The following is a 57671-nucleotide window of genomic DNA, read 5'->3' as shown; positions in this document are numbered from 1 at the left end:
GGTTTAATTACTGTGATTTTTGAAATATGGGCAATAGTAGTTTCAGGACTAAACTATACTTTACTATGCCTTATAGCTTATATTCCTGGAATTGTGTTTTTTGCCATGGCTAGAAAAGAAAATGGAGAAAAGAACTGGTTAACAAAGAGACAAGCTATATTGACTGCTTTAATTGTTATAGGAGCAATATATATCATTTACCAATTAGCTATAGGAAAAGTTGCTATTTAAATTATTGAAAAGGAGATGATTTAATATGAACATTGCAAGTTTTGGCGTTGAAGAATGGTTAAATGTTTGGGAAAATGATGCTATTTATGATATAGCAGGAAGTTCGATTGCATCATTTTCATTAGAAGAAATAATATCTATAGATGGTACAACTCCAAAGGGATTTTTTGATGGACTATTAAAAACAAAAATGAACTATGGATGGATAGAAGGTTCTCCAGACTTTAAAAAAGAAGTTAGTAAACTGTATAAAAATGTTCCACCTGAAAATATTTTGCAAACAAATGGAGCAACTGGTGCAAATCTTTTAGCATTATACTCATTAATCGAGCCCGGTGATCATGTAATCTCGATGCATCCTAGTTATCAGCAATTATATGATATTCCAAAGTCTTTTGGTGCCGAAGTAGATTTTTGGGAAATTTATGAAGAAAATGATTGGTTACCAAAGCTTAATGAACTAAAAAAATTAATACGTCCAAATACAAAATTAATTTGTTTAAATAATGCTAACAATCCTACTGGAACTATATTTGATGATGATTTTCTTAAAGAAATAGTAAAAATTGCGAGTAATGTTGGTGCCTATATCTTAGTTGATGAAGTATATAAACCTTTAGATTCCTCAATTGTTGTTTCTTCAATAGTAGACTTATATGATAAAGGAATTTCGACTAACAGCTTATCAAAAACATATTCAGTTCCAGGAATACGTGTTGGATGGATTGCTAGCAATACAGAACTCGCAGATTCATTTAGAAAATATCGTGACTATACTATGATTTGCGCAGGCGTTTTTGATGATTATCTAGCTGTTCATATATTAAAAAATAAAGAATTAGTCTACGATAGAAATAAAAAAATTGTTCATACGAATTTAGAGATTGTTAAGGAATGGGTTAAAAATGAGCCACGTGTTACATTAGTATTCCCGAAATATGTTTCTACATCATTTATTAAACTAGATATACCTATTGATGTTGAGCAATTTTGTATAGATATTTTAAAAGAAAAAGGGGTCCTTTTAGTACCTGGCAATCGTTTTGATGTTCCGGGACATGCTAGATTAGGTTACTGTACACATACAGAAATATTAAAAAATGGATTAAAAGAGTTATCTGCTTATTTAAGAAGGTTTGATAAATAATCTAATCTGAAATGATTTTTTATGGAAATAATATATTTTAGATTAGGTATGAAAGGAGAAATTAATATGTCAAGAATAGTAATTGCACTTGGGGGGAATGCCCTTCAAGCAAATCCGAAAGATACTACAGCAGAAGCACAGTTAATAACAGCTGGGCAAACTTCAGAGACTATTGTAGATTTAATTGAAGAAGGCCATGAGGTTATTATTGCTCATGGTAATGGACCTCAAGTAGGTCAACTTGTAGCTACTTATGAAGCAGCAGCTTCTATAAATGAAAATAGTCCAGTAATGCCATTCCCTGAATGCGGTGCTATGAGTCAAGGATACATAGGATATCATTTACAACAAAGTATTAGGGCAGAGATGAGAAAAAGAGGAATAAATAAAGAAGTTGCTACTGTAATTACTCAAGTAATAGTAGATACAAACGACCCGGGATTTAAGAACCCAACTAAGCCAGTAGGTTCTTTCTTTACACAGGAGCAGGCTAATAAATTAATGACTGAAAAAGGATATACAATGAAGGAAGATTCTAATAGAGGTTGGAGACGAGTTGTGGCATCTCCATTGCCAATTGATATAGTTGAAAAACCTATTATTAAAACATTAGTTGATGCTGGACATATTGTTATAACTGTTGGTGGAGGAGGTATACCTGTAATTGACACAGGTAATGGTAAACTTAAGGGAGTACCAGCTGTAATAGACAAAGATTTTGCTTCTTGTAAAATAGCGGAATTAATAAATGCTGATCTTCTTGTTGTGCTTACAGCAGTCGAGCAAGTTGCGATTAACTTTGGCAAACCAAATCAAAAGAACCTTTCAAAAATAACAGTAGAAGAAGCTAAAACTTATATGAAAGAAGGACAATTTGCTCCTGGTTCCATGCTTCCAAAAATAAAAGCTGCTCTTATATTCGTCGAAGCAAAAGAGGGTAGAAAAGCAATTATAACATCCCTTGAAAAAGCTAAGGATGCAATAAGAGAAGTAGCGGGTACAATAATAACAAAATAGATTAGAATTAAATCATAAAATTACATTTATATATAAATTCATCCTATTGAATGGAATCAACTAAAAAACAGTTGAATATCCATTTAGTGGGGTGATTTTTTTGGTGAAATCAAATAAAAAATAATTATTTTACTAAAACTATTGAAATTTTACTAAAACAATGATAACCTATACATATAGAGAAACACGAAAACTATTTATTATAGGGAGGAATTCAATTATGATTAATAAATTAAAAGATATGTTTAAGAGGGTTTATAAATGCGAGGCTGAAAAGGTTTTTTTCGCTCCAGGTAGAGTAAATTTAATAGGAGAGCATACAGATTATAACGGTGGTAATGTTTTTCCATGTGCAATAACTTTTGGTACTTATGCACTAATTAAAAAGCGAACTGATAAAAAGATAAGATTTTATTCAGAGAATTTTGAAGAATTAGGAATAATGGAAATAAATATAGATGACATGAAATACAACAAAGAGCACGATTGGGCAAATTATCCTAAGGGAGTAATTTGGGTTTTTGAAAATAACGGTATGAAAATAGATAGTGGATTTGATATATTATTTTACGGGAATATACCAAATGGTGCAGGGTTATCTTCTTCAGCATCTATTGAGGTAGTTACAGGTGTTGTTTTAAAGGATTTATATGATTTTGACCTTAGTATGATAGATATCGTTAAGTATAGTCAAAAGGCAGAAAATGAATATGTAGGTGTAAATTGTGGTATTATGGATCAATTTGCTATAGGCATGGGTAAAAAAGACAAAGCAATACTATTAGATACAAATACATTAAAATATCAATATTCAAGCATTAAGCTTGACGGAGCATCTATAGTAATATCAAACACGAATAAAAGAAGAGGTCTTGCTGATTCTAAATATAATGAAAGAAGATCAGAATGTGAAACTGCTCTTAAAGATTTACAAAGTGAACTTAAAATCAATGCTCTTTGTGAAATAAATGAAGATGTATTTGAAAAAAACAGACATCTTATAAAAAATGAAGTTTGTGCAAGACGTGCAAAACATGCCATTTATGAGAATCAAAGAACTTTAAAAGCTGTAAAAGCACTTGAAAACAAAGATATAAAATTATTTGGTGAGTTAATGAATAAGTCACACATATCACTAAGAGATGATTATGAAGTTACAGGAATAGAACTAGATACTTTAGTTGAAATTGCATGGAAAATGCCAGGTGTAATTGGGTCAAGAATGACAGGAGCTGGTTTTGGTGGATGCACAGTAAGTATAGTTAAAGATGAATTTGTAGATGATTTCATTAAAAATGTTGGGGAAGAATATAAGAAGAAAATAGGACACGAAGCAATCTTTTATGTAGCTAAAATAGGTGATGGTGCAAGAAAACTATAACAGTTTCGAAGAAGATGAAAGCAGCTTCGCAGAAGATGAAAGCAGCTTCGCAGAAGATGAAAGCAGCTTCGCAGAAGATGAAACTACTAGGAGATGATAACATGGCAGTAAATATTTCAAGTGAGGTACAAAAGTTGCTTTATTATGCAATAAATAAGCAATTAATAACTCAAGAGGATTTAATATATACCAAAAACAGACTTCTAGAAACTTTATCTTTAGATGAGATTAAGGAAGAAAATATTGAAGATAAAGAATATGAAGTGCAACAAGTTTTGGATAATATAAATTTGTGGGCGTGCGACAATAAAGTAATAAACGATGATGGCATAATTGCTAGGGATTTATTTGACACAAAAATAATGGCTTGTTTAATAGGAAGACCATCAGAAATAATAAAAGAATTTAAAAGGCTTTATAAGGAAAGTCCAAGAAAAGCAACGGATTATTTTTATAAATTAAGTATAAGTTCAAATTATATAAGATGGGAAAGAGTGCAAAAGGATTTAAAATGGAAAGTAGCAACAAGTTATGGAGATATAGATATTACTATTAATTTATCTAAACCTGAAAAGGATCCAAAAGAAATTGCTAGAGCTAAAAATTTAAAATCAAGTGCTTACCCTTCCTGTTTGCTTTGCAAAGAAAATGAGGGTTATGCAGGTAGAATAAATCATCCAGCTAGAGGGAATCATAGGCTTATACCTGTTATATTAGATAAAGATAAATGGTTTTTACAATACTCTCCTTATGTTTATTATAATGAACATTGTATAATATTAAATGGTGAACATGTGCCAATGAAAATATGCAAGGAAACATTTAAAAGGTTACTAGATTTTGTTGAGCAATATCCACACTATTTCGTAGGATCTAATGCAGATCTTCCTATAGTTGGAGGCTCAATATTAAGTCATGATCATTTCCAAGGTGGAAACTATGAATTTGCTATGGCAAAGGCACCTATAGAGGAAGAATTTAATGTTAAAGGATACGAGGGAGTAACAATTGGTAGAGTTAATTGGCCTATGAGTGTTGTTAGAATAAATGGTAAAGATAAGGAAACACTTGTAAAACTTGCAGATCACATTTTGAAAGTTTGGAAGAATTATTCTGATGAGAGTGTTTCCATAAGTGCATTTACGGGTGAGGCTGCTCATAACGCAATAACACCTATAGCCAGAAGACGAGGAGAATCATACGAGATAGATTTAGTTCTAAGAAATAATAGAATATCAGCTCAGTATCCAGATGGAATTTTCCATCCTCATAAGGAGTTACATAACATAAAGAAAGAAAATATTGGACTTATCGAGGTTATGGGACTTGCAGTTTTACCAGCAAGATTAAAAACAGAGATAAAAGAGCTAAGTTATTATTTAGTAAATAATAAAGACAAAGACATCTTTAGGGAACTAGATAATAAAGAAGACCTTATAAAACATAAAGAATGGGCAATAAAGCTCACTCAAAAATATTCAGATATTAATGAAAAAAACGTTGATGAAATATTAAAAAAAGAAATAGGTATTGTATTTTCAAAGGTCCTAGAACAGGCTGGAGTATTTAAAACAGATGTTAAAGGAAAACAAGCTTTTAATAAATTTATTAATAGTTTATAGAAAAATGGTTTAAAACATTTCAAAAGGTAATTAAAGAGTGGATTATACAATAATTCACTCTTTAATGACATTTCAGTAGGAAAGTCTCCTACGTCTATAAATGTATGTTAACTACTTTAGAATAAATAAAACTTAAGTGGAAGTATAGTTTTCCTTATGAAGTCTTAATATGCAACTCCGTCGGAGATGATTTAATCATAAATTAGAGAAATAAGATTTTAGTATTGTCAAAATAACGAAAAAGCAAGTGAGTGTGAAATTAATGGTAACAATAAAAGATATAGCAAATAGCGCTGGAGTATCAATTGCTACTGTATCCAGGGTATTAAACTTTGATGAGAAATTAAATGTAACGGATATTACAAAACAAAGGATATTTCAAGTTGCTGAGGAATTAAATTATGTTAAAAAAAATGATAAAAATATTAAGAAAAGTACATTTAAAGTAGCTATAGCAAATTGGTACACTGAAAAAGAGGAAGTACTAGATCCATATTATTTATCTATAAGATTAGCTGTAGAGAAAAAATGTGCTAGTGAAAATATAGAAGTGGTAAAATTATCACCGCTTTTTAATATAGGCTTAAAAGAAGTAGATGGAATTATAGCTATTGGCAAATTTGGGATTAGAGAACTGGAAAAGCTTAAAACAGTATCAGAGAATATAGTATTTGTTGACTCATCACCACAAAGTGATGTTTATGATTCTGTAGTATGTGATCTAAAGTATGCAACTATTAATATATTAAATTATTTAGAGAAGCTCGGACATAAAAATATTGGCTTTATTAGTGGAATAGAATACATTAATGATGGTAAAGATATTTTTGTGGATAGGCGTGAGAGAACATATAAAGAAGAAATGCAGCTTAGAGGAATAGATTACAAAACTAATTTGTACATAGGTAAATTTACGCCACAAAGTGGTTATGAGCTAATGAAAAAGGCATTAGGAGATAAAAATGATATAACGGCTTATATAGTAGCTAATGATTCTATGGCAATAGGCGCTTATAGAGCTATAAGTGAAGCTAGTCTAAGAATACCAGAAGATATAAGTGTAATATCATATAATGATAATATAACATCACAGTTTATAGTACCTCCATTAACTACAGTAAAAATATATATGGAGTTTATGGGAGAAACTGCTGTAGAGTTAATAATTGAGCAGTTAAAAGAGGAAAGAGAAATACCTAAAAAAGTAGTTATACCAACAAAAATCATAAAAAGAGGTAGTTGCTCGCAAATTAAAACCAATTCATAGAGTAGTTTACTTTTTAAATAAGCCGTACCCTCCAAATAAATTAGGGTACGGCTTATTGTATATATAGTTTGATTATTCTTCTTTTAATGTTTTTATAATTTCATTAAGTGTGTCTTCTTCACCCACACCAGTTAGCAGGGATATAGCTGGTATTATATGAACATTCATTTCTGATACATCAAATGTACCTGTAGTTACTAATAAATCATAATCTGGGACTATTGACTGAACATCTGTAAGTTTACAGGGAGTTATAATTACATCTATACCTTCCTTTTTACAAATTTCTTTGATTTTAACTGCAACTACAGTTGAGGTTGCTATTCCAGTTCCACAAGCTACTAATATTTTTTTCATTTTAAATTCCTCCTAAGTTATGATAATTGTTTATTATTAATTAAATATGGTTTTAATGTATTTAAAACTTCCTCAATTGAGGAAGCATTAACAAGTGATTTTAATGCTTCAGGATTTTTAATAAGCTTAACTATTCTCTGTAACATTTCAATATGACCGTGAGGTTCTTTTAGAGCTAGCATTATAATAATTTGTACATTTAGTTTAATATTACTATCCCCCATAGATCTAAATTCTACTGGACTTTTAAGGATACCTATAGATAAGGCCGCCTTATTTACTAAAGTATGAGTGGCATGAGGTATAGCTATTTTAATATCTACTGAGGGTAGAGCAGTAGGATACTTTTTTTCCCTTTCTATAATAGCTATTTGATATTCTTTTTTTACATAACCTTTTTCATATAGCTTTGAGGATAAAAAATTTAAAGCTTCTATACTATTTGAAAATTTTAGATCCCTAAATACAAAAACGTTTTCGTAACATAATTCCAAGTTCACGCCGCATCATCCTAACATAGTTTTACCGTAAAGGTATACATGATATAATTTAATCTACAAATCAATTATATAGTAAAAATAAATCTATAACAAGCAATTTTATTAAAATAATTAGTACAAATATAACCTAATAATTACATAAAATTCATGTTTTTAAATTTAAGATGTAATTTATAGTTAATTTATATACTTTTATGTAAAATAACTAGGATAAATTTTTGATTTAACAGTTACTAAAGGAGGCAAAGGATTTATTTAATGCAGTGTGGCAATTGGAGTCCTTGAATCCCACTTTATTTTAATCATTATTAATAATATTAACATTTCTATCTATTGGAAATAATAATTCAACTTTAGTTCCTTTATTTATCTTTGATTGAATATTTAATAATATTCCTAATTTACTGCATAATTTTTTACACAAATATAATCCCATACCTGTACTTTTGCCAAATCGTCTGCCATTTTCTCCTGTAAATCCTTTTTCAAACACTCTCTTTAAATCTCTATCAATTATTCCTACTCCATTATCTTCTACTATTAAAACTACTGAATTATCTAATTTCTTTGTATAAATATTTATTTTATTTTCTTTTCCTTTACAATACTTAATTGAATTCCCAACTATCTGATTTAAAATAAATTCAATCCACTTTTCATCACTATATATAAATTCATCAATATTATCTAATTTTAAATTTATCTTTTTACTAATAAAATCTGTTGCATTCTTATTTATAACCTTTTGTATAATTGAGGATAATACTATCTTTTTTATAATATAATCATTTGAAACCTCGTCACTTCTTGAATAATATAATACTTGTTCCACAAAATTTTCTATCCTATTCATTTGATTATTAATTATGCGCGTTGTTTCAGTTATATTATTCTCCATTAATAATTTAGATGACGCTATTGGAGTTTTTATTTCATGAACCCACATCTCTATATACTCTTTATACTCTTCTTTAATATTTCTATAATATTTTACATGTTCATTCATATCTCTACCTAGCTCTTTTAATATATTATTTATTTCAGCTCCAACTACAAACTCTGCCTCTTTCACCACTTCAGGTAATAGATACTTTTGATCTAAATTATTAATAATACTTTTTAAATTGTTAAAGTACTTTTTATATCTTAAATAATCTATTAACATATAAGTTAACAATGGTACAAACCATATAAAAAATATAATAAAAATTATACCTAAATTTTCATCTACAAAATATATAAATGCAAAAACTATAATAAACGCTATTAAGTTAATTCCTAAAATTACTTCATTATTTTTTAAATAATCTAATATTTTCATGATATTATATATCCTAATCCTCTTCTTGTTTCTATAACACTTTCTAATCCTGCTTCTTCCAATTTTTTACGAAGTCTCGTTATATTAACCGTTAATGTTCTATCATCTATAAAATAATCTGACTTCCATAACTGTTCCATAAGTAAATCTCTAGATATAATTTCACCTTTATGAATTATTAAATATGAAAGTATTTTTACTTCATTTTTAGTTAATTCAATTTCTTTTCCATCATATAGAAGTGTAGCATTTGATAAATTAACTTGAAAATCTTTACAAGTTAACACACTACTAGGTTCCTTATTACTACTTCTTTTTAATAAAGCAGATATTCTTGCCATTAAAATTTGAATATTATAAGGCTTTGTAACAAAATCGTCTGCACCTAAATTCATACTCATTAATTCATCCATATCACTATCTCTACTTGTCACAATAATTATTGGTACATTTGATTTTTTTCTAATTTCTCTACATATATAATACCCATCAAAAACTGGTAGATTTATATCTAGTAAAACTAAATTAGCATTTTCATTTATAATACTTTCTACTATATTATCAAAATATAGTGGCGCTATTATTTTATATCCATACTTAGTTAAAATTTTTTCTAATTCTTCTCTAATTATTTCATCATCTTCAACTATTATTATTTTTTCCATTAATATTTTCTCCTTATTTGTTATATCTTTTACTATTTGTTTTTTATAGTAAAAAATCTATTTAAAGTATACCTTAAATAGATTTTAATTACTTAAATATGTTATTTAACTACAAACTTTATTTCTTCTGTTTTAAATTCTGATTTACTTTTAATTTTTATTTGTACATGATAACTACCAATTTTTAGACCTTCTCCCTTAGTTATACTTGAAACAAAACCTCCCTCATTATTCCTATTTACTTTTTCTGTTTTTATTGGATTTTCATTGCCTTCACCATTATACCATGTTATTTCAGCTTCTTTTATAGATCTTTTTTTTGCTACAGCTTCATAATAAATTTTCTTTATACCTGATGGAAATTGATTTGTTTGTGCCATATGAATTTCATCATCGTTACACATTATTTCCCCCGAAACACCTATATTACCAAAATTATCAGCACCCATTTCAAATCTAAAATTTCTAAAAAATACTCCTGCTACTATCAAAGTAACTACTACAGTTACACAAATTATTATCTTTTTCATAATATATTTCTCCTAAACTATTTTATTTTTCACTATACTTTTATATCCTGAATAAGTGACATAGAAGTAAATTATATATATAGTTATAAATATAATCGCAGTTACAATATATGATCCCCCTACGTTTGGTTTATTATTGTTTAATATAAATCCACTAGCAACTTTTATACCTATAACTGAATGAACTATAGCTAATATAACTGGAATACTAAAATAAACCAAAGTTTGTGTAAATATTGTTTTATTTATATCTTTTATATTAACTCCTAATTTTTTCAATGAAACATACCTCTCTATACTATCACTTGCTTCACTTAATTGCTGAAGTGAAAGAACTGCCATACTACTTATTAAAAATACTATTCCTACATAAATTGCAATAAACAATGCTTTAGTTGTCATACCTACGCTACTATCATAAGTAGCAATTTTACTAGTTGAAAATAAATATCCTATTTTATCATAACCACTTGAATTATTATGTAATTTTATCATATTATTAAAATTATTTTCTTTTTCTCTTTTGCTATCTCCTCCAAAATTAATATCTACATTGCTTGAATATACAGTCATACTATCACAAATTTCATGATTTGCTATTACAGTAAATGGAATATATGATTTATCACTTTTTAAGCTTTCTTGAAGGAATTCTTTATTTTTTATATTAAATTCTTTTCCTTGGATTATTATTGTATCATTATTTTTCATATATCCGTTTATCAAAGGCACCATATTAGGTGAATTAGATACTATTAATATTTCATTATCTTTTAAATTTACTGCATTCTCTTTCTTTAATTCCTTAATTTTATTGTAATCAGAAGTTTTTACATATACTATATTAGAATCATCATACTTATTATTATCATCTGGAATTATGATATCAGATATATTACTTCCATTTTTATACTCATTGTAATAAACAAATTTATCATCATTATCAAATTTAATCTTCATGTATTGAAATGCTTCTTTTATATAATTAATACTATTTTTTTTATTTGAATATAAAGTTGCAGATGTATCAAAAGGTGTAAATATTTCATTTTCGGCTTTCAATGATTCCTTGAAGCTTAATCCTGTAGATAATGTAGTTATTGTTGTAAATAGCATTAAACATATAATTGACATTGAAATAAAATTTGTATTAACTTTGCTGTTAATTTGTTTTATTGTGAATATATTTAGTCCTTTAAAATAAATTTTCTTATTTTTTTTAATTATAAATAAAATAAATCCTGATAAACTAAAGAAAAATAAAACTGTTCCGATTACGCCTAATACTATTGATTTAATTAATATAATGTTATCTCCATTTAGTCCATTCTTTAAAATTAAATTATATGCTATTCCCAAAGAAATTACTGACAAAATAAATTCTACTATATATATAAATTGATTCTTAAATTTTACTTCCTCATTTTTTCTTCCCACTGTTAATAAATCAATTATTTTATACTTAGAAATTATTATAGAGTTTAACATAATGGCAAGTACAAACATTATTCCAAAAGATATAATTGTTTTTATCATTGCTTTCATAGATATTACAAAGGTATATCCAGACATTTTAATATCAAATATTTTTGAAATTAAAATTGACAATCCCTGGGAAGCTATAATTCCTAAAAATAATCCACTTATAAACGAAAATACTCCAACTATTATTGTTTCTATCATTAAAATTTTTAGAATTTTAATTTTTGACATTCCAAGAGTCATATAAATTCCTAGTTCTTTATTTCTTCTTTTTACCAAAAAGTTATTAGCATATAAAATAAGTCCACCTAAAATAATAGACACAAATACAGATGCAATAGATATTAAACTCATAAATGATTTCATATATAGCGGATCTGCACTTGCCACTTCATTTAATGCCTTTTGTGACTCAATAGAGTTAAAGCTATAAAATATACAAACTGATAATGCTAAAGTTAAAAAATATACACTATAATCTCTAAAACTTTTTTTAACATTTTTTAATGCTACGTTAAAATACATTATTATCGTCACCTCCTAAAAGTGTAATAGTTTCAATAATTCTATTAAAGAATTCCTTTCTTGAATCACTTCCTCTTACTAATTCGGTGAATATTTTACCATCTTTAATAAATAATATTCTATGCGCATAACTAGCTGTAAAGGCATCATGAGTTACCATTAATATAGTTGCATTTAAATCTTTATTTAGATTTCCAAATCTTTCAAGTAATAACCTTGCTGATTTTGAATCTAATGCTCCTGTTGGTTCATCTGCTAAAATTAATGATGGCTCAGTTACTATAGCCCTAGCAGATGCTACTCTCTGCTTTTGTCCTCCAGACATTTGGTATGGATATTTATTTAATACTTCTTCAATATCTAAATATTCTACTACTTCTTTTACCTTTTTATCTATAGCAGAAATTTTCTCTCCTTTTATTGATAATGCTAATGCTATATTTTCATAAGCAGTAAGTGTATCTAGTAAGTTAAAATCTTGGAATATGAATCCTAATTCATTTTGCCTAAATTTATCTAATCCCTTTGATTTTAATCTTGTAATATCTTTATCATTAATTAGTATCTTTCCTGTAGAAACTGTATCTATTGTTGAAATACAGTTAAGAAGCGTTGTCTTCCCACTTCCACTTGGCCCCATTATCCCAACAAATTCTCCTCCATCAACTTTAAAACTTATATTATCGATAGCTTTTGTAATGTTATCTTTGTTTCCATAATATTTTTCTATTTTTTCAACATTTAATATATTTTTCATTTTAAATTTCCTCCTTGATTTTTTTTATTATAAACATACTTTACTTTTTTAGTATAAACATATTTCACTTTTTTAGATATCGATTTATATGTCATTTATATTTCATTTTTGTAGTATAAAAATAAGCGTCAAACCTTACCAATCTTCTTAATTACATGTATGCATGAAAAACTATAAACAAAAACCCCACACCTTCAATTGAAGGGGGGATTAATTTATGCTTTTGCACTATATAATTTTTCAGCCTCTGTTTCAGCTTCATCAAATAAGAAATTAAGCTGATCAATATCTGTTTTTTCACTAGAGGTTCCAAAACGTTTTTGTTGGTTCAATTGAAATTGTTATTTGTACCAATTAAGCTTAGCAGTTAGTTCCTAAATCTGAAACTCTTGCTTAAAGCACCGATTTTTTAGGTCATCTAATGTATGTTCTCAAAATAAAGTCGGAAATAAATATAGAGAAAATAAGGGAATGTTTAGAGGCTTACGACGATATTTAGTAGATTAATTAAAAAATGAGCAATAATCAAAGAAACAATTATTGCTCATTTATATTATATTATCTAGATTACTGTAGTAGAGCAAGGCTCTAAAACAACAATTTTGTTTCCTAATTTATGGTTTTTCCAATTAAATACTACACAGGAATCTAATTTAGGATCATACATATTAACAGCTTCATCTTTTAGAAACATTTTAAGATTAAATGCTGTATATATGAAAGCTGCTTTTTTCTTATTAACGCTTGTGTATTTTCTCATATTAATTAATCCTGAAGCAGTACCAGCTAAATGAAATGATGGATCATAAAGACTATTACGACTATCAGATACAATTAATTTTACGTTTTGTCTAAGTTTTGACATAAGTTGCCTTATGAGACTCATACCACGTCCTTGAGGAAGGTCTATGTCTGTTATTCCAAAACTTAAACTCTCACAAACTTTACTCCATAATTCCCTATCACATTCTTTATCAATTTCTAAACAATCACCAAGAGTTATAGACTCAAGATATCGAAGATCATGAAAAACGTTACAATCTTCTATAAGATCACAAAAATCAATTATAACAGGTTTATCTTCAGTTATAATAATATTATCTCCTTGAAAATCTCCGTGTGCGTACGAAGTAAGACAAGTTACAGTTAAATCATCCCAAACATTTTCATTATTAAAATAATAATATGGGTTAGGGAGTATAACGTCAGTTCCATCTAAAGATATCCATTTTATGTTTTTATCTACCCCAATTGCTTTAAAAGCTTGTACATATTTATCGTCCATGTATCTATATGAAAGTTCATTTTTAATGATTTCCATTGGAGAAATGAATTTTTTTACATGCTCTTTATTCCAAGTAAATAAAAATTTAGTAATTGACGATATTATACTATCTTTAAGTTCATCTTCATTTAAAATTTTGTCCAAAAATGTCTCACTATTGTATATATCATCTCCTGCTAAGTCATATAAGTTAACATATAATATAGCCTTATTCTTGTCTTGAATTTTATAACTAGCTATAAGTTTGGCAATATACTTTTGCATATTGTTAGTTGATGCTAATTCATAGGCTTTTTGAAATACCTCTCCTTCATTACGTTTAGTTACCTTTAAAATACCTACACGATTTGCGGGTCCATATTCAACCATAAATACTCCAGCCTCAGAACGACCACTTTTGAATGTTTTTAATACTTGAAAAGGAGCAGTTTTATCTTTTGTTTCTTCACCTATTTTATTTATTTGATTTATTACATCTACAATTTTCATATATTATCTTTAGTTTGCAAGATACTTTAGTACTAAAAGTACTATACTCACTAAATTAATCACTTCCTTTTTTATATACTTTTTTCTATATGTTATTTTCTTATATAGTCTTTCTTAAATAAGACTAATTAAATATATTATATTATAAGCACAAGGATTACACAATTGATTAAGCAAAATTAAATACACTAATATTTTCAAAAATAACAAATGATACTAGTTGTTATTTTTAGCTGGTTATCTTACAGAATTGTAAGATTAATTTTTTATTTGTAAGTGAAGTGACATGGAGTGCAAGGAAGACCAGTTGTATAATATGGTTATAGTGATTTTAAAAAAATAAATACGTGTAGTGATGCTACGCGAGATGTAATGAGGAGAGATATAAATGGAGATTTTAAAGGTTAAAAATTTAAATAAAACATATGGCACCGGAGAGAATAAGGTGGAGGCACTTAAAAATATAAATTTAATAATTAATAAGGGTGAGTTTGTAGCAATTGTTGGCGCATCAGGTTCTGGTAAAAGTACACTTCTTCATTTGCTCGGAGGACTTGATAGACCAACCTCTGGAAATGTGGTTATTGATGGAGAAAGTATTTATGATTATAAGGAAGAAAAACTTGCAGTATTTAGACGTAGAAAAATAGGTTTTGTGTTTCAGTTTTATAATCTACTTCCTATTTTAGATGTAGAAGAAAATATAGCTCTTCCAGCATTACTCGATAATGATAAAGTTGATAAAGTTTATTTAGAGGAGTTAATCAAGGTGCTTGGTCTAAGCGAGAGGAAAAATCACCTTCCATCGGAATTATCAGGTGGACAACAACAAAGGGTATCAATTGGTAGAGCTGTATTTAATAAACCATCAATAATACTTGCAGATGAACCAACAGGAAATCTTGATACTAAAAATTCAAAAGACGTTATGGAATTATTAAAGATTACTGCTAGAAAATATAATCAAACACTAATACTTATTACACATGACCTTAATATAGCAAATATGGCTGATCGTGTCATTACTATTGAAGATGGTGAAATAACTACGGATAAAAATTTGAAAATTAATTAGGGGGGAGGGAAAACATGATAACTAGTTATAAACAGCTTACAGGAAAATATTTAAAGAAAAATAAGAAAAGAACGGTGCTTACGATTATTGGAATAATGCTATCAGTTGCACTTATATCAACAATAGGACTTTTCTTTAAAGGAATGCAGGATGCCGAGATACAAGATGCAATTAATAGTGGTGGTGCTTATCATATAGCATTTCAAAAAACAAATAATAAACTAATTTCTAAAATAGTTAATAATCCTAAAGTCTCAAGGTTTGGATTCTATACTATGAGTAAAGAAATAAATATAGGCGATAAAGTAAATGTTAATATAATAACAGCAACAGATAAGGCATTAGAACTTTTCCCTTTTAATGCAAAGGTAGGTAGACTACCAGAAAAACAAAATGAAATTGTTATGGAAAAGTGGGTCTCATTACATATTGATAAAAATGCTAAAGTTGGGAAAAAAATTAAGGTTAATAATAAAGAATATACTCTTGTAGGAATACTAGAGGATAATGCACAAAATCAAATAGAGGGGAATGGAATAATTTTATCAAAGAATAATAATATTAACAAAGAGAATGCAGGGCTACTTGTAGAAATAAGCTCTAAAACAAACTTAAAAACTGCAGTAAATGAATTAAAGCAGTTAGGTGAGAAAAATTCTGTTAAGGAAAATGCTTATTTGCTACAAATGCTGGGAGCAGGAGATGAAAGTTCAGGTTTCGGAGGTTTATATATAGCGCTCGCAATAATAATTGGAATAGTTTTAATATCAACTATAGCAGTAATATATAACTCATTTCAAATAAGTGTTGTGGAAAGAATTAAACAGTTTGGTCTCTTAAGAGCAATTGGAACCACACCAAGGCAGATTAGAAAGATTGTGCGAAGAGAAGCAACAATACTAGCAGCAATAGCTATTCCGCTAGGGTTAATATGTAGTCTTATAGCTATAAATGGAATAATTTTAGCATTCAAATTAATAGGTGCAGATTCAGTTATTCCTATAAAAATTTCAATATCACCTATGGTTTTAAGCATAAGCGCAGCGGTTGGGATTTTTGCAATATATATGTCTGCACTAGTACCAGCATATTTTGCAGGTAGGATTTCACCACTTAATGCTATAAGTGGTAGAACATCAATAACAAAGGAGAAAATAAAGAGAAGAAAAAATAGAGTTATTCAAAAAATATTTGGATTTGAAGGATCACTAGCTGCTAAAAACATAAAGAGAAATAAAAAAAGATATAGAATAACTGTTTTTTCTGTAGTGATAAGTGTTGTGTTATTTGTTACATTTAAATCATTCATGGATATGTCACTTAATATATCAAGTGATCTTAATGAATCAAAGAATATTCACTTCTCGGTTGTGGGAGATGATCAATATACAAGTGAAAAATCAAACATAGATAATAAAATAGAAGATGATATTAAAGCACTAAGGTCAGTGGACAAAGTTTACAATATATACGAGTCATATTTTTTCAATGCAGCAATGAATAATAGCAGTGGTGTTAAAGAAATTGAAAACATGGGAGATGTATACAAAAAAACTAATTTTAATGGAGTAGACAAAACCTTAATTGAAAGTTCTATTAGGATATATGATAAGAATTCTTTAGAAGTTTCTAAAAAATATCTAAAGTCTGGTAATATTAATATAGAAAAACTAAATAATGAGAATGGAGTAATATTAGTTGGTAAAAATAGACTGTATGATCAAAAAACAAATAAAGAATATTTTGGCCCAATAGCAAATACAAAAGTAGGGGATGAGATAGATCTTGAGTTTAACACATTTAAACAGGGTGAATCTAATAAAGAAAATGCCGAATTTGGTAAGGGAAAGGTTAATAAGGTAAAAGTTATGGCAATTCTTGAAAATGAACCTTTTACTTTTACATCAAGTGGATTAAAAATAATTACAACAAAGGAAATGGGAGAAAAATTAATAGGTAAAAAAGAAATTAAGCCTTCCAAGTTAAATATAGTTCTCAAAGATGTAAAAAGCGAAGATACGTCTAAAACTGAAATAGATTCTGCCATAAAGGCTAATGCTTCTCCTCTAATGGTAATAAATAATATAGACGACAACAGGACTAGTAAATCTACAATATTAATGGTTAAAATATTATTGTATGGATTTGTATTGGTAGTTTCCTTAATAGGCAGTGTTAATATTGTAAATACGTTAACAACTAATATTATCCTTAGAAAAAGAGAGTTCGCTACATTAAAATCAATTGGTTTGACTCAAAAGGGGTTAAAGAAAATGATAGTGCTTGAAGGGCTTCTGTATGGAGTCGTTGGTGCAGTTTATGGGTCTATTGTAGGAACTGGGATATCATACCTACTATTTAAATCGATGGGGGATTTTAGAGAATTTGGGTGGATGGTTCCTTGGCAGGCAATTGGTATTGCAACAGCAGCATCTCTAATTATTGGATATATATCTGTATTATCACCATTATCAAGAATTAAACAATCAAATTTAATAGAATCAGTAAGAGAAGATTTTTAGAAAATTTATGAACTTAATTTCAAATCTGTTTTTGTTTAGTAGATTTTAGAGATGTATTACGTAGCAAATTAAACATTTAAGTAACATTTTTCCATTGGTTTATGTTAATATAATATTGTCACACAATATTCATAAACATAAGGGGGAACTTATTAAAATGAAAATTAAAAGACGTATATTTACATTGTCATTGATCATGTTAATATGTACATCATCAATGACAGCTCTAGCTACAAACAATACACCATTAGAAAAATTGACAACAAAATCTGTATATGGCTTACTTCCAGAAAATTTAAGGACTAAAACCAGCGAATTAGGATTAAAGAAAGGTAATAGAAGTAAGGCTAAAAGTTTTTCAACAAGCGATTATGTAGATACGAAATTAGTTGCAGAGGAAAAAGCTTTCCATATGACTACTGATTACGATAGTTTAAGTGTACAATATGCGTTAATAGATAATGGAAAAATTGTGTTATCTGGTAATTCAGGTGTATATTCAAAAGAAAATACTAAAGCATTAACAGCTCACAGTATGTATGGTATAGGATCAGTTAGTAAGATGTTTGTAACAACTGCCGTAATGAAATTAGTAGACTCGGGTAAAATTAAATTGGATACTCCAATTACGGAATATATTAAAGAGTTTAAAATGGCAGATGACAGATACAAGAAGATTACAGTGAGAATGTTGTTAAATCATTCATCAGGCTTAATGGGATCTAGTTTTTCCAATACACTTCTTTTTGGAGATAATGATACATATTCCCATGCTACTTTTTTAGATCAATTAAAGTTTCAACGCCTAAAAGCAGAGCCAGGTGCGTACTCGGTATACTGCAATGATGGTTTTACACTTGCTCAAATCTTAGTGGAGCATGTGACAGGAATTGATTATACAACCTATATAACAAATACTTTTGCTAGTCCTCTTAAAATGGAGGATACTAAAACACCAGTTAGTGAATTTGATAGAGATAGATTAGCTAAGACATATTATAGTGGGATTTCTAGTTCTTTACCAGCAGAAAATTTAAATGCTATTGGTGCTGGTGGTGTTTATTCAAGTGCAGAAGATTTATGTACTTTTGCAACAACATTTACTAAAAATTCAAATGGAATCCTTTCACAAAACGCCATAAAAGCAATGGAGAATAAGGAATATTTAAATGGTATTTGGACAGACGATACCGATAATACATTGGGTTATGGATTAGGGTGGGATAGCGTAAATCTTTATCCATTTAATTTGTATAATATAAAGGCATTATCAAAAGGCGGGGATAGTATTTTTTATCACAGTAATTTGACTGTTTTACCAGAACAAAATATGGCAGTGGCTGTTGTAACGTCTGGTGGAAGTAGTAGCTATAATCAGATACTTGCTCAAGAAATACTCCTTGCTGCATTAAAAGAAAAAGGTGTAATTAGTAAAATTAAACAAGATAAGACATTTGCTGCACCAGAGAAAACAACTGTTCCAACAGAGGTGGTGAAAAAATATGAGGGCTTATATATATCACCTTCAGCATTTATTGATATCAAAATTGATAAAACAGGTACATTAAGTTTATCGTATCCTCAGGCACCAGAATATGGGACACAAACTCTTGTTTATACAAAGGATGGAACTTTTGTATCCAGCGAAGGGTCGGCAAGCTTAAAATTTGTAGAAGAGACAAATGGAAAAATATATATTAAACAAACTGGTTATCAAAGTTTGAAGTTGCTAGGCCAAACAACATCAAATTTGTATATAGCACAAAAGGAGAATGTAAATAAATTAACAGATAGTGTTTCAGAGGCTTGGGCAAAAAGGGAGGGTAAGAAATATTTTTTATTAGATGAGAAATACTCCTCAATATATATGTTGTCATGCCCCAATGTACAAGTTAGTTTTACGAAAGGGCTTGAAGGATATTTTGGGTTAAATAAAATTGTAGATAATAATTCAGCTGTTGCCATATTAGATGGGCCAGGAATATTATCACGTGATCTAGTGGACTATACATTTTATAAAAAGGATAAATTTGAATACCTAAGTAAAGGTGGTTTTACTTATGTTGAAGAAGATGCAATTGAAACTTTTCCAACAAAAAATAAATTTACATGTACAATTAATAAAGAGGGATATGCTAGATGGTATAAAATAGGTGATCAATCAACTGACAAGGAAATTACTGTAAAAATACCAAAAAAGGCAGCGTTTGTTGTTTATAACAGTAAGGGAGTTTTAGTGAATAATTCTCTAATTACAGGGACTGAAAAAGTTACATTACCTAAAGATGGAAGAATCGTATTTTTAGGTGATGCACTGGCTGAGTTTAATATTGAATATAAGGAATAAGGGAGAAAAAAGTTGATCCAGGTAGAGAAGATTATTAATAATCTTCTCTATTTTTGGAAAAATTTACACCCCAGGGGTGAGGGAGGAACAAATTGAGTAGATTATTATTAGTTGAGGACGATGAATCATTGGCACTTGGCATAGAATTTTCTCTAAAAGATGGGGGATATGAAGTTTTTAGAACATCCACAGTAGAAGGCGGAAGGGACTTATTTCATAGAGAACCATTTGATTTGATTTTATTAGACGTTAACTTGCCAGATGGAAACGGATATGAATTATGTAAGTACATAAGAGGAAGTAGTGATGTTCCTATAATATTTTTAACAGCTCTTGATGATGAGGTTAACATAGTCCAAGGTCTTGAAATTGGTGGAGATGATTATATAACAAAACCTTTTCGTGTAAGGGAACTTTTATCAAGAATAAAGGTTGCTATAAGGCGGAACTCTAAAAATATCTCTATAGAAAGCTTTATGAAAAGCGGAAGCATATTTGTTGATAATATAAAAGGAACAGTAAGAAAAAATGGGGAAGTCATAAATCTAACGGCTCAAGAATACAAGCTTTTATTAATATTTATGAATAAACCTAATGTTTTGATGAGGAGAGATGAGATATTGAGTGAATTATTAGAAGGGGATGATCCTTTTTTTGATGAAAATACATTATCAGTTTATATTAAAAGAATAAGAGATAAAATAGAAGATATTCCAAGGCAGCCAGAGTATATAGTAAATAAGCGTGGACTAGGGTATAAATGGAATAAAGATGTGGGGTAGATGTATGAAGAAATATTTTATTAATTCAGAACTTAAAATAAGTACGGCTACTTTATTAGTTATAATGACTTTGTTTTTAATCATTACATCCTTAAGCTTAAAATCACATCATGATAACCTAAAGAATGATTACATAAAAAGTTTGGGGGCAATTGCTGAAAGGGTAGTAGCGAAAGACCCTAAAATGGAGAAAGAAATCATACCTCTTATTACAAAAGAGGTTTCAAAGGAAGAGGCTACACAGGGAAGAACTTTTTTAAAGGAGTATGGTCTAACGGAGAATTTAGAGGATCAACTGTTTCCATATGTTAACACAACTATTATAAAAAACAATTACTTAATTATATTAATCTTTATTTTTATGGCAACTGTATTATTTGTACTCAATTATTTTCAATATAGTTTTTTCTATAAAAGGATAAGGCAATTAACCCTTGCTGCAAAAAATGTAGTTGAAGGAGATTATGACATAGCTATTAATGAAAACTTGGAAGGGGATTTTTCAAAACTAGTAAATTCATTTAACTCTATGAGAGGGATTATTAAAAGTAATTTAAGTGAGCTAGGACTAGAAAAACAATTTTTAGTAGATTTATTGTCTGATATATCACATCAGTTAAAAACTCCATTATCATCAGTAATTTTATATAACGATATTATGGTTACAAAGGAGCTTACCCCTAAGCAAAATGAACTATTTTTATTAAATAATCAAAACCAGCTTGAGAAGATGAATCGGCTAATTAAAAATTTACTTAAGCTTGCAAAGCTCGATGCTAAAGCCATAGAAATTGTAAAAGAAGAACAAAGTTTAAATGGAACGCTGCATGATTCAATAGAGGCATTAGAAAGTAGAGCAATTGAATGCCAGGTTAAGATTATATTTAATGAAAAAGAAGAAGTAGAGTTTAATCATGATGTTTTGTGGCTTCAAGAGGCACTTATTAATATTATTAAGAATGGTATAGAACATACGAAGCCTGGTGGAAATATAAAACTTACGCTTATGGAAAACCAATTATATACAAGGATTACAATAGAGGATACAGGAGAAGGTATGACGGAATTTGATTTGCCAAATATATTTAAAAGGTTTTACAAAGCAAAGACCGCAAGGCGGAGTGACTCTATTGGAGTAGGACTATCCATTTCAAAATCTATAATTGAAGCACATAATGGAATAATTGAGGTACGAAGCAAGTTAAACATAGGAACAAAATTTATTATTACTTTTATTAAATTCTAACAAATATTTATAATAATTTCCAGGTTGACATTGTTAACGTTCTAGTGTACTATTAATATAGTTCACTAGAACGTTAACAACATGGCGAAAGGAGATAAAAAAATGGTTACAGAATTTAATGACAAGTCGCCTATATATCTACAAATTATGGACATTATAAAAATGGATATAGTTATAGGAAAACTAAAATCAAATGACAAATTACCGTCAGTAAGAGAAATGGCAATGAACATGAATGTAAATCCCAATACTCTTCAGAGATCTTATCAAGAACTTGAAAGACTTGGAATTGTTTATACCCAAAGAGGCACAGGGACATTTGTGGTGGAGAGTAAAAATATGGTAGATGATTTAAAAAGAGAAATGGCAAAGGAAGTTATAGATTCTTTTATACTTAGAATGAGAAACCTAGGCTTTAATGACAATGAAATAATTAAATCTGTTTCCGAAGAAACTATGGAGGTAAAATAAAATGGATAATATATTAGAAGCAAAAGAAATACGCAAATCATATCTAAATAAAAAGGCATTACGTGGGGTAAACCTAAATATACCACTTGGAAAAATTGTAGGACTTCTTGGACCCAATGGTAGTGGTAAAACTACGTTCTTAAAAATTGCAGCTGGAATATTACATCAATCTAAAGGCGAAATACTAATAGATGGTCATATACCTGGTGTCCATACAAAGTCGATAGTTTCCTATTTGCCTGATAATGAATACCTTTTAAAGTGGATGAAAGTAAAGGATGCAGTGAAATATTTCAAGGACTTTTATTCTGATTTCGATGAGATAAAAGCAGATGAATTATTGGTCTTTATGAATCTTGATAAAAACGACAATGTAAAGAGCTTATCAAAGGGAATGAAGGAAAAGTTAAAACTTTCATTGGTATTGTCAAGAAAAGCTAAGCTTTATATACTTGATGAACCACTGGGGGGTGTAGATCCCACAGCTAGAGAAAAGATACTTAATGCTATAGTTAATAACTTTAGTAAAGATAGTTCCATGATAATTACTACTCATCTTGTAAATGATATAGAACGAATTTTTGATGACGTAGCATTTATATCTGAGGGAGAGATAGTGCTAGAGGGAAATGCAGAGGAATTACGAATGAGCAGGAAAATGTCAATCGATGAATTATATAGGGAGGTATTTCAGTAATGTTTAAACTTGTAAAATATGAATTAAGAGCAAATTTTTTAACCATAATGGGAAGCTGTATAGTTGTGATAATTGCTAACTTGCTTCTTATGGCAAAGAAAAGTTCATGGGGTGATGTAGTTGTTGGATTATCTGGTTGCTTAATTATTGCTACCATAATAGTCATATTTATATCTTCATTAAATATCATGAGCAAATATTTGCATAATGACTCAGGTTACTTATTATTTACGCTACCCCAATCTGGCATGTCAATAATAACATCAAGGCTGTTAGCTTCACTCATTCAAATATCAATTATTGTTGCTGTATCTTTTTTGATGTCTTATTTGACGCTAACAGACAAAATAGACTTTAGTTTTTTGGCGAATATTAAGCCTGGTCTAATATTATATAGTATAATTAATTATGTATGGGCAATTATTTACTTTTTAACTATTATATACTTTTGTATGGTTATCGGAAAAATAGCCTTAAAGGGTAAAAAATTAGGCAAAATAGGTTCTTTTGTAATTTTTATAATTTTATCTATAGTAATAATTTGGTTATCTACTAAAATTACAAATTTATTGCCTCAAAACTTGAATTTGAGTGATTTTTCGGTAAATACGACTAGTGTATTGGATTTTGGTACTACAGCATCAGATGCAGCTTTTAATATTAATATAGCTGGTGCTATATTTGATATTATTGTTTTTATTGGTTTATTTATGAGCACTTCTTATCTAATAGATAAGAAATTAGATCTTTAATATTACTGGAATAGTACTTAGGGTTTGTTTAGCAGTCAATTTATAGTTTTATATAAATTGACTGCTATAATTTTTTGTATTGAAATTATTAGTTTGAATTATATTTTAACTTGAATTCAATTTTTGTATTTTTTAAACTACAAACAGCAAATAATTTGCATTAAATTGTACTATTATGTAGACAGATATGAAACTTTTATCACCCCTTTATATTGTACTCTAAACTAGACTACCACTGGCTTTAAAAAAATGGAAAATTTTTAAAAGGACATTGCATAGCATTAATAAACATTGTATAATGTAGAAAAATGTATGTAATATATAATTAAGTAATAGTTAGAAATATACATTGAAAATGTGGAATATTGGTCTTAAAACAAACAAAAATTAGGCGAGGTTTCAGATGAAGTTATGCATATATGCATAGACGAAAACATTATATAGTGTAGTTAATAAAGGGGTATAGCCAATGAAGAATATGGCAAAAAAAAGATTGGGAGATTTACTAATTGAATCTGGAAAGATAACTTCAGAACAACTTAATAAAGTACTCAGAATGCAGCAAGGTAATGGAAAAAGGTTAGGAGAACTTCTTATTGAAGATGATGCTTTAACCGAAGAAGATATTTTAGAAGTTCTAGAACAACAATTAAGCATAAAAAGAGTACGCTTAGATATGGAAGAGATAGATCAAAAAGTTGTTCAATTAATTCCAGAAGTTATTTCAAAAAAGTATAACTTAGTTGCTTTTGGTATAGAAGACAATAAAATAAAGGTTGCCATGTCTGATCCTTTAAACATATTTGCGATAGATGATGTTAAGATATCTTCAGGTTTTAATGTTGAAATATTTATTGCATTAACAAAAGATATTAAAAATGCAATTGATGTATATTATGCTAGTCAAAGCGCTAAGAAAGCTGCTGACGATTTATCGAAAGCTCAGGGAACAAAGGTCGATACGGAAGATAATAAAGCACAGTTAGATGATATAAAAAGCGCTCCAGCGGTTAGACTTGTTGATTCTATAATAAGTGATGCAATAAAGCTAAAAGCTAGTGATATCCATATAGAACCTTTTGAAAGTTATATAAAAATAAGATACAGAATAGATGGTACATTAAAAGAAATATCTAAATACAATAAAGATATATTTAGTGCGTTTATAACTCGTATAAAAATACTAGCAGAATTAAATATTGCAGAAAAGAGAATACCACAAGATGGTAGAATTTTAACAATTGTAGATAATAAGAAGGTAGATTTGCGGGTATCAACATTGCCGACAATTCATGGTGAGAAGGTTGTTATCCGGGTATTAGATAGAGAAAATTTCTTGGTTGGTAAAGAAAAACTTGGTATGAACGAAGATGACTTAGAAAAAGTAGCAAGAATACTTAAAAATCCATATGGAATAATTCTAGTCACAGGCCCTACAGGCAGTGGAAAATCAACTACACTATACACTCTATTAAGTGAATTAAATGATAATAGTAAGAATATTATAACAGTAGAGGATCCTGTAGAATACGTAGTAGATGGAATAAATCAAGTAAATGTAAATCCCAAAGCAGGACTAACCTTTGCATCTGGTTTAAGGTCAATTTTAAGGCAAGATCCTGACGTTGTTATGATAGGTGAAATAAGGGATAATGAAACAGCAGAAATTGCTACAAGAGCATCTATAACTGGGCATATAGTGTTAAGTACAATACACACTAATGATGCGCCTTCAGCAATTGTAAGACTTATAGATATGAATATACAACCTTATCTAGTAGCTAGTGCTATAGCAGGAATTATATCTCAAAGACTTGTAAAAAAAATATGTCCAATGTGCAAAGAAAGTTACGTTGCCTCTGATTTTGAAAAAGAAATCCTAAACATTCACTCAGCGGAGGAGTTACTTATTCACAAAGGTAAGGGATGTGGACACTGTAACAATACTGGATATTCAGGAAGAATAGGTGTATATGAAATAATGGAAGTAACCCGCACACACAGAGAATACATAATGCGTAACGCTAGTGTAGATGAGATAAGAGATATAAGTATAGAAAAAGGGATGAAAACGCTAAAAACATCATGTACTGATTTAGTGTTAAAAGGAATGACAACGGTCGAGGAACTGGTTAAGATAACGTTCTTGAAAGAATAGGGGGGAGTAAGTGCCTACTTATAAATATAAAGTTATGGACCATAAAGGTCAAAAAATAGAAGCAATATTTAAAGCTAATAGTAAAAATGAAGTGTTAGCCATGATAGAGGACAATAATTATTATCCAATAGAAATTAAAGAAGTATTAGAACGTGAGCAGAAGGATTTATTTGAATCCTTCGAGAAGGTTAAAACAAAGGATTTATACATTTTCTGTAGACAATTTTACACAATGATAAACGCAGGTGCTAACATTGCGAATGCTTTGGATGTTTTAAAAAAGCAAACTGAAAATAAAAAACTTAAGAAAAGCTTATACGAAGTTCATGATGATTTGCAAAAGGGGGTCTCTCTTTCAGACTCACTTTCAAAACATAAAGATGTGTTTCCCGATTTACTTATAAATATGATAAATACAGGAGAAGTCAGTGGTAACCTTGATACAATAATGAATAGAATGGCATCCCATTTTGAAAAAGAAAATAAGATAAATAACCAACTTAAGAGTGCTATGGTTTATCCAATGGTACTCGGATGCTTATCAGTTGTAATAGTAATTTTCCTTTTAACATTTATAATGCCTACATTTACAGGGATGTTTACAAGCTCGGGGGTAGCATTACCAGCACCTACGAGAATAATTATGGGAATAAGTCAATTTATACAAACTAAATGGTACATTTTAATTGCGGTTATTGGTGGAGCGATTTATGGTATGAAGAGTTATGTCAAAACTCCACAAGGTAGATTATCAATAGATGGATTAAAATTGAAATTGCCAATAATTAAAGATATTACAGAGAAGGCAATAGTATCTAGATTTACTAGAACTTTATCTACTGTAATTGCTAGTGGTGTACCTTTGGTACAAGCACTAGAAGTAGTTCAAAAGGTAGTTGGAAATAAAGTAGCAGAAAATGCTTTAGAAAAAATCAAAGAAAAAGTAGTAAGAGGGGTATCTTTGGCGGAAGCATTAGGAGTAGAAGCAATATTCCCAGAAATGTTACATTCTATGATAAAAATTGGAGAAGAATCCGGTTCACTAGATGATATATTAGACAAGACAGCAAATTTTTATGATGAGGAATTAGAGACATCACTAAAAAAAATGACCACAATGATAGAGCCACTTATGATAATAGTAATGGGAGTCATTATAGGATTTATAGTAATTGCTATGATGCTTCCTATATTTGATATGACGAAGACAGTTCAGTAATAGTTTGATTAATATGATAAAACTACAAAAAAAAGGCATGAAAATTATAATTTGAGCAACCTGAAGATTTGGTAGTTTTATCATTATTATATATCTAAAATACTAATTTATAAGGGGGAATTATTAATGGAAATTAGCTTAAGGAGAATGGATGCAATTAAGAAAAAGAAGAGGAAAGGTTTTACATTAATTGAGCTTATTGTTGTTATTGCAATTATTGGTATTTTGGCTGCGATAATGATACCAAAGTTATCCGGCTTTCAGGATAAAGCAAGAAGAACCCAAGTGGTTACTGATGCACACCAAGTAACTACTGCTATTGAGTCGTTATTAACTGAATCTTCAACTGGCACTATTGCAGGGGCAACTGTAATGGATATTACCACTGCTACTAATGGCTCAGATAAAGTTTTAAAAATGGCTGGTATTACTGCTGGTGCTGCTGCTGAGAAAACAATATCATATAATAGTGATGGTAGTTTTATTCTAACAGAAAAAGTAAATGGAAAAACATATACTGCTAATAGAACAGCAGGATTAGCTCCGGTTGTTAGTGATGGGGTGCAAAATTAAAGTTCAACCCTTGGGGTGAAACAAAGCCCCACGAGACTCACAAACAAACTGTGGATGAAAATATTATATTAAACAAAGAGTCAGCAATAAATCCTGTTGATAGACCAATTTACTTTGGACAATAATTCATCATAGCAAACCAAAACTTCCACTTCTTGTTGCCACCTTAGGGTACGTAACAAGAAATGGGGATACATATTAAGCAGCACCTAAGGTGCTGGATTAACGACTTCAGAAGGGAATTTATACTGCCACGTAACTTTTATTTTTTATAGGGGTAGCTAACCCTGTTTATAAAAGTGGCGATTTTCCTTCTGAAATGTCGTTAAATACTTTAACTAAATAAACTAAAAAAGAGGTGACTACTCATGTTCAACTCAAAAGTCTTATCCATAGATATAGGCTCACAAAATACAAAAATAGTTTTAGGAACACAGCATAGAAAAAATGTTACTATAGAAAGAGCCATTACTATAATTACACCAGAAGGATGTTATAATGATGGAAATATTTTAGATGTAGCCAAATTAAAAGATGAAATTTTAGAGGTTTTACAAACAAAAAATATAAAATGTAAAAATATTATTATCACGACAAAAAGCACAACAGTTATAACTAGAGACATTGACATTCCTGTAGCAAAAAAAGAGGATATGGATTCTATAATAAAGTTTCAAATGGAAAGATATTTACCAATTAAGTTTGATGATTACATAATGCAATATAAGATATTAGAAGAGTTTGAAGATGAGAATATAAAGCAGGCAAAATTTGCAGTAGTAGTATATCCTAAAATAATGGTGGATGGATATTATAATTTGATAAAGGAATTAAATGGAAGTGCAGTAGCGCTAGATATAAGTTCAAATAGCATTAATAAGTTATTTGTTGATAATATACAAGTTAACGATGAAAATTACAGCTTAGAAGATACTGTTGCAGTTATAGATTTGGGACATGATTTTACAAATGTGAATATAATTTCGGATGGTAATGTGTTGTTTACTAGAATTATTAATTATGGTGGCTCTCATATAGATGTAGATATTGCTAAGCAATTATCTATTTCAGAAGAAGAAGAAGCAGAGGATCAAAAATTTAAAAATTGTAATTTAGAAAGGGAATCTCTAAGTGATGTGCAAAGTTCAATGGTAAATGATATTGCGAAAGCACAAGTAAGAAATTGGATTCGTGAAATAGAGAAATTACTAAATTATTATAAAAATAAAAAACAAGGAAATAAAATAGACAAAATATATATTTATGGAGGAAGTTCAAATCTTAAAGGTGTAGAAATGTTTATGAAAGACGTTGTAAACTTACCTGTTACTCAAATTCATAGCTTAAGTAATGTAAATTGCTCTAAAATAAATGCAGCTAACGTAGATTCAGCTAGAATTGATGAGGAATTAAGCAAATATTTGAATGCTATAGGAGCGATAATAAGACTGAGGTAGGTGGGACTTATGAACGATTTTAACTTTTTTGACGCTTATACAGGAGTTAAAAAAGATTTTAAAAAAGAATATTTTTATGCTGCTATAGTATCTGCAAGTTTAGTCTTATTAATTATTTTTACATATGCATTTAATTATTTTAACATAAGTAAGTTAAATTCTGAAATTACGAATATACAGCAAAATTTAAATTCAAAAGAAAACATTGCTAAGTTAGATGATATAAAAAATGAAGAAAAAAAGTTAGCTATAATGAACAAGTACTACGGTGTAGTATCCAATATCAGTGAGGGTATAAATAATAAAGAGTTTGTAGGTAATAAAGTGATAGATAAAATAAATTCCTGCGTTCCGCAAGGTGTAGATTTTAAAGTTATGACTTTAGATGCGAATGGAGTGCAAATTCAAGCTGAAGCAAAAGATCGAGAAATAATAGCGGTATTTGAGCGTACTTTAAGAAATTTAGATTTTGTAAAAGATATTTACATTGATAGCATAAATTCTTCATTGACAGATAATAAAAAGTTTACTTTTAGTGTGAAATGTACGTTAAAGGACGTTGATAATTATGAAGGTAACTAAAAGAGAACAAGTATTAATAGGGGTTTTATTAATAGTGTTATTATGTTATGGGTTTTATAATTTTGTTTTTTTGAAACAAAATCAAAAGATAACTGAATTAAAAGCTAGTAAAGATTCATATTCGCAAAAATGGGAGTTAGCTAAATCAAAGATAACGTCAGAAAATGAAAGAAAAGAACAATATAAAAATTTGAATTCTAAAATATTTAATGCAACAGGGATGCTATTTCCATCACTAGATCAGGAAAAAATCATTGTGATATTAGATAAAATGATTAAAGATAGTAAGCTTCAAGCAGATGTATTAGCTTTTTCAGAAGTAAATAATGGAAACAATCTTGTAGATACGACAAAAACTGTAAATAATGAAGACAAAAGCAAAAATACTACAAATGAATTAGACAAATTAGTAAACGACTTTAATGGAACTTCTAAAAACGGAACTAATAGTAATAGTACTGATAGTAAGAAGACTAATGACTCAAAGATTATTGGCGCATATAAAATGGAAGTTACACTTAAATTTAAGGGTGTGTATGATGAACTTATAAGTTTTATAGAGCAAGTAGAAAATTACGATAAAAAGATAATTATAAAAAGTATAACACTAACTGGGGCTGAGGGCAGTGAAGTATCAGGAACTATTATATTAGACTTTTATGGTGTTCCTAAGCTCAATAACAACGATGATTTTAAGTGGGATTATAAAAAACCTATCGGTAGTGAAAATCCTTTTTTTCAAAGTCCAACTACATCACCAACTAATAATGAGATAACATCAAAAAATGGGGATAAAACTGTTGCAAAAGATGAAAGCACTGTAGCAAATGATGATAACAAAAGTGATTTTGTTTTATATGCAAAACCTAAAACATCTGATTTGCATACTGTAACAATAGAAAAGGGAAAAGATGATTCAAAAAAATCATATATTTATGTTGATAATGCAGGAGTAGAGGTAGTAGAGTTTTATTTTACTCAAATTGGAACTAAATATTTTTATAAATATAAAACAAGTAAAGGAACATATCCTAAAGACTTTAGTAAGCCTATTGAATTTGTACCTACTGGAAAAAATATAGTTCTAGACATTTTTTCACAAAAAAGAGGCTTAGGCTCAGATTTATCAGGAGTAAATATTAATATTACGAATGATACTGATAAAAAGGTTGATGTTGATATTTTAGATGATGATAAAAATAAACCACGAGTGAAAATACTAAAACAAATAGGTGATATTTTAGTTGTTAGAAATTACATTCAATATGTTAATAAGTGAATAGAGGTAGTTAGAACTTTGAGGTGATTTTATTTTTAATTTGTCTTGAGAGGTGATATAAGCTATGGTATCTAAAATAAACAAGGGATCTGCCCTATTTTAAGATGCAGACACCAATAATAAGATACACAATGATAAAACATAAGTAAAAGACAATTAGGATAAAAGTATGCTTGGGCTGTATGTCGTGAAAACTACACGTACAGCTCCTAGGCGAGGAAGCTGGAGTAATTCCTCTGCCTTAGCCGACGTAGGGTAAGTACGGTTTCGTGGAGGAGTATGGGTGATAACGCTTTCGTTTACTTAAGGAAATAGTTTTTGTTTAAATTTATATGAAACACTAGAATGAGATTAAAGAGTTATTTTGTATGATTTTGAAAAGAAGGTGTTTGGTAATGGTAATCAAGTTCAAAAAAAAAGGAGCTGCATTAGTTACTGTATTAGTAGTGTTTGCTGTAATTGCGATAATTGGCGCAACTACATTAATGATATCAGTATCACAAGCTAAACAAACCCAGGTAAGTGTAAATTACAATCAAGCATATTATTTGGCACGTTCTTCGGTAGAAATAGTAGCAAAGGACTTAACGGATAGAATAAATTCATTAAAAAATATCAAAACAAGAATAGACAATCATAATAATAAAACTGGCACTAGTGCTGATTTGACATACCTTAATAGCTTAATTGACCAATATAATATAGAAAAAAAATTTATAGAAGATAATATTATAGGTAAAACAATAAATTTAACAAATACAAATGGATACGCAGCACCAAGTGTAAAAGTATCTAGCAAATCTATTAGTGGTTATAATTACATTTATATCGAAGTTTTAATGACAGTGGGGAATGCTACTGCTACAGCAAAAGCTAACTTGTGTAGTATTGTTAATAATAATCCACAAACAATTAATTTTATAACAAGTACAACAATAGGAAAAAAAACAACTAATACTGTTAATAGTATATCATTAATATATGACACCTTTTCAGTTAACAAAACATGGGTTAAATAATGCTTATTTGAATTATGTTAATGGAGGTTACAGATATGAAATTAAATGAGAAGAAAAAAGGCATGACACTAGTAGAAATTATAATCAGTATGTCAATCTTTGGTATATTAGTTGTTGTATTTTTAAATTTGTTTTTAACAAGTTTCATAATGATTAAGCGATCAGGCGATAGAACAATTACTTCAGTTGCAGCTTCTACTGAAATGGATAAGGTAATTAACAATCCACTAAATTATTCAAGTTCCAATGTTGTTAAACAAGCCATAACTAGCACTAACCCAATAACTATAACTTATCAGGACAATTCAATAAAAAAAATTATTGGATGTCAAGTAATGGTAACCACAGCTGATACTAAGGGGCATACTATTGTAATAAAGGGGTTCTTACCATGAAAAATAGGTATGGATATTTGACAAATAACAAAGTGAACATAAAGGAAGTTGCTAAAATTAAACGAGGGTTCACTTTGATAGAACTAATGATATCAATAGCTTTGGTTTCATTGGTTTTAGTAGCAGCATATTCATTTTTGGGGACAACAAATAAGTTCTTTAATGTAAATAGCAAACGTGCAGATGCTCAGTCACAGTTAAGATTAATTATGGATGGGTTAAAGAAAGAGGTTGGCACCTCATCAATAGTAAAGATAACCTCAAATCCATCTGTAACACCAGGTTCAACTGAACGAATGTTTTACAGTGGAACAACATCAGGGTCTTCATGTACACTACTGCTTAAAACAACTGGAGGAATAGCTTCTGCATTTGGTAATATGCAATTAAAGTCTTTTTCAATAACGTTTAGTACAAGTGTTGCTACACCTAAAATGCTTACTGTTACTATGTCAACATCTGAGGGCTACTCATTAACAGGAACAATATTGGCACCTAACGTAAGCAGTATTGGTGGAGTACTAACAGGGAATACCATTACATGTTTACCAGCATTAACTGTTATTCCTACTACTCCTACTAATCCTTATAATGATTTGCTTGATTTTGAGAAAAATATGTTTAATATTGTTGATCCAAATGCTGCAATTAGCTTTAGTAATATCAACTTTAGTCCATCAACTGGTGCTAATATATTAATTCAAGGTAAAACAGTAGTATTTTCAAATTCGGGAAATAATATTCATGGAAATATTGCCATTCAGGCTGATACACTTACATGGGGTAGTACTGCAACATCAAGCTCATATGATTGCTTACTTGATGTAAAAAAATTTATAGGTTCTCCTAATGGCTTGAACTCAAATAATTACGGACCTGATGCTTTTCAAACACCTAGTTGGAATGGGGTGGTACCTCCTCCAGCGGGAAATTGTAATTGGCACATAATTAGTGCTTATCCTGATAATGCATATTGGAGTTATATACTTACCAAGTCAAATAATACTAAAAGTGTTAAAACTATGACAGTAAGAACAATAAGGAATGATATCGATTTTACTGACATAACTCTTAATCCAACTTTAGGTAGTTCACCAAGTTCACCAATTCATTATTTTAAGGGTTCGCCACCTTATAAAATAATAGATAATAAACTACCAAATTGTCTCGGTAATATAAGTTCTACACAAAATGTCGACAATAATAAATATGAATATATTATTTGCCCAGGTGATCTTACAATTGATATTAGTCATACACAAAATATTAGTCCACGAAGCTTTGATTTTAAAGGTGTTATATATTGTAACGGGACAGTGACTATTAGTAATTTAGATTCTAATTTTAGTGGTATAATTATTGCGAAAAATTTTATTGTAACTTCAGCAAGTACTCAAAATTGGAATGTATCTTTTAATAATAATACAGTTAGTAATACTCCTGGAGATATTACTGGTCTTACTAACATTAATGCCATCCTAAATAAAATAACTACAAGTCCTTGAGCAAACTCAATCGTTCCTCCCTAGTTACGCTGCATCCATTTATTGGAAACAAGTGAAAAGCAAGCTCCCCACAATGGTGACTGTCACTTGTCGAAAACTGCGTAGCAAACGAGCACAGTCTCTACTGTGCTCCAACTGTTCCCGTAAGTACCCCTGGGGTGAAAATTTACCAATAGCAAGCAGATTAATAAATCAAAGACATGTCAATACTTCTAAATGAGGTGAGGGCATGTCTTTTAAAATTACGTGGAAAACACATATAATGTGTATAATAATAGCTTTTGTAACTGTGAAACTCCTGGGAAGCAGCACAGATAATATACTTGATAACTTTTTTCTTAAACCATATATCTTTTATCCCACTGGAAACTTAATCATTAACTTTTGTTTATATGTACTACTTTTAATGATTCCTATATCAATTGTTCATGAAAGTATTCATGGACTAGCATATAAGATTTTTGGTGGCAAAGTTAAGTATGGATTTAAGGGGATTTATGCATATACGCAAGAAATATCTGGGATACCTATAGATCGCACTAAATTTTTAATTATTCTTTTATCACCATTAACAGTAATGTCTATTGCTGCGTTGCTGTTACCTAGTTGGCTAGGGGGCATAATATTTCTTCTTAATTTATTAGGTGCTTCAGGGGACTTGTATATGTCTTTTAAACTTATAAGATATGACTCTAATAGTAAGATAGTTGATAGAATATATGGATTTGATGTAGTTTAGAAAAGTCATGGATTGATCTAGCAATTCATTGCACTTTTCTGGTTATTATTTATCAGTGTCGTATCAGTGCAAAGGTAAATTAAATATGGAAATAAAAAGATATTTACAGAATAGCTATAATTGTACTTATGTGAGTAGTGTATAATGAAATTGTAAATATGGCAGAAATTACGTTTGAAAATAATGGATCTGTTTCTGATAATTACGATATAATACGTGGAGATTTATTCTTAAAGATTTCTAATGGAAGTAAAATATACTGTTCCAACAATGAAATATTGGGAATATAGTGACATAGATATAATGCAGGATAAAATGTATCCGCTACTACCACTACAGGTATTCAAACTTAGATATTCAAACTTAGATATAAAATGGAACAAGTGAAAAATAAACATGGCGAAGGAAGTTTTGAACTTAAAGAAACTATTATGGAGGCAAAAAAAATATCAGAAATAATATCTAAAGAAGGCAGTCAATTATTTAATAGTGGAGAAATAGACGGGGATGACTTACACAGAATATTATTAGCAGTAGCAAATTTATTTGAATATCTAAATACTAAATATGGTGAGGATGTAAAATTAAATGAGGAGGTGCGTAGTATGACTAAGACTTTGTATGATCCGGCTGTAGAACAAAAGGGAATAGAAAAAGGAAGAGAAGAAGGAATGGAAAAAGAAAGAAAGCAACTAATACTTAAGCAGTATAGTAAGGGTCTTTCTATAGAGTATATTGCAGAGATAAATGATTTAGATATTGAATATGTTAAGGCTGTAGTAAAAAATAATATTCAATAGCGAGCGCAGAGGGTGTCTTAAATGACATCCTTTTTACTCTTTACCCCAGGATTTCAAACGATTTTTTCGAATTTCTTATACTGAAGCAAGCTCCCCACAATGGTGACTGTCACTTGTCGAAAACTGCGTAGCAAACGAGCACAGTCTCCGCTGCGCTCCAACGGTTCCCGTAAGTACCCTTGGGGTGAAAATTTTCTTATATCAATTTTTATGATTATTCCTTAATTATGTTTACAAGTTCTATTTTATAATTTCCATCAGGGGATTCCACTTCAACTATATCTCCTATTAACTTTCCAAATAATACTTTTCCTATTGGAGACTCAATACTAAATTTACCATTTATTATATCTACTTGAAGTGTTGTTACAAGTTCTATTTCTTCTATATCATCACTGCCCTCAAATTTTATCAGCAATTTATTGCCTATGTTTGCACCAGCAGTTTTACCAATGACGTCATCCATAATTTCAGCACTTCTAATCATTTTTATTAAATAACCCATTCTTCGAAAGTTATCGTACATATTTGATTTTGCAGCTTTATATTCAGCATTTTCACTTCTATCACCATGAGCCGCAGCTACCATTTTTTCATGGGCAATTTCCATTGTTAGTGGTCCTTTGCGATAATCAAATTCTTTTTGGAGCTTTTCAACATCCTTTTTAGTAAGTTTATTATTCATTTTTTCATCTTCTTTTATTTCATATTATTAAATGTTCTTATATGTTAAATAATACAATTATAGCACAGTTTAATTTTTATTAGAAATGTAATAGTTTAGTAACGTAAGTTATAATTTATTATGATATAATCATAATGATTTTATAAGATTGCTATCGATGTATTATCGCTTTATCATCTAAAGTAGGGGGAGATTATATGAAAACAAGTAAAAAAATAAGCCGAATGTTATTGTCTTTAATTATAGTTTTAGGGGTATCGGTTTCAAGTATAGGTTCCTTAGTGTATGCAAATCAAATAAACGCTAAAACCAAAACAGGTTCTGTTTCTTTATTTGGAGGTAATAGACTAAAACAAAGTAATTATATTCAAAATTTTAGTAATGTTTACACTAAGGCAACAATGAATAAATCTGAAGCCGTGGTTACTTATAATGTGACTACCATTGATGAATTTAAAGCAAAAGTAAATTATGCTATATCTAATAGAGTTTCTGAGGTAAATATTAATTATACAGGGTCTAAAAGTGTTGGCGATAGTATTAACTTTATGCAAGATACAGTCTTGACAGCAGTTAAGACAGCTGGAAATGACTATGAAAAGAATTTATTAAAATCATATGCTTATAGCATTACAGATTTTGGTGATAATGAATTCAATGTAGTATACACATTTGATTATCTAGAAAGCAAGGAGCAAGAAAATCAGGTAAAGGCAAAGGTCAAAGAGATGCTCGGACAAATAATAACATCTGATATGACGGAAGGTCAAAGAGTAAAGGCTATAAATTCTTATATTTGTAAAAAGCTATCTTATGACACAACACATACTAACTTTTCTGCTTATGAGGGGTTACTTGGAAGTGGTAAAACAGTATGTCAGGGCTATGCATTACTAGCATATAGAATGCTAACAGATGCAGGTCTTCAGGCTAGAATAATAACAGGAGCCGCATATAATGGTAATGATAGTGAAAGTCATGCTTGGAATATGGTAATGGTAGGGGGTAGTTGGTATCACTTGGATACGACTTGGAATGATCCTTTACCTGATGTAAATGGAAGAGTAATAGAAACATATTCTTTATGTAGTGATGCAGAAATGAGGTTAGATCACAGTTGGGACAAGACTTTATTTCCGTTAGCTTCTAAAAAATATAATGTATATACAGATACTGCTGTACCTAAAATTTTGGCGGCAATGCAGAAAAGTGTAACATTAAAGTCTTCTTATGTGTCAGTTGCAAATGGTAAAGTTTGTGTGAAGGGATTATTAGCAGGTGACATAATAAATGTTTACGCTGTAAATCCTGCCTTAACAAAAGGTGCGAAAGCAATATCTAAGGCAACTGTAAGTAAAGGATATTCATATTTATTTGCTGCATTTAAGACTACTGCAAGCAAGCTTTATGTGACTAGAACCTCTGTCAATAAACTAGAATCAGTTGCAATTACGACAAAAAATAAATAAGAAATCTATAAAAGATAGATCGATATCTTAAACAACTATATGTTCCCATTTTGATAACAGATTATAAAAAATTTGTTGTAAGAAAGGGGGCATTTTTATGTCTAAAAATATTTAGAGCAATTAATCATTGAATTGAATACTAATGATAGTATAGTAAATAAAACAAAAAATAGAATTTGAAAATTTGAAACAAGGAGGTATCGCTAATGGGTAAAATAATTGAATGGAAAAAAGAAGAAGCTAATAATAAGGTTATAGAAGATATTGAAGAGGACTCTTTGTTACTTATTCATCAATTTGTTAAAGCTTATTATGAGGACGAGAAACAAGAAGAGATCCATCCTTATGAAATAAATGGTTTTGAAGTAGGTCTGATTTCATATCTTAATCTTTTAGAGAAGGGACTATTGCCAAGCATCATTAAAAACATTAATGTTCTAGCTGTTAATAAATTTGATAGGCTTTCAAAATTATTTCCAGAAGTTGATATTCCACAAGAGTTTTATATTGGATTTCTTAAAGGGTTCTGTAGCATTTATGATAAATATATGTAGTAATTAATGGGGGGCAAAATAAAAAACAAGTCTTACATTATTAATGTCAGACTTGTTTTTTACTTAGTTGTTTTTTCTACTGATTCAGCAAGACATTCATCAATAACATCTTTACTAATAACAAATTCATTTTTGTTATTCATATAGTTTTCACTTCCTTTCTCATAAATAAAGAATACCATAACTATGTTAAAAGGATATTAAGAGAATATTAAGATTAAGAAAACTTTATTTATATTTGAAACTCTAAAATAGACATATTAGACCAAGCATTATGGTATAATATTGCATATAAAACAAGCTTCAAAATATTATAAATATAGATTAAGTTTTATTGCTTAATTAAGGGAGGAATTATAATGTTATATAGAAAGTTTGGAAAGACAAATGAAATGGTTTCAGCTTTGGGGTTTGGGTGTATGAGGCTTCCAATTCTTCCAGGAGGAGATCATTCCCAAATAGATGAGGAAAAATCAATGAAACTTGTCCGCTTCGCAATTGATGAAGGTGTTAACTACATAGATACTGCCTATCCGTACCATGGAACAGGTAATGGTAGCGGAGGAGCAAGTGAGCCGTTTGTAGCAAAAGTGTTGAAAGATGGATACCGAGAAAAAGTAAAACTTGCTACAAAACTTCCTAGTTGGCTTGTAAAAACAAGAGAAGATATGGATAGATTCTTAAATGAGCAATTAGAGAGACTTGAGACAGATAGTATTGATTTTTATTTAGTACATGGTCTTAATGTTAAAACATGGTCTGTGCTTAAAGATCTTGGAATTTCTGAATTTTTAGATGCAGCTATAAAAGATGGAAGAATAAAATATGCAGGATTTTCATTCCATGATAAACTTCCTATTTTTAAAGAAATAGTAGATTATTATGATTGGTCATTTTGTCAAATTCAATATAATTATTTAGATGAGGATTTTCAGGCTGGAACAGAAGGCTTAAAGTATGCATATCAAAAGGGCTTAGGAATTACAATTATGGAACCGCTTAGGGGAGGAAAACTCGCAGCTAATCTTCCCAAAGAGGCTATTAATGTCTTTGATAAAGCGGACGTAAAAAGAACGCCAGTGGATTGGGCTTTAAGTTGGGTATGGAACCATCCAGAAGTATCAGTTATATTAAGCGGAATGAATGAAATGAAGCAAATTGTAGAAAATATAAAAACAGCAAGTATGGCTAAGGTTAATTCATTAACAGACGAAGAATTAAAGATAGTTACCAAGGTTAAAACCGTTATTGAGGAAAAAGTAAAAGTTAGTTGTACAGCCTGTGAATATTGTATGCCATGTCCAGCGGGTGTAAATATTCCTAAAAACTTCACTTTTTATAATAATCATTTTATGTTTGACAAAGAGGAGAATTATTCTTTAGCAGTTCCAAATAAAGAAAAAGCATCAAATTGCGTAGAGTGTGGTAAATGTGAAACTCATTGTCCTCAAGGAATTTCAATTCGTGAAGAATTAAAAAATGTTAAAGCGTTATTTGAATAGAATATAAGAAATTAATACTGGCCTATCATAACTATTTTATGATAGGCCAGTGTTTTTAGCTGGCACAAATCTAAAATTTTATAAATATTAGGTTCTAATTTCTAGAAAAAGGAGTAATAATTAAAGTAGATGAATTTATTAAAATAAAGGAGACTTTATGAAAAAAAAATCTTATCTATTTAGAAATAAGAATTTTTCTGAATTTAAATTCGGAAAAGTAATTATTATTTTTTTTGTAATAGTTAGTGTAATTATATTTTTTCCACATTTCTTTAGAAATACTTATGTAGTAACAATTGAGAGTAAACGAATAATAAAACATGACAATAAGGAGACGTATTTAATTTATACTGAAATGCAAAATGGCGATATAAGAGTATTTAAAAATGATAATAGTATATTAGAATTTAAAATACTATCAGAGGATATGTATTGGGGACTTATAATTAATAAAAAATATGAAATTAAAGCATATGGACTGAGTATACCAATATTTTCATCTTATCAAAATATTGTAACAGCTAAAGGGGTAAAATAGCATTCTATCTTACCCTCTTTTATAAACTGCCTATTTTGCTTCCTATAACATAGCCTACAATACCTAAAATTAATGTACAGAGAATATATATAAAAGCATTTAGTTTTTCTTTTTCCTTAAATAGGTTAAAGCCTTCATACATAAAAGTTGAAAAAGTTGTGTATGCACCCAGGAAGCCATCCCCTAGGAGCAGTGTTATATTACTGCTTACTCCAATTGTGCTTACAAAACCAAGCAAAAGGGCACCTGTAATATTGATTATAAAAGTTCCTATTGGAAAAGAGTGTTTTGATTTTTCACTTATAAATTTACCAAGGCTATACCTAACCAAACTACCCGCGGCGCCACCGACTGCTACTAACACGTATGTCATTAATTATACCTCCTACAGCTCATCCTAGCCTACATCACTAGGGTTTCTTCTAGTTATAAAAACCGGAACTACCTCTCTTGCGACTATAACCCCAAAGTAAGCGGCGGAAAGTCCGAACATTGCTGAAAAACCTATATAAGATATAGAAGAATAATAGTTTCCTTGGTTTATAAGATTTACAGTCTCTTTGCAAAGTGTAGAAAAAGTTGTGAAGGCACCCAAGAATCCGGTAGCAATTCCTAGTCTTATATCAGAATCCATCTCATAAATCTCAAAGGCAATCGTTAGTATAAGTGATAATAGAAAAGTACCAAAAATATTGATTAGCAAAGTATTTATTGGTATAACCTCTTTATAATGATAAATGTGTATGCTTTTTATAACATATCTTAATATAGCCCCCAACATACCACCGATGGCTATAAATGTGTACTTTTTCATATTTTTAATTACTCCTTTAACAAAATCTATTTTATTGAAGTTTCAATTTCAGCTAGTTTAGTGTCTATCTCCTCTTTCGATATAGCGCTTAAAAATGTAAAATTGCAGTTTAATGCTCCTTTTAAATTTTCGAGTGCTTCTTGAGGTTTATTTAAATTTAGCAGAGTAGATGCATAGTAATAATAGGCTGATGGAAAAGAGGGCTTCTCTAACATTAATTCTTCATATAGTTTTAAAGACTTATCATATTCACCTAACATATAATAGGTAGTTGCTAAATTATCTATTATGCCTGCGTTTGATGAATTGAATTTATATGCTTCAAGATTTATCTCTAGAGCTTTAGTACAATTATTTTGTAATAGCAAAAAGTAACCTAGATTTTGATATATAATAGAAGATTTATATTTATTATATAATTTCATAAGGATATTAACTGCTTCATCTATATTATTTCTTTTCCACAAGACAATTGATATATTGAGCTTTATATTAATTTCATCATCAGCAGTTACTTTTTTCTTTGAAAGTTGGTTCAATAAATTTTCTGACTTATTTAAGTCACCTCTTAAAAGCAAATAGTATATGTAGTATAATTTTATTTTCATAGGTGAGAAATTTACATTATAGGCCTTTTCGAAGTATTTATAAGCTTCATCAATTTTATTCCTTTTATATTTATTGCTTCCAATATAATAAATAATGGTTGCAAGATTCATGCGTACTAAATATAAAATAATAAAAAGAAAAGCTAATAATTTATTTATAACTATGAAGATAAATAATGCTAAAACAAAAGCTATAATATTCATACATTTTTTTAAACTCATTTTATAACACCTTCTTATTGTATATTTATTATAACTCAAAAACCTAATATATTGCAATAAACTGTTTAGAATCACAAAATATTTTAAAGGTCCTTATTTAAATCAAAACAGTTATAAAATTTATTTTATAACAGGAACTTTTGTTGAATGATATCCTTTACAAAACCTTAAAAAGGTATAATATATAATATAAGGTTAATAATGGAGTATATAATTAAATTTAAAAATATACCCCATCAGATTTTGATTTCTTTGAATATATAGATAAGTAATTTATAATATAGAGAGGAAGGTAAATCAATGAAAGATAAAGAAACTACACTAAGAATAGAGATAAAAGATGAATCTAATATAACTATAAGTGAAATGTCTGGTATGGAAGAAATTTCACTTATACACACCAAAAAATATAAAAAGGGGGATAAAGTTTGTTTTACTAATTTATCTGGTAATAAATATTTAGTTATTAATATAGATAATGAATTATCAGAAGCGTTAATATATGTTCCGGGAAATATACTAGAATTTTCTATACCGTTTGGGGATGATTCCATACCATATTCATTATGTTCATTTAAGGGTAGTAACCATACTATTGATATGCGTATTGCGACAAATGAAGAAATTTATTGTTATAGAAATCTTGCGAAAAATGTAATGGATAAGAGTTGCAATACAACATATTATCCTCATGTTAAGGAAAATATTGAGACTAGGAATGAGGCGATTTTTGCTGCTCGAAATACAATTGATGGGAAAACAAATAATCAGGGGCATGGAGTATGGCCATATGAATCTTGGGGGACAGGGCAAAGAGAAGATGCAGAGCTATTTCTGAATTTTGGTAGAGAAGTAGAGGTGGATAAAATTGCTTTATACCTAAGAGCAGATTTCCCACATGATACTTATTGGAATGATATAACAATAGTATTTTCTGATGGAACCCAAAAGAATGTACGGCCTATAAAAACCAGTGATGCTCAATCTATTGAGTTTGACAAAAAAAGAATTAGTTGGGTTAAATTAATGGATTTTAAGATGGCTGATGAACTATCAGAAATTGCGGCGCTAACAGAAATTGAAGTTTATGGTATTGATATTAACGGAGATAAGAAAAATAGTGATATATTTAACTGATTAAAAAATGAAAACAAGAGATAATGCAAATTCAACAAGAAATATGTCAAATTCTTACTTTACAAATTTGCGGTTTTTGTGTATTATAGTATCTATGTTCAAATATTATAAATATTTGTTAATAATATGTTTGAATATAAAACTATTTGTAGGAGATGGAGAATTGAACAAAAAAATTATTTCAGCAATGATGGCACTTACTTTGACTATGAGCATCGGATATACTAACGTATACGCAGATACTGCTTCTGATAAGGCAAAAATAAAGCAGGTTCAAACTCAGAGAAGTGCTCTTGAAACTAAAGTAGAGATGATGGATAGTCAAATTGAAAAAATCTTATCTAAAATTAAAAGTAATGAAAAAAATATAAATAATACACAAAATAATATTAAACAATCTAAAATAAATATTGCAAAAGCAGAAGATGATATTAAAGCAGAACAAGTACTCTTTGATAAAAGAATGAGAGTAATGTATATGAATGGTACATCAAGCTATGTAGATATTTTATTGGACTCAAAGGGTGTAGAGGATTTTATATCTAGATTAGAAGATGTAAAAACCATAATAAACTTTGACAAAAAGGTTATTGATGATTTGCAAACAAAAAAGGAAACAATTAATTTAAAGAAGGTAGCGTTAGATAAAGAAAATACAAAATTGTTATCTTTAAGAGTTGACAATAAAAATACATTAAGCGGTGTAACTAAACAAAAAGCAGCACAAAATGTATTGGTAGCTCAATTAAACACACAAGAAGCTAAGTATACGGCGCAACTAGTAGCAGACCAAGCGGCTGCAGCAAAACAAGTAGCGCTCGCAAGGCAAGCAGTTACAGATGCAAAAAATGCGACTGAGGCAAGACAAGCTGCGGCAGAAAATCAAGCTGCATCAGCAAACCAATATGCACTAAACCAATCATCAGGTCAGACTCCTAGTATAAGTCCTTCTAGAGGTGGATCAGGAGCTTCATCTAATGCACTTATATCATATGCTTCACAATTTTTAGGCCTTCCTTACGTTTGGGGTGGTACAAGCCCTAGAGGCTTTGATTGCTCAGGATTTACACAATATGTGTTCGCACATTTCGGAGTAAACATACCAAGAGTTTCAGAAGATCAACAAAATGTAGGTACACTTGTATCTAGAGAAAATCTTCAACCAGGAGATTTGGTGTTTTTTGGATCACCAGCTCATCATGTAGGAATATATGTTGGAAACGGTAATATGATAAATGCACCTCATACAGGCGCTGTACTTAGAATTCAATCACTAAATAGTGACTTTACATATGGACGTAGAGTTAGATAAAAGTTTTATATGTTTTATTAATCAATAATTCATCTAAAAAAAAGCATCTATATTAATTTATAGATGCTTTTTTTTAGTCTTTAATAAAAGAATTCAAGTTTCATTATATATATGAATATCGTATACCACATATACAAAACATATATTATTAATATGGCGGTCCCTATGCTATAATCATATTCGCATGGAATAAAACATGCAATATTTTTATATTGGAGTGATGATTTTTGTTTAAACTTTTTAAATTTTTAAAGCCATATAGGAAAGAATGTATCTTAGGACCCACATTTAAGCTTATTGAAGCATTATTAGAACTGTTGCTTCCAACACTTATGGCACTTATTATAAATAACGGTGTAAGCTCGCATGATACAAGTTATGTGTTAAAAATGGGCGGAATTATGTGCGTTATGGCTATCTTAGGATTTTGCAGTTCTATGACATGTCAGTATTTTGCTGCACTTACTTCGCAAGGGTTTGGTACAACCTTGCGTAATAAATTATTTGAACATATATCTACGTTTTCTTATGTGGAAATAGATAAGTTCGGTGCCGCGTCACTAACAAATCGTATTACTAGCGATGTAAATCAGCTCCAACTAGCAGTTGCTATGCTTATTCGTATGGCATTTCGTGCACCATTTATATGTATCGGTGCAATTGTTATGTCTATGTTATTAGATCTTAGATTAGCTCTAGTACTTATAGTAGCTACCCCTATTTTTGGAATTATTATATATCTTATCATAAGTAGGACATCTCCTCTTTATCGTAAATATCAAAACAAATTAGATAGACTCGGCACTGTAGTTCGTGAAAATCTTTCTGGAGCACGAGTAATTCGTGCATTTGCAAAAACAAAGAACGAAGAAACAAGATTTAAAACTACAAACGATGATCTAACTTCAACTGCAGTTTTAGTTGGCAAAACCTCAGCTCTCTTAAACCCTCTCACAACTCTTGTTATGAATGTAGCAATAATTGCTATATTATGGGCTAGTAGTTATCATATTAATGCTGGTACCCTTTCTCAGGGAACAATTATTGCATTTGTAAATTATGCTACGCAAATATTAGTGGCACTTGTTGCATTATCAAATCTTGTTATCATATTTACAAAAGCATTTGCTTCGGCTAGCCGTGTCAATGAAATACTTGATACTGTAACATCAATAAAGGACAATGGAAATAACGTAGAAACATCTTCTCGTGGAGACGATGTTTTAATTGAGTTTAAACAGGTTTCTTTTGCATATGACAGTGCCAGCGACTGCGAGCTAACTGATATAAACATAAGCATTAACAAGGGGGAAACAGTAGGCATTATAGGAGCTACCGGGTCAGGTAAATCAACTTTCACAAATTTAATTCCAAGATTTTATGATGTTACTAAAGGTGAAATAACAATAAAGGGAATTAATGTTAAAGATTATTCTCTAAAAAAACTTAGGGATGAAATTAGTATGGTACCACAAAAATCTGTACTTTTTACTGGTACTATTTCAGACAATATTCGATGGGGAAAGAAAATAGCCACTAGAGAAGAAATCATAGATGCTGCGAAAACAGCTCAAGCAAACGAATTTATAAAAGAGCTACCAGGTGGTTATAATACACAGGTAACTCGTGGTGGTCTTAATTTTTCTGGCGGACAAAAGCAACGACTCACAATTGCTAGAGCAATAATTGCAAAACCTGAAATTTTAATACTTGATGATTCATCTAGTGCACTTGATTTCGCAACGGATGCAGCCCTTAGAACTGGACTTAAAAGTCTCAGTGATACCATGACTGTAATTACTGTTTCACAGCGCGCAAATTCTATAAAACATGTTGATAAAATTATTGTATTTGATGATGGAAAAATAGTAGGAGTGGGTCCACATGACTATCTTATGACAAATTGTGAAACATACAAAGATATATGTCTTTCACAGCTTTCGGATAAGGAGGTAAACAAATAATGAATAAAACTATATTTAAAAGAATTATAAAATATATGTCAAACTCTAAAATATATATTATATTTTCCCTTCTAAGTGCAATTATAACAGTGGTTTTAAGCCTTATTGCCCCGCTACTAATAGGTAAAACTATAGATATGATGATAGGAAAAGGTCTTGTTGACTTTAGTTATGTATTCAAAATTATTATTGCAATAGCAATAGTGTATGCAGCTTCAAACATATTTAATTGGCTTTTGATCTATTTAACTAACTTAATCGCATTTTCATCTGTTAACCAGATGAGGCAGGATCTTTTTAAAAAAACAAATAAACTACCATTAAATTTCTTTGACACTAATCCTCATGGCGATACAATAAGCAGGTTTGTTAACGATATAGAAACAATTTCAGACGGAATGATTCAATGTTTGTCCACACTTATAACTGGTATTGTTACCATAATAGGTGCTATATGTTTTATGTTCTACTTAAATCCCATTATGACATTAGTAGTTTTGATTTTATCACCAGCTTCTTATTTTATGGCGAGATTTATAACAAATCGTTCTCAAAAAATGTTTAAAAAGCAGGCTAAAATTTTGGGTAATTTAAACGCTTATGCTGAAGAAATTATAGATGGTCAAAAAGTTGTAAAGGCGTTTAATTATGAAGATGAAACTATTAATAAATTTAAAGAAATAAATAGTGATTTATATAGTGCAGGTGTAAAATCTCAATTTTATGGTTCTTTATCAGGTCCAACTACAAGAGTTGTAAATAACATAATTTATTCACTTATAGGTATTATTGGAAGTTTTGCTGTGATTTTTGGTAAACTAACAATAGGTGATATATCAAGTTTTCTTATTTATTCCACATTATTCTCAAAACCTCTAAATGATATAACCGCGATATTTACACAGATTCAAGCAGCTGCAGCTTCTGCTGAGCGTATCTTTTATGTCCTTGACATGGAACCAGAAATAGCTGACAAAAAAAGAATAATAAATCTTCATAATAATGAAGGTGTGATTTCTTTTAGAAATGTAAATTTCGGATATACACCTAATCGTCCTCTTATTAAAAACTTTAATTTAAATGTAAAACCTGGTAGCAGGGTTGCCATAGTTGGTACAACTGGCGCAGGTAAAACGACTCTTATAAACTTATTGATGAGATTTTATGAGATTAACAGTGGAGGTATATTTATTGATGGGATTAATATAAATGAAATAAGTCGTGATAGTTTACGTTGCAGTTTTGGAATGGTTCTTCAAGATACATGGCTTTTTTGCGGAACTATAAAGGAGAATATAGCCTATGGTAAAGCTGATGCAACAGAAGAGGAAATAATAACTGCCGCCAAAGCTTCTGGGTCTCATAGCTTCATACGTCGTTTACCTAAGGGGTATAACACCATAATTACTGATGCAGGTGAAAATCTTTCACAAGGTCAAAGGCAACTTCTTACTATAGCAAGGGTAATGCTTGCTAACGCGCCTATGTTAATTTTGGATGAGGCTACAAGTAATATAGATACAATAACTGAACTTAAAATCCAAAAAGCATTTATTAAAATGTTAAAAGGAAGAACTAGTTTTATTATAGCTCATAGACTTTCCACAATAAAGGAATCCGATATAATTTTGGTCATGGATAATGGTAATATTGTTCAAAGTGGAACACATGAAGAATTATTAGAAAAGGGTGGACAGTATTCACGACTTTATAACAGTCAGTTTGCTGCTGTTTGATTGTGATAAAATCCTAATGTTTTTAATTTCAAAATGACTGCGTAAAAACGAATAAAATCGTTTTTACACAGTCATTTTTATCAAACCATATTATTAATTGAAGTATTTTATAAACCTATCTGCTAGTGAGGACATATATCTATCTTTTATCCATATTGCAGCTAGTGATGTTTCTAATTTTTCATTTTTTATTTCCTTATAAATAAGATTCTCATTACATGAGAGTTCAAAGGCGGATTTTGGAACTATTCCAATCCCAAAGCCTGCATTTGCTAGCATAAGTGTTGTTCGTGCATCATCATTTTTGCAGAATACCTCTGGTTTAAAACCACTTTCCATGCAGGTATCCATTATTAATTGTTCAAATCTTCGATAAAAAATTAGGGGTTTTCCATTTAGTTCGTTCAATGATATGAAATTTTCCTCTAAACCTGAAGAATATTTTTTTGTCATTGCCGCTATCATAGGTTCTTTTTCCATGCATTTATAATTGCAGTTTAAAGCTTTAAATGGTGTTCTGACAATTCCAACCTCTATAATCCCTCTATTTAATAGTTCTAGGATCTTAAATGTGTTGCCTTCCTGCACAGAAAATTTTACACCGGAATATTTTTCATGGAATTTTGACAAAGTATTTTTTATAAGTAATGCACCAGAGGATGAAACCATTCCTATGGATAAGGTTCCATTTAAACCTTTTTTAAAATCATATATTTCGTTTATTGTAGAATCTGAAAGTTCTAAAATTTGCTCTGCTCTAGTTCTTAAAATTTCACCAGCATCCGTTAAATGGATATGTCTTGGTCCTCTTTCTACAAGTTTTACCCCAAGTTCTCTCTCTAAAAGTTTAAGTTGTTGACTTAAGGGTGGTTGGGCAATGTGAAGCCTTCTAGCTGCTGCTGTTATTTGACCTTCCTCTGCTATTGTAAGGAAATATCTAAGCTGTTTAATGTCCATACTATTTCTCCTCCTCTTATACATAGACAGGCACTCCAGATATAATTTAAATTACAAAACCAAACATTAATTCATGTTGATTATATATGAATATCGTATACCATATATATAAAATATATTACTAATATGGGAATCCATATACTATAATCATATTAGCATGGGACAAAACATGCAATAATTTTATTATGGTACTTCAAGATACATGGTCATTTAATGGTATAATTGAAGAAAACCCTGCTTATGGAATAATTACGTAATCCATGAAAAAGTGGTTTTAGCAGCTAGTGATATCATAATTAGACGAAAAGGAGCAAAACATTCATGGGTAAATCCACAAAAACAGATAAAGTATTCTTTGACCCAATAGTAGATAAAGCAGTTTCTCCAATAGATATGGAAGGCAAGATAGAGGAAATAGAGGAACTTATAATGATTTATAGTTGCGCTATAAAAGAAGTTAGCACTAAACTTGACATTTTAGACTATGAATTTAAAATAAAGGGGAAAAGAAATCCAATAGAATATATGAAATCTAGGGTTAAATCACCTAAGAGTATAATGGACAAACTTACTCGTAAAAATTTAAAACCAAGTATTAAAGTGGCAAGGGGAAATTTCAATGATATAGCGGGAATAAGAGTTGTTTGTTCCTTCGTTAGTGATATATATAAGGTCGCAGATATGCTTAAAAAGCAAGAGGATATTACTTTAATTGAAGAGAAAGATTATATTAAAAATCCTAAGCCAAATGGATATAGAAGCCTTCATATGGTTTTGGAAATTCCTATATTTTTTTCCGATCATGTAGAACCCATAAGAGTAGAAGTACAAATAAGAACAATCGCTATGGATTTTTGGGCAAGTTTAGAACATAAGTTATATTATAAAAAAGGGGAAGGTATTGCAATACATATAAAAAATGATTTAAAAGAGTGTGCAGATATTATAGCAGCAACAGATATAAAAATGCAAAACATAGAAATTGAAGTAGATAAGATAAGATAAAATATAGTAATTTATGGTGAATAATAGTATAATTTATTTAAGAATTTTTATGGAATTCTAGATGAATAGGGGAGGAACTTATGAAAACAGATTTTTTTGTAGCCATAGCTCACAGTATAGAACTAGATTCATTTTTAGCGGTTACGGAACTAATTGAAGATTGTGAGCTTCAGCTTGATAAACATCACCCTACAGCAGGAATTCTTTATGCCAGCATAGATGTTGATCATCAGTTGGTACTTAATAAGATTTATGAAAAATGGCCGGAGTTACAGCTCATTGGATGTACAACAGATGGAGAATTTTCTTCAGAATGTGAGTATGTAGAGGATTCATTGGTTTTGACATTATTTGTATCTAAAGAAACAAAAATTGTTTCTGGCTTTATCAATAATACAGCAATAGATATGAGGAAAGAATGTAGTCAAGTATTATCAGAGTCTATTATCAGATTAGGACAGACTCCCACCCTATGTATATTGTTTTCCGATGTGATTAAAACAAGTGGTGAGACAGTTATGGAACAGCTAACTACAGTTACAGATGGTAAACTTCCAATTGTGGGTGGAATATCAGCAGATAGTTGGAGATTTACTGATTCTAAACAGTTTTACAATAAAGTATCATCACAAAGTATATCTCCATTTTTACTTTTAGCTGGATCATTTGATTTTTCTTTCGGGATGGACAGTGGTTGGCATCCAGTGGGGGATGTGGGGACTATTACAAGATCGCAGGGTAATGTGATCTATGAAATCGACCATAAGCCTGCACTTGAATTCTATAGTAATATTCTTGGCGAAAATGTTAAGGCTACCCTTGAACTACCAATTGCAGTATATGATGATAAGGATGATTTTTGTTTTATGCGCACTAGCTTCGAAAATTATGATAATAATATTGGATCAATAACCTATCTAGGTAATGTTCCGGTTGGTTATAAAGTCCGTATTACCATGGTAAACCGTGAGTCAATTTTGGCAGGCGCTAAAAGTTCAATAAACCATGCGATTAGCACATTTCCATCAAATAAATTACCCGCTATAGCATTATGTTTCTCTTGTTCAGCTCGAAGGGTTCTGCTTGGAACACGCACTAAAGAGGAGTGCCAGATTATTCAGGAAAAGATTGAGGAAAGTGTAAAATTTGTTGGATTTTATTCATATGGTGAGTTTTGTCCAAATTTAAATGAATTAACAAATAAGTTCCATAACGAAACATTTGTAACTGTATTGCTAGGTTAAATCATCTCCTGCGGAGATGAAATGTCGTTAAAGTGAATAGACTGGAGATTAAGAATGGAGAATTATAATAAAGATGCTATGATGAGGCAAATAGCGATTTTGAAAAAAAAGTTGCAACGCTCGGAACACAGCCGAAGACTTATAGAGCAGGCAATGGATCATTATGATTTAGTTTACCGTTTTAGTATAGACAAGCTAGATGCACAAAAGAACTTGCTTGATGTCAAGAATCGAGAACTGGACTTCAAAAGATTAGAACTACTTGCCAAGAATGAGGAGCTTCAAGAAATGTCAACCACTGATGGAGTTACAAGGATATATAACCGAAGAAAAATTAACGAGATATTTAATGAAGAATACCTTCAGGCACAGTGTTATGGGATAAATTTTTCAGTTATTATAATTGATGTTGACTGGTTCAAGTTGGTAAATGATACATATGGGCATCAAGCTGGTGACCAAGTTTTATTTGAACTTGCTCAACTGATGAAGGACAGCCTTCGTATTACTGAGCACATTGGAAGATGGGGAGGAGAAGAATTCTTTATTGTTTTACCAAATGTAAGTGCAAATGATGGATATGCATTGGCTGAGAGGATACGATTAAAAGTATATAACTATAACTTCGAAACCCCTAAGCATCTAACTTGTAGTTTTGGGATTACTGAGTACATGAAAGATGACAGTATAGAAAAGATTATTAAAAGAGCTGATATGGCCCTTTATAAGGCTAAGGAACACCGCAATTGTGCTTGTATTTTTAAATAAGATACAGTTGCCTGAATTTCAATTACGATATATTGGGAATAGTAATATTACTGAATCTCTGAAAGTCTTGAAATACCAAAAGGTAATTCGGGACTTTTTAATTATCAGCTAAATAAAAATAATGCAATTGTCGGCAATATTAATATAAACTTTATACGAAAAGAGGGATAATAAATGCTAGAAAATATAATTAATTTTATGAGGAAAAGGTATATAGGGGTTGATTTGTTAAATGGAAAAGTAAGAGCTTTTGAAGAAAAAGAAAATACTTTCATAGATAAATCTATAGGAGAAATACTTCCCAATATATTTAATCCGATAAATAATGAAAACTATTGGTATGATATTAATGCCATGGAACAATTATTGAATTACGTCTTAAGCAATGCTAAAAAATCATTATTTAGGCCAGGATTGGTTATTGCTATTCCATTTGAGATTTCTGACATAAAGAATAAAGCATCAATTGTTGAGGAAGCTTCAAAATTTAAGTGGAGCAATATATATATTCTTAGTAATTTTATGTGTGCGGCTATTGGTTTAGGGATTCGAATAGAAGAATGTAGAAGAAAAATATTTATTTATTCCTTAAATGATTTAACTTATTTTGGTTTGGTTTTTGCTGGAAATATTTTCAATGTGAAAATTTTAAAAAGGGGATATAATGAGTTAACACAAGAGGATATAATAAGCAATATTGGAAATTTAACAGACGATGCATCAAAAGAATTACCAGAACAATTTACAAATATAAATTTATCAAAAAAAGATTTGGAAGAAGTCACTATAGGGTGGAAATTAGAAATAGAAAGAACAATATATTTGTCTATTCCAACAAATCTAAAGAATATATTTGGTCTTAATATAGGCAAGCATCAATTAGCATATTTGGAATATGAAAATTGTATTATAGAAGGATTAAAGAACGCTATTTCAAAACTTAACACAATGAAAATTAGAAAAGGCTAAGATTCTAATATCTATTTTTATTTTAAGTAAAAATATTATAAATAGGAAAAGTATATATTATAATTAAATCACACATATTAAAACTAATTAAGAAAACTTAAACAATAAAGGGGAGATTAATTATGCAAAAAACAAAAATGATTTTCACAATAGGGCCTGCAAGTGACAGTAAAGATATATTGACAAAACTCATGGAAATTGGAATGAATGTTACTAGACTTAATTTTTCACATGGTACACACGAGGATCACAAAATAAAAATTGACCTTATAAAAAGTCTTAGGGAAGAACTTAATAAATCTGTTGCTATAATGCTTGATATAAAAGGACCTAAGATTAGGACCCACAATTTTATGGGAGATACTGTAGCAATTGACAAAGGTCAAAAATTTGTCTTTAGTTGTGGTAAAGAGATACTTGGTAATAAAGAGAGATGTTCTGTTTCTTATACAGAGCTTTATCAAGAACTTAAGGTCAATGGTACACTTCTTGTGGATGATGGTCTTATTGAATTTAAAATTGATTCAATTGAAGGCACTGAAATAAATTGTACTGCATTAAATTCTGGTTTTATAGGAAACCATAAGGGAATAAATGTTCCTAATATATCTATTGGTCTACCGGCAGTAACTGACAAAGATAAATTGGATTTAATATTTGGATGTGAGCAAGGCGTTGATATCGTAGCTGCTTCTTTTATAAGAAAGGCTAGTGATGTAATAGATGTTAGAAATATACTTAATGCAAATGGTGGCGAACATATCCAAATAATATCCAAAATTGAAACACAAGAAGGCGTTGACAACATAGATGCTATAATAGAGGCTTCTGATGGTATTATGGTTGCTAGAGGAGATATGGGGGTTGAATTACCGATTCAAAAGGTTCCTATAGTTCAAAAAATGATAATCCATAAATGTAATAAGGCAGGTAAGCCTGTTATAACTGCAACCCAAATGTTAGATTCTATGATTAGAAATCCAAGACCTACTAGAGCAGAGGCTTCAGACATAGCTAATGCTATTTTTGATGGTACTGATGCAATAATGCTTAGTGGTGAAAGTGCTAATGGAAAATATCCATTGGAAGCCGCTTTAACAATGGCGAATATTGCTATTGAGGCAGAGTCAAATATTGATTTTAAAGCTGCTTTAAATAAAAGAAATTATGAAGCTCTTGAAAATATATCAGAAGGTATAAGTCTTGCTACATGTAACACAGCAGATAAATTAAATGTATCTGCAATAATAACTGCAACCCAAAGTGGGTATACTGCTAGGATGGTATCCAAATATAGACCAAGGTGTCCAATTATTGCTGTAACACCTAGTAAGCAAGTTGCAAGAGGGTTATCTATTAATTTTGGATTGCAGACTATACTTTCAATTAAGTTAACTTCCACAGATGAATTAATGGCAGATGCAGTGAAAAAATCATTAGCTGCAGGATATATAAAAAAAGGTGATATTGTCATAATTGCAGCCGGTATACCAGTTGGTGAGTCTGGTACTACGAATATGATGAAAATACAACAAGTTTAAAATTCAAAACAAATTAATAATTATAGTACAAAGATATTTAAGGCCTAGCGTAATTGCTAGACCTTTTTATTGTAATTTATAGAAAAATCATATACTCATAGCTGACTATGATAGGCATAGAGTGAATATAATTTGTGTTGAATTGAAAATTCCTTTGAATTATAATGTAAAAGGAATAGTTTGGATTTGATAATAAGAGAGGTGCATAATGGACAAATTAATGTTATTAGTTGCTGCTTTATTTTTTTTATTATATGGTGGCATAAATTATTATATAGGATTAAGGGGATGGCAAAACTTAGGAAGCCATATTTCGTTTTTAAATAATAAGGTATATTGGATAGTAATTTTACTAATAGCATCGGCGTATATCATAAGTATGATATTGTCTTCTTATATACCTTCAGTAGTTTTAAATACATTGAACATTGTGGGATCATATTGGATGGGAATAATTTTTTATCTTATTTTAGTATTGCCTACTATTGATCTAATAAAATTTTTAAATAGCAAAATTTCATTTATTCCTAGGAACATAAATGAAGCTGCTAATTTTTCATTAATAGTATCGTTAGTGGTAGTTGTGTTTTTAACCAGTCTAATGGCATATGGTACTTGGAGCGCTCGAAGTCCAAAAGTAACCAAATATGATTTGAATGTAAATAAAACACCTGGCGATTTAAAGGCACTTAAGATTATTATGGTTTCGGATATTCATCTTGGGCTTGTAGTAGATAATAAAAGGCTTACTGTGATGGTTAATAAAATAAATGAATTGAATCCAGACATTGTGCTAATACCTGGAGATATAATTGATAGTAGTATTGAGCCTTTTGTAAAACAAAACATGAGTGATAACTTTAAAAGACTTAAAAGTAAGTATGGAGTTTATGCTTGTCTTGGAAACCATGATGAAATGGGTAGCAGTGTAGAGGATATTGTTAAAACTTTTAAGGCTTCCGGAATAAATGTACTGAGAGATAAAGCAATTTTAATAAATAATAGTTTTTATGTTATAGGTCGCGACGATATATCACAGGAATCGCAGACGAAAATTAAAAGAAAAGATCTATCAGACATAATAAAAGATTTAGATAAGTCGAAGCCTCTTATATTAATGGATCATCAGCCAAGAAATTTTGCTGATACGCAAAAGAATGAGATTGATTTACAAGTATCGGGACATACGCATCGAGGACAGTTATTTCCTGCAAATCTTATAACAAATCTTATATTTGAAATAGACTATGGTTATCTGCAAAAGAACAATTCGAACTTTATTGTATCTTCGGGTTATGGAACATGGGGACCACCAATTAGGATAGGAAGCCGGTCTGAAATAGTTGAAATTGATATTGGTTTTAAAAAATAGAGATATATGTTATATTGAACTTGTATAAACATGATATTAATATATAAACACTGACATAATTGTTAGTGTTATTTTTTGTCTCAGTTAAAATGAAAAAGCTGATATATTGTTAATACATATTTGATAGGAGTTGTTGTAGCTATGACTGAACCTAAAAGTATTAAAAAAAACAGAAAACCTAACAAACTAATTAATGAAAAATCGCCATACCTTCTACAACATGCATATAACCCAGTGAACTGGAACCCCTGGGGTGAAGAAGCTTTTACAAAAGCAAAAGAGGATGATAAACCTATATTGGTAAGTATTGGTTATTATTGTTGTCACTGGTGTCGTGTCCATAAAAGATATTACACGTTAATTATTTCCTTCGTTATCTGTTCATAAAACACTGAGAATAAGTAAAGAAATTAATAAAATATTCAGCTATTTACAACGATTGTATATATCTTAGTGTTTATAAATGGCATGACCGTAATTAAGAAGCACAATATAAAGAGTTAGAAATATATTTAAATAGAGTTATACGAGATAGATTCTAAGGTTTAGAAGAAATACAATAAAAAAATAAAATAACATATTGCAACAATGTAATAATCAATTTGAAGAAATTGAGGAGAGCCATCTAGATTCACTAATAATATTGATGTGGTCATATTGATAAAGCTACTAAAAAGTCATCTGGAGTTCAGATGGCTTTTTAGTATTATCAAGTGATTTTGAAAATCGTAAACTAAATTATTCTGTCAAATATGTGGTCAAATCCTTCATTAGTTTTAATTAAGTAATTTAAATTTTCGTGTAATAATACATGTCGATAAAATTTCTTGAGTTTTAAGAAAAGATAGTTCGGATATATTAAATATATTAATTTTATGTAAATACAAAAAACAAAAATTATTGTAATGTTTTTTTATGGAGATCACTTTTTGTAATTACAAAACAGTACAGCAAATTTTAAACCCAGTGTTTAAGCCAACTATAATAACGATAATTTGTTGGCATAGATATTGCTTATATAAATACTATAAAGGAAATAATAAAAAGGGGAGTTGTTAATATGAAAGAGAAAACTTCGAT

54 protein-coding genes and 1 pseudogene (1 of these 55 running past the window's edge) are annotated in these 57671 nt (G+C 29.8%); 41 read left to right on the top strand and 14 right to left on the bottom strand.

What is annotated here, in order from left to right:
• The 6 genes from arcD to KPL54_RS16805 all read left to right on the top strand — a co-directional run.
• Positions 1-231, top strand: partial view of an arginine-ornithine antiporter gene (gene arcD / locus KPL54_RS16830; RefSeq protein ID WP_216107663.1) — the 3' portion only. It extends 1191 nt beyond the left edge of the window; 231 of the gene's 1422 nt are visible here — the last part of the coding sequence; the start codon falls outside the window, past its left edge; its stop codon occupies positions 229-231.
• Positions 232-256: 25 nt separating this feature from the next.
• Positions 257-1378 (top strand): aminotransferase, encoded by a 1122-nt coding sequence (locus KPL54_RS16825; RefSeq protein WP_216107662.1) that lies wholly within the window; start codon positions 257-259, stop codon positions 1376-1378.
• A 66-nt stretch (positions 1379-1444) separates the two neighbouring features.
• Positions 1445-2395, top strand: coding sequence for a carbamate kinase (gene arcC, locus KPL54_RS16820; protein ID WP_216107661.1), 951 nt, complete (start codon positions 1445-1447; stop codon positions 2393-2395).
• 220 nt (positions 2396-2615) lie between these two features.
• Positions 2616-3776: a galactokinase gene (locus tag KPL54_RS16815; protein ID WP_216107660.1), complete on the top strand. Its 1161-nt coding sequence runs from the start codon at positions 2616-2618 to the stop codon at positions 3774-3776.
• A gap of 101 nt (positions 3777-3877) precedes the next feature.
• Complete coding sequence (gene galT / locus KPL54_RS16810) at positions 3878-5398, top strand: UDP-glucose--hexose-1-phosphate uridylyltransferase (protein WP_216107703.1); 1521 nt, start codon at positions 3878-3880, stop codon at positions 5396-5398.
• A 262-nt stretch (positions 5399-5660) separates the two neighbouring features.
• Positions 5661-6665: a LacI family DNA-binding transcriptional regulator gene (locus tag KPL54_RS16805; protein ID WP_216107659.1), complete on the top strand. Its 1005-nt coding sequence runs from the start codon at positions 5661-5663 to the stop codon at positions 6663-6665.
• A gap of 72 nt (positions 6666-6737) precedes the next feature.
• Here KPL54_RS16805 and KPL54_RS16800 read toward each other — a convergent pair whose 3' ends face one another.
• From KPL54_RS16800 to KPL54_RS16760, 9 genes are all read right to left on the bottom strand, one after another.
• Positions 6738-7022 carry a PTS sugar transporter subunit IIB gene (locus KPL54_RS16800; protein ID WP_216107658.1) on the bottom strand — a complete coding sequence of 95 codons (285 nt, stop codon included), beginning with the start codon at positions 7020-7022 and terminating at the stop codon, positions 6738-6740.
• Positions 7023-7039: 17 nt separating this feature from the next.
• A complete protein-coding gene (locus tag KPL54_RS16795) occupies positions 7040-7522 on the bottom strand; it encodes a PTS sugar transporter subunit IIA (RefSeq protein WP_216107657.1) in 483 nt (160 codons plus the stop codon).
• A 298-nt stretch (positions 7523-7820) separates the two neighbouring features.
• Positions 7821-8843 (bottom strand): sensor histidine kinase, encoded by a 1023-nt coding sequence (locus KPL54_RS16790; RefSeq protein ID WP_216107656.1) that lies wholly within the window; start codon positions 8841-8843, stop codon positions 7821-7823.
• Positions 8840-9508: a response regulator transcription factor gene (locus KPL54_RS16785; protein ID WP_216107655.1), complete on the bottom strand. Its 669-nt coding sequence runs from the start codon at positions 9506-9508 to the stop codon at positions 8840-8842. The genes KPL54_RS16790 and KPL54_RS16785 overlap by 4 nt, the downstream gene beginning before the upstream one ends.
• A 101-nt stretch (positions 9509-9609) precedes the next feature.
• Positions 9610-10038: a hypothetical protein gene (locus KPL54_RS16780; RefSeq protein WP_216107654.1), complete on the bottom strand. Its 429-nt coding sequence runs from the start codon at positions 10036-10038 to the stop codon at positions 9610-9612.
• Positions 10039-10050: 12 nt separating this feature from the next.
• Positions 10051-12045 carry an FtsX-like permease family protein gene (locus KPL54_RS16775; protein ID WP_216107653.1) on the bottom strand — a complete coding sequence of 665 codons (1995 nt, stop codon included), beginning with the start codon at positions 12043-12045 and terminating at the stop codon, positions 10051-10053.
• A complete protein-coding gene (locus KPL54_RS16770) occupies positions 12035-12802 on the bottom strand; it encodes an ABC transporter ATP-binding protein (protein ID WP_216107652.1) in 768 nt (255 codons plus the stop codon). Before KPL54_RS16770 ends, KPL54_RS16775 begins: the two co-directional genes overlap by 11 nt.
• Before the next feature lie 215 nt (positions 12803-13017).
• The gene (locus tag KPL54_RS26845) at positions 13018-13134 is read right to left on the bottom strand and encodes a transposase (RefSeq protein ID WP_216107651.1); all 117 of its coding nucleotides are present in this window, start codon (positions 13132-13134) and stop codon (positions 13018-13020) included.
• A gap of 230 nt (positions 13135-13364) precedes the next feature.
• A complete protein-coding gene (locus KPL54_RS16760; protein WP_216107650.1) occupies positions 13365-14576 on the bottom strand; it encodes a hypothetical protein in 1212 nt (403 codons plus the stop codon).
• A gap of 388 nt (positions 14577-14964) precedes the next feature.
• Between KPL54_RS16760 and KPL54_RS16755 the strand changes: the two genes are divergently transcribed.
• From KPL54_RS16755 to KPL54_RS16665, 20 genes are all read left to right on the top strand, one after another.
• A complete protein-coding gene (locus KPL54_RS16755) occupies positions 14965-15651 on the top strand; it encodes an ABC transporter ATP-binding protein (protein ID WP_216107649.1) in 687 nt (228 codons plus the stop codon).
• 14 nt (positions 15652-15665) lie between these two features.
• Positions 15666-18173 carry an ABC transporter permease gene (locus KPL54_RS16750; protein WP_216107648.1) on the top strand — a complete coding sequence of 836 codons (2508 nt, stop codon included), beginning with the start codon at positions 15666-15668 and terminating at the stop codon, positions 18171-18173.
• Between the two features lie 157 nt (positions 18174-18330).
• Entirely contained in the window at positions 18331-20520 is a 2190-nt protein-coding gene (locus KPL54_RS16745; protein WP_216107647.1) for a serine hydrolase domain-containing protein, read from the top strand.
• 92 nt (positions 20521-20612) lie between these two features.
• Positions 20613-21302, top strand: coding sequence for a response regulator transcription factor (locus KPL54_RS16740; RefSeq protein ID WP_216107646.1), 690 nt, complete (start codon positions 20613-20615; stop codon positions 21300-21302).
• 4 nt (positions 21303-21306) lie between these two features.
• Positions 21307-22548: a sensor histidine kinase gene (locus KPL54_RS16735; protein ID WP_216107645.1), complete on the top strand. Its 1242-nt coding sequence runs from the start codon at positions 21307-21309 to the stop codon at positions 22546-22548.
• A gap of 102 nt (positions 22549-22650) precedes the next feature.
• A complete protein-coding gene (locus KPL54_RS16730; RefSeq protein WP_216107644.1) occupies positions 22651-23019 on the top strand; it encodes a GntR family transcriptional regulator in 369 nt (122 codons plus the stop codon).
• A gap of 1 nt (position 23020) precedes the next feature.
• Complete coding sequence (locus KPL54_RS16725) at positions 23021-23716, top strand: ABC transporter ATP-binding protein (RefSeq protein ID WP_216107643.1); 696 nt, start codon at positions 23021-23023, stop codon at positions 23714-23716.
• Positions 23716-24468 carry a hypothetical protein gene (locus tag KPL54_RS16720; protein WP_216107642.1) on the top strand — a complete coding sequence of 251 codons (753 nt, stop codon included), beginning with the start codon at positions 23716-23718 and terminating at the stop codon, positions 24466-24468. The genes KPL54_RS16725 and KPL54_RS16720 overlap by 1 nt, the downstream gene beginning before the upstream one ends.
• 469 nt (positions 24469-24937) lie before the next feature.
• Entirely contained in the window at positions 24938-26626 is a 1689-nt protein-coding gene (locus tag KPL54_RS16715; protein WP_375372999.1) for a GspE/PulE family protein, read from the top strand.
• 10 nt (positions 26627-26636) lie between these two features.
• Positions 26637-27845 carry a type II secretion system F family protein gene (locus KPL54_RS16710; protein ID WP_216107641.1) on the top strand — a complete coding sequence of 403 codons (1209 nt, stop codon included), beginning with the start codon at positions 26637-26639 and terminating at the stop codon, positions 27843-27845.
• 126 nt (positions 27846-27971) lie between these two features.
• Complete coding sequence (locus KPL54_RS26575; protein WP_290444452.1) at positions 27972-28418, top strand: prepilin-type N-terminal cleavage/methylation domain-containing protein; 447 nt, start codon at positions 27972-27974, stop codon at positions 28416-28418.
• A 368-nt stretch (positions 28419-28786) separates the two neighbouring features.
• Entirely contained in the window at positions 28787-29875 is a 1089-nt protein-coding gene (pilM, locus tag KPL54_RS16700) for a pilus assembly protein PilM (protein WP_216107640.1), read from the top strand.
• 9 nt (positions 29876-29884) lie between these two features.
• Positions 29885-30457 carry a PilN domain-containing protein gene (locus KPL54_RS16695; RefSeq protein ID WP_216107639.1) on the top strand — a complete coding sequence of 191 codons (573 nt, stop codon included), beginning with the start codon at positions 29885-29887 and terminating at the stop codon, positions 30455-30457.
• A complete protein-coding gene (locus KPL54_RS16690) occupies positions 30444-31736 on the top strand; it encodes a hypothetical protein (protein WP_216107638.1) in 1293 nt (430 codons plus the stop codon). The genes KPL54_RS16695 and KPL54_RS16690 overlap by 14 nt, the downstream gene beginning before the upstream one ends.
• A 395-nt stretch (positions 31737-32131) precedes the next feature.
• Entirely contained in the window at positions 32132-32755 is a 624-nt protein-coding gene (locus KPL54_RS16685) for a hypothetical protein (RefSeq protein ID WP_216107637.1), read from the top strand.
• Positions 32756-32790: 35 nt separating this feature from the next.
• Positions 32791-33150 (top strand): type IV pilus modification PilV family protein, encoded by a 360-nt coding sequence (locus KPL54_RS16680; RefSeq protein WP_216107636.1) that lies wholly within the window; start codon positions 32791-32793, stop codon positions 33148-33150.
• Entirely contained in the window at positions 33147-34655 is a 1509-nt protein-coding gene (locus KPL54_RS16675) for a PulJ/GspJ family protein (protein WP_216107635.1), read from the top strand. The genes KPL54_RS16680 and KPL54_RS16675 overlap by 4 nt, the downstream gene beginning before the upstream one ends.
• 229 nt (positions 34656-34884) lie before the next feature.
• On the top strand, positions 34885-35394 hold the full coding sequence (locus KPL54_RS16670) for a DUF3267 domain-containing protein (protein ID WP_216107634.1): 510 nt from the start codon (positions 34885-34887) through the stop codon (positions 35392-35394).
• Positions 35395-35552: 158 nt separating this feature from the next.
• On the top strand, positions 35553-35684 hold the full coding sequence (locus KPL54_RS26570; protein ID WP_268037510.1) for a hypothetical protein: 132 nt from the start codon (positions 35553-35555) through the stop codon (positions 35682-35684).
• An 84-nt stretch (positions 35685-35768) separates the two neighbouring features.
• The gene (locus KPL54_RS16665; RefSeq protein ID WP_253203515.1) at positions 35769-36194 is read left to right on the top strand and encodes a hypothetical protein; all 426 of its coding nucleotides are present in this window, start codon (positions 35769-35771) and stop codon (positions 36192-36194) included.
• Between the two features lie 214 nt (positions 36195-36408).
• Here KPL54_RS16665 and KPL54_RS16660 read toward each other — a convergent pair whose 3' ends face one another.
• Complete coding sequence (locus KPL54_RS16660; protein WP_216107633.1) at positions 36409-36879, bottom strand: GreA/GreB family elongation factor; 471 nt, start codon at positions 36877-36879, stop codon at positions 36409-36411.
• Between the two features lie 197 nt (positions 36880-37076).
• Here KPL54_RS16660 and KPL54_RS16655 point away from each other — a divergent pair, with 197 nt between their 5' ends.
• The 4 genes from KPL54_RS16655 (at position 37077) to KPL54_RS16640 (ending at position 40942) form a co-directional block, all read left to right on the top strand.
• Complete coding sequence (locus tag KPL54_RS16655) at positions 37077-38348, top strand: transglutaminase domain-containing protein (protein WP_216107632.1); 1272 nt, start codon at positions 37077-37079, stop codon at positions 38346-38348.
• Between the two features lie 206 nt (positions 38349-38554).
• Positions 38555-38902, top strand: coding sequence for a hypothetical protein (locus KPL54_RS16650; RefSeq protein WP_216107631.1), 348 nt, complete (start codon positions 38555-38557; stop codon positions 38900-38902).
• 359 nt (positions 38903-39261) lie between these two features.
• Complete coding sequence (locus KPL54_RS16645) at positions 39262-40404, top strand: aldo/keto reductase (RefSeq protein ID WP_216107630.1); 1143 nt, start codon at positions 39262-39264, stop codon at positions 40402-40404.
• A gap of 157 nt (positions 40405-40561) precedes the next feature.
• On the top strand, positions 40562-40942 hold the full coding sequence (locus tag KPL54_RS16640) for a DUF1523 family protein (RefSeq protein WP_216107629.1): 381 nt from the start codon (positions 40562-40564) through the stop codon (positions 40940-40942).
• 19 nt (positions 40943-40961) lie between these two features.
• On the opposite strand, the gene crcB (KPL54_RS16635) is transcribed toward KPL54_RS16640, so the two are convergent.
• The 3 genes from crcB (KPL54_RS16635) to KPL54_RS16625 are packed head-to-tail and all read right to left on the bottom strand — an operon-like array spanning position 40962 to position 42586.
• Complete coding sequence (gene crcB, locus KPL54_RS16635; protein ID WP_216107628.1) at positions 40962-41315, bottom strand: fluoride efflux transporter CrcB; 354 nt, start codon at positions 41313-41315, stop codon at positions 40962-40964.
• A 24-nt stretch (positions 41316-41339) separates the two neighbouring features.
• Complete coding sequence (gene crcB, locus KPL54_RS16630) at positions 41340-41756, bottom strand: fluoride efflux transporter CrcB (protein WP_216107627.1); 417 nt, start codon at positions 41754-41756, stop codon at positions 41340-41342.
• Between the two features lie 26 nt (positions 41757-41782).
• Positions 41783-42586 (bottom strand): tetratricopeptide repeat protein, encoded by an 804-nt coding sequence (locus tag KPL54_RS16625; protein WP_216107626.1) that lies wholly within the window; start codon positions 42584-42586, stop codon positions 41783-41785.
• Positions 42587-42886: 300 nt separating this feature from the next.
• Here KPL54_RS16625 and KPL54_RS16620 point away from each other — a divergent pair, with 300 nt between their 5' ends.
• The 4 genes from KPL54_RS16620 (at position 42887) to KPL54_RS16605 (ending at position 48735) form a co-directional block, all read left to right on the top strand.
• Positions 42887-43723 (top strand): DUF7402 domain-containing protein, encoded by an 837-nt coding sequence (locus tag KPL54_RS16620; RefSeq protein ID WP_216107625.1) that lies wholly within the window; start codon positions 42887-42889, stop codon positions 43721-43723.
• A 163-nt stretch (positions 43724-43886) separates the two neighbouring features.
• Positions 43887-45035 carry a C40 family peptidase gene (locus tag KPL54_RS16615; protein WP_216107624.1) on the top strand — a complete coding sequence of 383 codons (1149 nt, stop codon included), beginning with the start codon at positions 43887-43889 and terminating at the stop codon, positions 45033-45035.
• Between the two features lie 227 nt (positions 45036-45262).
• Positions 45263-46999, top strand: a complete 1737-nt coding sequence (locus KPL54_RS16610; RefSeq protein WP_216107623.1) for an ABC transporter ATP-binding protein — start codon at positions 45263-45265, stop codon at positions 46997-46999.
• The gene (locus tag KPL54_RS16605) at positions 46999-48735 is read left to right on the top strand and encodes an ABC transporter ATP-binding protein (protein ID WP_216107622.1); all 1737 of its coding nucleotides are present in this window, start codon (positions 46999-47001) and stop codon (positions 48733-48735) included. The genes KPL54_RS16610 and KPL54_RS16605 overlap by 1 nt, the downstream gene beginning before the upstream one ends.
• 93 nt (positions 48736-48828) lie before the next feature.
• On the opposite strand, the gene KPL54_RS16600 is transcribed toward KPL54_RS16605, so the two are convergent.
• On the bottom strand, positions 48829-49692 hold the full coding sequence (locus tag KPL54_RS16600) for a LysR family transcriptional regulator (protein ID WP_216107621.1): 864 nt from the start codon (positions 49690-49692) through the stop codon (positions 48829-48831).
• Between the two features lie 321 nt (positions 49693-50013).
• Between KPL54_RS16600 and KPL54_RS16595 the strand changes: the two genes are divergently transcribed.
• The 7 genes and pseudogenes from KPL54_RS16595 to KPL54_RS16565 form a co-directional block, all read left to right on the top strand.
• Positions 50014-50697 (top strand): GTP pyrophosphokinase, encoded by a 684-nt coding sequence (locus KPL54_RS16595; RefSeq protein ID WP_216107620.1) that lies wholly within the window; start codon positions 50014-50016, stop codon positions 50695-50697.
• A gap of 80 nt (positions 50698-50777) precedes the next feature.
• Positions 50778-51941 (top strand): FIST signal transduction protein, encoded by a 1164-nt coding sequence (locus tag KPL54_RS16590; RefSeq protein WP_216107619.1) that lies wholly within the window; start codon positions 50778-50780, stop codon positions 51939-51941.
• An 81-nt stretch (positions 51942-52022) separates the two neighbouring features.
• Positions 52023-52709 carry a GGDEF domain-containing protein gene (locus KPL54_RS16585; protein ID WP_216107618.1) on the top strand — a complete coding sequence of 229 codons (687 nt, stop codon included), beginning with the start codon at positions 52023-52025 and terminating at the stop codon, positions 52707-52709.
• Positions 52710-52883: 174 nt separating this feature from the next.
• Complete coding sequence (locus KPL54_RS16580) at positions 52884-53678, top strand: rod shape-determining protein (RefSeq protein ID WP_216107617.1); 795 nt, start codon at positions 52884-52886, stop codon at positions 53676-53678.
• A gap of 122 nt (positions 53679-53800) precedes the next feature.
• Positions 53801-55219, top strand: coding sequence for a pyruvate kinase (gene pyk / locus KPL54_RS16575; protein WP_216107616.1), 1419 nt, complete (start codon positions 53801-53803; stop codon positions 55217-55219).
• A 208-nt stretch (positions 55220-55427) separates the two neighbouring features.
• Positions 55428-56591: a metallophosphoesterase gene (locus tag KPL54_RS16570; RefSeq protein ID WP_216107615.1), complete on the top strand. Its 1164-nt coding sequence runs from the start codon at positions 55428-55430 to the stop codon at positions 56589-56591.
• Between the two features lie 141 nt (positions 56592-56732).
• A pseudogene (locus tag KPL54_RS16565) lies at positions 56733-56939 on the top strand (DUF255 domain-containing protein); the annotation flags it as partial.
• Between the last annotated feature and the right edge of the window lie 732 nt (positions 56940-57671).

The sequence above is a fragment of the Clostridium estertheticum genome, from assembly GCF_018861295.1.
GTDB lineage: Bacteria > Bacillota > Clostridia > Clostridiales > Clostridiaceae > Clostridium_AD > Clostridium_AD estertheticum_D.
The sequence above is the reverse complement of the archived record's forward strand: the minus strand, read 5'-3'. Positions and strand labels throughout refer to the sequence as shown.

What these genes read in the sequence shown, in the direction of transcription:
- KPL54_RS16825 (WP_216107662.1), top strand. Translation starts at nt 257, where the DNA reads ATGAACATTGCAAGTTTTGGCGTTGAAGAATGGTTAAATGTTTGGGAA.
- arcC (WP_216107661.1), top strand. Translation starts at nt 1,445, where the DNA reads ATGTCAAGAATAGTAATTGCACTTGGGGGGAATGCCCTTCAAGCAAAT.
- KPL54_RS16815 (WP_216107660.1), top strand. Translation starts at nt 2,616, where the DNA reads ATGATTAATAAATTAAAAGATATGTTTAAGAGGGTTTATAAATGCGAG.
- galT (WP_216107703.1), top strand. Translation starts at nt 3,878, where the DNA reads ATGGCAGTAAATATTTCAAGTGAGGTACAAAAGTTGCTTTATTATGCA.
- KPL54_RS16805 (WP_216107659.1), top strand. Translation starts at nt 5,661, where the DNA reads ATGGTAACAATAAAAGATATAGCAAATAGCGCTGGAGTATCAATTGCT.
- KPL54_RS16800 (WP_216107658.1), bottom strand. Translation starts at nt 7,022, where the DNA reads ATGAAAAAAATATTAGTAGCTTGTGGAACTGGAATAGCAACCTCAACT.
- KPL54_RS16790 (WP_216107656.1), bottom strand. Translation starts at nt 8,843, where the DNA reads ATGAAAATATTAGATTATTTAAAAAATAATGAAGTAATTTTAGGAATT.
- KPL54_RS16785 (WP_216107655.1), bottom strand. Translation starts at nt 9,508, where the DNA reads ATGGAAAAAATAATAATAGTTGAAGATGATGAAATAATTAGAGAAGAA.
- KPL54_RS16780 (WP_216107654.1), bottom strand. Translation starts at nt 10,038, where the DNA reads ATGAAAAAGATAATAATTTGTGTAACTGTAGTAGTTACTTTGATAGTA.
- KPL54_RS16775 (WP_216107653.1), bottom strand. Translation starts at nt 12,045, where the DNA reads ATGTATTTTAACGTAGCATTAAAAAATGTTAAAAAAAGTTTTAGAGAT.
- KPL54_RS16770 (WP_216107652.1), bottom strand. Translation starts at nt 12,802, where the DNA reads ATGAAAAATATATTAAATGTTGAAAAAATAGAAAAATATTATGGAAAC.
- KPL54_RS16760 (WP_216107650.1), bottom strand. Translation starts at nt 14,576, where the DNA reads ATGAAAATTGTAGATGTAATAAATCAAATAAATAAAATAGGTGAAGAA.
- KPL54_RS16755 (WP_216107649.1), top strand. Translation starts at nt 14,965, where the DNA reads ATGGAGATTTTAAAGGTTAAAAATTTAAATAAAACATATGGCACCGGA.
- KPL54_RS16750 (WP_216107648.1), top strand. Translation starts at nt 15,666, where the DNA reads ATGATAACTAGTTATAAACAGCTTACAGGAAAATATTTAAAGAAAAAT.
- KPL54_RS16745 (WP_216107647.1), top strand. Translation starts at nt 18,331, where the DNA reads ATGAAAATTAAAAGACGTATATTTACATTGTCATTGATCATGTTAATA.
- KPL54_RS16735 (WP_216107645.1), top strand. Translation starts at nt 21,307, where the DNA reads ATGAAGAAATATTTTATTAATTCAGAACTTAAAATAAGTACGGCTACT.
- KPL54_RS16730 (WP_216107644.1), top strand. Translation starts at nt 22,651, where the DNA reads ATGGTTACAGAATTTAATGACAAGTCGCCTATATATCTACAAATTATG.
- KPL54_RS16725 (WP_216107643.1), top strand. Translation starts at nt 23,021, where the DNA reads ATGGATAATATATTAGAAGCAAAAGAAATACGCAAATCATATCTAAAT.
- KPL54_RS16720 (WP_216107642.1), top strand. Translation starts at nt 23,716, where the DNA reads ATGTTTAAACTTGTAAAATATGAATTAAGAGCAAATTTTTTAACCATA.
- KPL54_RS16715 (WP_375372999.1), top strand. Translation starts at nt 24,938, where the DNA reads ATGAAGAATATGGCAAAAAAAAGATTGGGAGATTTACTAATTGAATCT.
- KPL54_RS26575 (WP_290444452.1), top strand. Translation starts at nt 27,972, where the DNA reads ATGGAAATTAGCTTAAGGAGAATGGATGCAATTAAGAAAAAGAAGAGG.
- pilM (WP_216107640.1), top strand. Translation starts at nt 28,787, where the DNA reads ATGTTCAACTCAAAAGTCTTATCCATAGATATAGGCTCACAAAATACA.
- KPL54_RS16695 (WP_216107639.1), top strand. Translation starts at nt 29,885, where the DNA reads ATGAACGATTTTAACTTTTTTGACGCTTATACAGGAGTTAAAAAAGAT.
- KPL54_RS16690 (WP_216107638.1), top strand. Translation starts at nt 30,444, where the DNA reads ATGAAGGTAACTAAAAGAGAACAAGTATTAATAGGGGTTTTATTAATA.
- KPL54_RS16685 (WP_216107637.1), top strand. Translation starts at nt 32,132, where the DNA reads ATGGTAATCAAGTTCAAAAAAAAAGGAGCTGCATTAGTTACTGTATTA.
- KPL54_RS16680 (WP_216107636.1), top strand. Translation starts at nt 32,791, where the DNA reads ATGAAATTAAATGAGAAGAAAAAAGGCATGACACTAGTAGAAATTATA.
- KPL54_RS16675 (WP_216107635.1), top strand. Translation starts at nt 33,147, where the DNA reads ATGAAAAATAGGTATGGATATTTGACAAATAACAAAGTGAACATAAAG.
- KPL54_RS16670 (WP_216107634.1), top strand. Translation starts at nt 34,885, where the DNA reads ATGTCTTTTAAAATTACGTGGAAAACACATATAATGTGTATAATAATA.
- KPL54_RS26570 (WP_268037510.1), top strand. Translation starts at nt 35,553, where the DNA reads ATGGCAGAAATTACGTTTGAAAATAATGGATCTGTTTCTGATAATTAC.
- KPL54_RS16665 (WP_253203515.1), top strand. Translation starts at nt 35,769, where the DNA reads ATGGAACAAGTGAAAAATAAACATGGCGAAGGAAGTTTTGAACTTAAA.
- KPL54_RS16660 (WP_216107633.1), bottom strand. Translation starts at nt 36,879, where the DNA reads ATGAATAATAAACTTACTAAAAAGGATGTTGAAAAGCTCCAAAAAGAA.
- KPL54_RS16655 (WP_216107632.1), top strand. Translation starts at nt 37,077, where the DNA reads ATGAAAACAAGTAAAAAAATAAGCCGAATGTTATTGTCTTTAATTATA.
- KPL54_RS16650 (WP_216107631.1), top strand. Translation starts at nt 38,555, where the DNA reads ATGGGTAAAATAATTGAATGGAAAAAAGAAGAAGCTAATAATAAGGTT.
- KPL54_RS16645 (WP_216107630.1), top strand. Translation starts at nt 39,262, where the DNA reads ATGTTATATAGAAAGTTTGGAAAGACAAATGAAATGGTTTCAGCTTTG.
- KPL54_RS16640 (WP_216107629.1), top strand. Translation starts at nt 40,562, where the DNA reads ATGAAAAAAAAATCTTATCTATTTAGAAATAAGAATTTTTCTGAATTT.
- crcB (WP_216107628.1), bottom strand. Translation starts at nt 41,315, where the DNA reads ATGACATACGTGTTAGTAGCAGTCGGTGGCGCCGCGGGTAGTTTGGTT.
- crcB (WP_216107627.1), bottom strand. Translation starts at nt 41,756, where the DNA reads ATGAAAAAGTACACATTTATAGCCATCGGTGGTATGTTGGGGGCTATA.
- KPL54_RS16625 (WP_216107626.1), bottom strand. Translation starts at nt 42,586, where the DNA reads ATGAGTTTAAAAAAATGTATGAATATTATAGCTTTTGTTTTAGCATTA.
- KPL54_RS16620 (WP_216107625.1), top strand. Translation starts at nt 42,887, where the DNA reads ATGAAAGATAAAGAAACTACACTAAGAATAGAGATAAAAGATGAATCT.
- KPL54_RS16605 (WP_216107622.1), top strand. Translation starts at nt 46,999, where the DNA reads ATGAATAAAACTATATTTAAAAGAATTATAAAATATATGTCAAACTCT.
- KPL54_RS16600 (WP_216107621.1), bottom strand. Translation starts at nt 49,692, where the DNA reads ATGGACATTAAACAGCTTAGATATTTCCTTACAATAGCAGAGGAAGGT.
- KPL54_RS16595 (WP_216107620.1), top strand. Translation starts at nt 50,014, where the DNA reads ATGGGTAAATCCACAAAAACAGATAAAGTATTCTTTGACCCAATAGTA.
- KPL54_RS16590 (WP_216107619.1), top strand. Translation starts at nt 50,778, where the DNA reads ATGAAAACAGATTTTTTTGTAGCCATAGCTCACAGTATAGAACTAGAT.
- KPL54_RS16585 (WP_216107618.1), top strand. Translation starts at nt 52,023, where the DNA reads ATGAGGCAAATAGCGATTTTGAAAAAAAAGTTGCAACGCTCGGAACAC.
- KPL54_RS16580 (WP_216107617.1), top strand. Translation starts at nt 52,884, where the DNA reads ATGCTAGAAAATATAATTAATTTTATGAGGAAAAGGTATATAGGGGTT.
- pyk (WP_216107616.1), top strand. Translation starts at nt 53,801, where the DNA reads ATGCAAAAAACAAAAATGATTTTCACAATAGGGCCTGCAAGTGACAGT.
- KPL54_RS16570 (WP_216107615.1), top strand. Translation starts at nt 55,428, where the DNA reads ATGGACAAATTAATGTTATTAGTTGCTGCTTTATTTTTTTTATTATAT.